Origin of the sequence: Pararhizobium sp., assembly GCF_965279435.1 — a bacterium.
Taxonomy (GTDB): Bacteria; Pseudomonadota; Alphaproteobacteria; order Rhizobiales; family Rhizobiaceae; genus Pararhizobium.
Genome location: NZ_CBDIHY010000002.1, coordinates 57,672 through 113,828, shown reverse-complemented (window position 1 = coordinate 113,828; position 56,157 = coordinate 57,672). Strand labels below are relative to the sequence as shown.

Annotated in this window: 53 protein-coding genes and 3 pseudogenes (1 of these 56 cut by a window edge); 31 read left to right on the top strand and 25 right to left on the bottom strand. The window is 57.5% G+C overall.

Annotation, left to right across the window (positions count from 1 at the left end; genetic code table 11):
- Nucleotides 1–120: the end of a CaiB/BaiF CoA transferase family protein gene (locus tag ACQY8Q_RS02095; RefSeq protein ID WP_428424184.1), read on the top strand. Its footprint begins 1,041 nt before the window's first position; the window shows 120 of its 1,161 coding nt (coding positions 1,042–1,161); its start codon lies off the left edge, out of view; its stop codon occupies nt 118–120.
- Nucleotides 117–1,250, top strand: a complete 1,134-nt coding sequence (locus tag ACQY8Q_RS02090; RefSeq protein ID WP_428424182.1) for an extracellular solute-binding protein — start codon at nt 117–119, stop codon at nt 1,248–1,250. Before ACQY8Q_RS02095 ends, ACQY8Q_RS02090 begins: the two co-directional genes overlap by 4 nt.
- A 34-nt stretch (nt 1,251–1,284) precedes the next feature.
- Here the strand turns inward: ACQY8Q_RS02090 and ACQY8Q_RS02085 are convergent, their stop codons facing one another.
- A complete protein-coding gene (locus ACQY8Q_RS02085) occupies nt 1,285–2,121 on the bottom strand; it encodes an amidohydrolase family protein (protein WP_428424180.1) in 837 nt (278 codons plus the stop codon).
- Nucleotides 2,122–2,217: 96 nt separating this feature from the next.
- On the bottom strand, nt 2,218–3,003 hold the full coding sequence (locus ACQY8Q_RS02080) for an IclR family transcriptional regulator (RefSeq protein WP_428424178.1): 786 nt from the start codon (nt 3,001–3,003) through the stop codon (nt 2,218–2,220).
- Between the two features lie 169 nt (nt 3,004–3,172).
- On the opposite strand from ACQY8Q_RS02080, the gene ACQY8Q_RS02075 reads away from it, so the two are divergent.
- From ACQY8Q_RS02075 to ACQY8Q_RS02025, 11 genes are all read left to right on the top strand, one after another.
- Nucleotides 3,173–4,489 (top strand): ABC transporter substrate-binding protein, encoded by a 1,317-nt coding sequence (locus ACQY8Q_RS02075; RefSeq protein WP_428424176.1) that lies wholly within the window; start codon nt 3,173–3,175, stop codon nt 4,487–4,489.
- A gap of 73 nt (nt 4,490–4,562) precedes the next feature.
- A complete protein-coding gene (locus ACQY8Q_RS02070; RefSeq protein ID WP_428424174.1) occupies nt 4,563–5,459 on the top strand; it encodes a carbohydrate ABC transporter permease in 897 nt (298 codons plus the stop codon).
- Nucleotides 5,459–6,325, top strand: coding sequence for a carbohydrate ABC transporter permease (locus ACQY8Q_RS02065; RefSeq protein ID WP_428424172.1), 867 nt, complete (start codon nt 5,459–5,461; stop codon nt 6,323–6,325). The genes ACQY8Q_RS02070 and ACQY8Q_RS02065 overlap by 1 nt, the downstream gene beginning before the upstream one ends.
- A 4-nt stretch (nt 6,326–6,329) precedes the next feature.
- Nucleotides 6,330–7,427: an ABC transporter ATP-binding protein gene (locus tag ACQY8Q_RS02060; protein WP_428424170.1), complete on the top strand. Its 1,098-nt coding sequence runs from the start codon at nt 6,330–6,332 to the stop codon at nt 7,425–7,427.
- Nucleotides 7,428–7,437: 10 nt separating this feature from the next.
- Nucleotides 7,438–8,550, top strand: a complete 1,113-nt coding sequence (locus ACQY8Q_RS02055) for a mandelate racemase/muconate lactonizing enzyme family protein (RefSeq protein WP_428424168.1) — start codon at nt 7,438–7,440, stop codon at nt 8,548–8,550.
- Between the two features lie 12 nt (nt 8,551–8,562).
- Complete coding sequence (locus ACQY8Q_RS02050; RefSeq protein WP_428424166.1) at nt 8,563–8,892, top strand: L-rhamnose mutarotase; 330 nt, start codon at nt 8,563–8,565, stop codon at nt 8,890–8,892.
- Nucleotides 8,885–9,970 carry a Gfo/Idh/MocA family protein gene (locus ACQY8Q_RS02045; protein WP_428424164.1) on the top strand — a complete coding sequence of 362 codons (1,086 nt, stop codon included), beginning with the start codon at nt 8,885–8,887 and terminating at the stop codon, nt 9,968–9,970. Before ACQY8Q_RS02050 ends, ACQY8Q_RS02045 begins: the two co-directional genes overlap by 8 nt.
- Entirely contained in the window at nt 9,967–10,416 is a 450-nt protein-coding gene (locus tag ACQY8Q_RS02040; protein ID WP_428424162.1) for a MaoC/PaaZ C-terminal domain-containing protein, read from the top strand. Before ACQY8Q_RS02045 ends, ACQY8Q_RS02040 begins: the two co-directional genes overlap by 4 nt.
- A 14-nt stretch (nt 10,417–10,430) precedes the next feature.
- Nucleotides 10,431–11,165, top strand: a complete 735-nt coding sequence (locus tag ACQY8Q_RS02035; RefSeq protein ID WP_428424160.1) for an SDR family oxidoreductase — start codon at nt 10,431–10,433, stop codon at nt 11,163–11,165.
- Between the two features lie 24 nt (nt 11,166–11,189).
- On the top strand, nt 11,190–12,035 hold the full coding sequence (locus ACQY8Q_RS02030) for a fumarylacetoacetate hydrolase family protein (protein ID WP_428424158.1): 846 nt from the start codon (nt 11,190–11,192) through the stop codon (nt 12,033–12,035).
- A gap of 84 nt (nt 12,036–12,119) precedes the next feature.
- The gene (locus ACQY8Q_RS02025) at nt 12,120–13,397 is read left to right on the top strand and encodes an L-fuconate dehydratase (protein WP_428424156.1); all 1,278 of its coding nucleotides are present in this window, start codon (nt 12,120–12,122) and stop codon (nt 13,395–13,397) included.
- Between the two features lie 34 nt (nt 13,398–13,431).
- Here ACQY8Q_RS02025 and ACQY8Q_RS02020 read toward each other — a convergent pair whose 3' ends face one another.
- Nucleotides 13,432–14,475 (bottom strand): class I SAM-dependent methyltransferase, encoded by a 1,044-nt coding sequence (locus ACQY8Q_RS02020; protein ID WP_428424154.1) that lies wholly within the window; start codon nt 14,473–14,475, stop codon nt 13,432–13,434.
- A gap of 306 nt (nt 14,476–14,781) precedes the next feature.
- On the opposite strand from ACQY8Q_RS02020, the gene ACQY8Q_RS02015 reads away from it, so the two are divergent.
- Complete coding sequence (locus ACQY8Q_RS02015) at nt 14,782–16,779, top strand: putative bifunctional diguanylate cyclase/phosphodiesterase (RefSeq protein WP_428425512.1); 1,998 nt, start codon at nt 14,782–14,784, stop codon at nt 16,777–16,779.
- A gap of 42 nt (nt 16,780–16,821) precedes the next feature.
- Here the strand turns inward: ACQY8Q_RS02015 and repC are convergent, their stop codons facing one another.
- The 8 genes and pseudogenes from repC to ACQY8Q_RS01975 all read right to left on the bottom strand — a co-directional run bounded on the left by repC (nt 16,822) and on the right by ACQY8Q_RS01975 (nt 24,719).
- Nucleotides 16,822–18,036: a plasmid replication protein RepC gene (repC, locus tag ACQY8Q_RS02010; protein WP_428424152.1), complete on the bottom strand. Its 1,215-nt coding sequence runs from the start codon at nt 18,034–18,036 to the stop codon at nt 16,822–16,824.
- Between the two features lie 154 nt (nt 18,037–18,190).
- Nucleotides 18,191–19,216 carry a plasmid partitioning protein RepB gene (repB, locus tag ACQY8Q_RS02005; RefSeq protein WP_428424150.1) on the bottom strand — a complete coding sequence of 342 codons (1,026 nt, stop codon included), beginning with the start codon at nt 19,214–19,216 and terminating at the stop codon, nt 18,191–18,193.
- A gap of 3 nt (nt 19,217–19,219) precedes the next feature.
- Nucleotides 19,220–20,419, bottom strand: coding sequence for a plasmid partitioning protein RepA (gene repA / locus ACQY8Q_RS02000; RefSeq protein WP_428424148.1), 1,200 nt, complete (start codon nt 20,417–20,419; stop codon nt 19,220–19,222).
- Nucleotides 20,420–20,690: 271 nt separating this feature from the next.
- Nucleotides 20,691–20,951, bottom strand: a complete 261-nt coding sequence (locus ACQY8Q_RS01995) for a hypothetical protein (protein WP_428424146.1) — start codon at nt 20,949–20,951, stop codon at nt 20,691–20,693.
- Between the two features lie 1,028 nt (nt 20,952–21,979).
- Nucleotides 21,980–23,068: a site-specific integrase gene (locus tag ACQY8Q_RS01990; RefSeq protein ID WP_428424144.1), complete on the bottom strand. Its 1,089-nt coding sequence runs from the start codon at nt 23,066–23,068 to the stop codon at nt 21,980–21,982.
- 10 nt (nt 23,069–23,078) lie between these two features.
- On the bottom strand, nt 23,079–23,483 hold the full coding sequence (locus tag ACQY8Q_RS01985; RefSeq protein ID WP_428424142.1) for a type II toxin-antitoxin system VapC family toxin: 405 nt from the start codon (nt 23,481–23,483) through the stop codon (nt 23,079–23,081).
- Nucleotides 23,483–23,737 (bottom strand): type II toxin-antitoxin system Phd/YefM family antitoxin, encoded by a 255-nt coding sequence (locus tag ACQY8Q_RS01980; RefSeq protein ID WP_428424140.1) that lies wholly within the window; start codon nt 23,735–23,737, stop codon nt 23,483–23,485. Before ACQY8Q_RS01980 ends, ACQY8Q_RS01985 begins: the two co-directional genes overlap by 1 nt.
- Nucleotides 23,738–23,961: 224 nt before the next feature.
- Nucleotides 23,962–24,719, bottom strand: a pseudogene (locus ACQY8Q_RS01975) (IS5 family transposase).
- 857 nt (nt 24,720–25,576) lie between these two features.
- Between ACQY8Q_RS01975 and ACQY8Q_RS01970 the strand changes: the two are divergent.
- Entirely contained in the window at nt 25,577–27,289 is a 1,713-nt protein-coding gene (locus ACQY8Q_RS01970) for a calcium-binding protein (protein ID WP_428424138.1), read from the top strand.
- Between the two features lie 171 nt (nt 27,290–27,460).
- Nucleotides 27,461–27,958, top strand: a pseudogene (locus ACQY8Q_RS01965) (RNA polymerase sigma factor); the annotation flags it as partial.
- Between the two features lie 149 nt (nt 27,959–28,107).
- On the opposite strand, the gene ACQY8Q_RS01960 reads toward ACQY8Q_RS01965, so the two are convergent.
- On the bottom strand, nt 28,108–29,166 hold the full coding sequence (locus ACQY8Q_RS01960; RefSeq protein WP_428424136.1) for a LuxR C-terminal-related transcriptional regulator: 1,059 nt from the start codon (nt 29,164–29,166) through the stop codon (nt 28,108–28,110).
- A gap of 49 nt (nt 29,167–29,215) precedes the next feature.
- Between ACQY8Q_RS01960 and ACQY8Q_RS01955 the strand changes: the two genes are divergently transcribed.
- From ACQY8Q_RS01955 to ACQY8Q_RS01930, 6 genes are all read left to right on the top strand, one after another.
- Complete coding sequence (locus tag ACQY8Q_RS01955) at nt 29,216–29,344, top strand: hypothetical protein (RefSeq protein WP_428424134.1); 129 nt, start codon at nt 29,216–29,218, stop codon at nt 29,342–29,344.
- Nucleotides 29,345–29,466: 122 nt separating this feature from the next.
- The gene (locus tag ACQY8Q_RS01950; RefSeq protein WP_428424132.1) at nt 29,467–30,261 is read left to right on the top strand and encodes a response regulator; all 795 of its coding nucleotides are present in this window, start codon (nt 29,467–29,469) and stop codon (nt 30,259–30,261) included.
- Nucleotides 30,261–32,279 carry a PAS domain S-box protein gene (locus ACQY8Q_RS01945; RefSeq protein ID WP_428424130.1) on the top strand — a complete coding sequence of 673 codons (2,019 nt, stop codon included), beginning with the start codon at nt 30,261–30,263 and terminating at the stop codon, nt 32,277–32,279. The genes ACQY8Q_RS01950 and ACQY8Q_RS01945 overlap by 1 nt, the downstream gene beginning before the upstream one ends.
- Before the next feature lie 128 nt (nt 32,280–32,407).
- Entirely contained in the window at nt 32,408–32,851 is a 444-nt protein-coding gene (locus tag ACQY8Q_RS01940) for a globin family protein (RefSeq protein ID WP_428424128.1), read from the top strand.
- A gap of 108 nt (nt 32,852–32,959) precedes the next feature.
- Nucleotides 32,960–34,117, top strand: a complete 1,158-nt coding sequence (locus ACQY8Q_RS01935) for a hypothetical protein (protein ID WP_428424126.1) — start codon at nt 32,960–32,962, stop codon at nt 34,115–34,117.
- Nucleotides 34,118–34,509: 392 nt separating this feature from the next.
- Nucleotides 34,510–35,292, top strand: a complete 783-nt coding sequence (locus ACQY8Q_RS01930; protein WP_428424124.1) for a hypothetical protein — start codon at nt 34,510–34,512, stop codon at nt 35,290–35,292.
- 203 nt (nt 35,293–35,495) lie between these two features.
- Here the strand turns inward: ACQY8Q_RS01930 and ACQY8Q_RS01925 are convergent, their stop codons facing one another.
- The 4 genes from ACQY8Q_RS01925 to ACQY8Q_RS01910 form a co-directional block, all read right to left on the bottom strand.
- On the bottom strand, nt 35,496–35,984 hold the full coding sequence (locus tag ACQY8Q_RS01925; protein WP_428424122.1) for a GNAT family N-acetyltransferase: 489 nt from the start codon (nt 35,982–35,984) through the stop codon (nt 35,496–35,498).
- A 194-nt stretch (nt 35,985–36,178) separates the two neighbouring features.
- Entirely contained in the window at nt 36,179–38,737 is a 2,559-nt protein-coding gene (locus ACQY8Q_RS01920) for a beta strand repeat-containing protein (RefSeq protein WP_428424120.1), read from the bottom strand.
- 339 nt (nt 38,738–39,076) lie between these two features.
- On the bottom strand, nt 39,077–39,967 hold the full coding sequence (locus ACQY8Q_RS01915) for a LysR substrate-binding domain-containing protein (RefSeq protein ID WP_428424118.1): 891 nt from the start codon (nt 39,965–39,967) through the stop codon (nt 39,077–39,079).
- 44 nt (nt 39,968–40,011) lie between these two features.
- Nucleotides 40,012–40,920 (bottom strand): LysR substrate-binding domain-containing protein, encoded by a 909-nt coding sequence (locus tag ACQY8Q_RS01910; RefSeq protein ID WP_428424116.1) that lies wholly within the window; start codon nt 40,918–40,920, stop codon nt 40,012–40,014.
- Between the two features lie 108 nt (nt 40,921–41,028).
- Here ACQY8Q_RS01910 and ACQY8Q_RS01905 point away from each other — a divergent pair, with 108 nt between their 5' ends.
- The 7 genes from ACQY8Q_RS01905 to ACQY8Q_RS01875 all read left to right on the top strand — a co-directional run bounded on the left by ACQY8Q_RS01905 (nt 41,029) and on the right by ACQY8Q_RS01875 (nt 46,651).
- Nucleotides 41,029–41,703, top strand: a complete 675-nt coding sequence (locus tag ACQY8Q_RS01905) for a cysteine hydrolase family protein (protein ID WP_428424114.1) — start codon at nt 41,029–41,031, stop codon at nt 41,701–41,703.
- Nucleotides 41,700–42,011, top strand: a complete 312-nt coding sequence (locus ACQY8Q_RS01900; RefSeq protein WP_428424112.1) for a GYD domain-containing protein — start codon at nt 41,700–41,702, stop codon at nt 42,009–42,011. Before ACQY8Q_RS01905 ends, ACQY8Q_RS01900 begins: the two co-directional genes overlap by 4 nt.
- A 120-nt stretch (nt 42,012–42,131) precedes the next feature.
- On the top strand, nt 42,132–42,971 hold the full coding sequence (locus tag ACQY8Q_RS01895) for a transporter substrate-binding domain-containing protein (RefSeq protein WP_428424110.1): 840 nt from the start codon (nt 42,132–42,134) through the stop codon (nt 42,969–42,971).
- 17 nt (nt 42,972–42,988) lie between these two features.
- Nucleotides 42,989–43,666 (top strand): amino acid ABC transporter permease, encoded by a 678-nt coding sequence (locus tag ACQY8Q_RS01890; protein WP_428424108.1) that lies wholly within the window; start codon nt 42,989–42,991, stop codon nt 43,664–43,666.
- Nucleotides 43,667–43,703: 37 nt separating this feature from the next.
- Complete coding sequence (locus tag ACQY8Q_RS01885; RefSeq protein ID WP_428424106.1) at nt 43,704–44,468, top strand: amino acid ABC transporter ATP-binding protein; 765 nt, start codon at nt 43,704–43,706, stop codon at nt 44,466–44,468.
- Nucleotides 44,465–45,202 (top strand): MBL fold metallo-hydrolase, encoded by a 738-nt coding sequence (locus tag ACQY8Q_RS01880; protein ID WP_428424104.1) that lies wholly within the window; start codon nt 44,465–44,467, stop codon nt 45,200–45,202. The genes ACQY8Q_RS01885 and ACQY8Q_RS01880 overlap by 4 nt, the downstream gene beginning before the upstream one ends.
- A gap of 388 nt (nt 45,203–45,590) precedes the next feature.
- A protein-coding gene (locus tag ACQY8Q_RS01875; protein WP_428424102.1) for an IS630 family transposase occupies nt 45,591–46,651 on the top strand; the annotation gives its coding sequence in 2 pieces (ribosomal slippage) (nt 45,591–46,106 and nt 46,109–46,651; 1,059 coding nt in all).
- A gap of 6 nt (nt 46,652–46,657) precedes the next feature.
- On the opposite strand, the pseudogene ACQY8Q_RS01870 reads toward ACQY8Q_RS01875, so the two are convergent.
- From ACQY8Q_RS01870 to ACQY8Q_RS01835, 8 genes and pseudogenes are all read right to left on the bottom strand, one after another.
- Nucleotides 46,658–47,165, bottom strand: a pseudogene (locus ACQY8Q_RS01870) (alcohol dehydrogenase catalytic domain-containing protein); the annotation flags it as partial.
- Between the two features lie 105 nt (nt 47,166–47,270).
- On the bottom strand, nt 47,271–48,107 hold the full coding sequence (locus tag ACQY8Q_RS01865; RefSeq protein ID WP_428424100.1) for a sugar phosphate isomerase/epimerase family protein: 837 nt from the start codon (nt 48,105–48,107) through the stop codon (nt 47,271–47,273).
- The gene (locus tag ACQY8Q_RS01860) at nt 48,107–49,312 is read right to left on the bottom strand and encodes an NAD(P)/FAD-dependent oxidoreductase (RefSeq protein WP_428424098.1); all 1,206 of its coding nucleotides are present in this window, start codon (nt 49,310–49,312) and stop codon (nt 48,107–48,109) included. The genes ACQY8Q_RS01865 and ACQY8Q_RS01860 overlap by 1 nt, the downstream gene beginning before the upstream one ends.
- A gap of 61 nt (nt 49,313–49,373) precedes the next feature.
- On the bottom strand, nt 49,374–50,318 hold the full coding sequence (locus ACQY8Q_RS01855; protein ID WP_428424096.1) for a substrate-binding domain-containing protein: 945 nt from the start codon (nt 50,316–50,318) through the stop codon (nt 49,374–49,376).
- Between the two features lie 72 nt (nt 50,319–50,390).
- Complete coding sequence (locus ACQY8Q_RS01850) at nt 50,391–50,702, bottom strand: MocE family 2Fe-2S type ferredoxin (protein ID WP_428424094.1); 312 nt, start codon at nt 50,700–50,702, stop codon at nt 50,391–50,393.
- The gene (locus tag ACQY8Q_RS01845; protein WP_428424092.1) at nt 50,699–51,733 is read right to left on the bottom strand and encodes a sterol desaturase family protein; all 1,035 of its coding nucleotides are present in this window, start codon (nt 51,731–51,733) and stop codon (nt 50,699–50,701) included. The genes ACQY8Q_RS01850 and ACQY8Q_RS01845 overlap by 4 nt, the downstream gene beginning before the upstream one ends.
- Nucleotides 51,734–51,902: 169 nt before the next feature.
- Complete coding sequence (locus ACQY8Q_RS01840) at nt 51,903–52,904, bottom strand: LacI family DNA-binding transcriptional regulator (protein WP_428424090.1); 1,002 nt, start codon at nt 52,902–52,904, stop codon at nt 51,903–51,905.
- A 202-nt stretch (nt 52,905–53,106) separates the two neighbouring features.
- Nucleotides 53,107–53,910, bottom strand: coding sequence for a helix-turn-helix domain-containing protein (locus tag ACQY8Q_RS01835; protein WP_428424088.1), 804 nt, complete (start codon nt 53,908–53,910; stop codon nt 53,107–53,109).
- Between the two features lie 204 nt (nt 53,911–54,114).
- Between ACQY8Q_RS01835 and ACQY8Q_RS01830 the strand changes: the two genes are divergently transcribed.
- Nucleotides 54,115–54,945 carry an N-acyl homoserine lactonase family protein gene (locus tag ACQY8Q_RS01830; RefSeq protein ID WP_428424086.1) on the top strand — a complete coding sequence of 277 codons (831 nt, stop codon included), beginning with the start codon at nt 54,115–54,117 and terminating at the stop codon, nt 54,943–54,945.
- A gap of 476 nt (nt 54,946–55,421) precedes the next feature.
- A complete protein-coding gene (locus tag ACQY8Q_RS01825; protein WP_428425510.1) occupies nt 55,422–55,637 on the top strand; it encodes a hypothetical protein in 216 nt (71 codons plus the stop codon).
- Nucleotides 55,638–55,789: 152 nt separating this feature from the next.
- Here the strand turns inward: ACQY8Q_RS01825 and ACQY8Q_RS01820 are convergent, their stop codons facing one another.
- Nucleotides 55,790–56,029 carry a hypothetical protein gene (locus ACQY8Q_RS01820; RefSeq protein WP_428424084.1) on the bottom strand — a complete coding sequence of 80 codons (240 nt, stop codon included), beginning with the start codon at nt 56,027–56,029 and terminating at the stop codon, nt 55,790–55,792.
- Nucleotides 56,030–56,157: the final 128 nt, after the last annotated feature.

The window sequence follows — 56,157 nt, the reverse complement described above, 5'->3', positions numbered from 1 at the left end:
ATTTCGATCACGACGACCCGCTCGCCGCTCCGCGTCAACGGTGTGCGGGCCAAAGTCGATCGCGCCGCACCACGCATCGGCGAACACAGCCAGGCTATTCGCGATGAGTTCGGCCTATGACTGTCACACTCAAGGGCATGACCTGGAACCATCCGCGCGGCTACGATCCGATGGTCGCCTGCTCGAGCCGCTGGTTCGGCGAAACCGGCGTCAGGGTCGAATGGGAAAAACGTTCTCTGCAGGATTTCGAAACATTTCCTGTCGAGGAACTGGCGCGGCAATTCGATCTCATCGTCATCGATCACCCGCATGTCGGGCAGATCACCGATGAGAAATGCCTGCTGCCGCTAGATATTACCGGACGCGAAAGCGAGCGAACCGCATTAGCGGCCGCCAGCGTCGGGCAATCCTATCCGAGCTATACCTGGCAGGGCCGCCAATGGGCGTTCCCGATCGATGCGGCAACACAGGTGCAGGCCTGGCGGCCGGATTTGCAGGCCGCACCGCCCGCCAATTGGACAGAAGTGCTGGAGCTGGCACGGGCTGGGAAGGTCCTCATTCCGCTGCGCCCGCCCCATTCGCTGATGAGTTTTTACACGCTCAGCGGCAATCTCGGGCGGCCCTGCGCGGTCGAGGGTCCGGGCGAACTGATTGACATCGAGACCGGCATCCAAGTTTTCGAGATGCTGCGCGAGATCGCCGGTCTGGTCGATCCGGCCTGCTTCGAAATGGACCCGATCGCGGTGCTCGAACGCATGGCAGAACCGCGCACAACGGCCGTGGTGGCGCCGCTGATCTATGGTTATGTCAGCTATTCGGTGAAGGACTTCCGGCCGGGCCTCATCCACTTCGGTGATATTCCGCCAGCGGGTAAAAGCGGGCCCGTCGGCTCAGCGCTGGGTGGAACCGGCATTGCGGTCTCGGCTTTCTCCAAGAACCCGGACGCCGCCGTCGACTTTGCCTACTGGATCGCCAGCGGCGATGTCCAGAAAGCCGATTACGCCGCAGCGGGGGGACAGCCCGGCCACGCGGACGCGTGGAAAGATGCTGGCGTCAACCTCGCCACCGCCGACTTCTATTGCGCCACCCGCGCGACGCTCGATGGGGCCTGGGTCCGCCCGCGTCACGATGGTTACATGGCGTTCCAGCAATCGGCATCCGACCGCTTGAACGAAGGCCTGTTGCAGCGCCAACCTGGCAGGACGGTCGTCGGTGACCTCAACCGATTGTTTGCAGAGAGCTTTCGATAGAGGGAAGGCCGGCGGATAACGCCGGCCGGCCGTTTTAAAGGCGCCAAAGCCTTTTGGCATTGCCCGAGAGGAGCTTGTCACGCTCGCCTTGTGAACAACCAGTCAGCAGCGCGTGGGTCGCGGCCATCCAGGTCGACAGGCCACCACCCAGCGTGCAAACCGGCCAGTCGCTGCCCCAAACGACACGATCCCAGCCGAATTGCGCGATGGTGTGCTCGACATAGGGGCGAAGCGTCTCGACCGACCAGCTTTCCGCTTCGGCATAGGCGACGACGCCGGAAATCTTGGCAGTGACATTCTGGCGTTTGGCGATCTCGATCATATTGTCACGCCACGGCTGCACCGCGCCGGACGCGATGGCCGGGACGCCACAATGGTCGAGGATGAACTGAACGTCCGGTGCCAGATCGGCCAGCGCAATGGCTTTTGGGATCTGATGCGGCAGAACGCAAAGGTCGAAGGACAGGCCGGTTCCGTCAAGCCGTTTGATATTCTCGCGAAACAACGTGCCTTCCGACACATCATCGGGAACGACATGCAGCACGCGGCGGAAACCCCTGACGAACGGGTTTGCCTGTTGCCGCTCAAGATAGGCGGCAAAACCCGCGTCTTCCGGACGGCAGGCAGCGATTGCGCCGGCAATCAGGTTTTCGAGGCGTTTGGACAAATCCTGCACATAGTCGATCTCAGCTTCGACCTGCGCAGTAGCAACATCGACCTCCATATGAAGAGCAGCCTTGATGCCGCAACGTTTTGCCTCGGTCGCATAGGTTTCATAGAGAAAATCGCGATCCAGCGCGGGTACACCCGACAGCCACGGATAGGCAAGTGCTGCCCTGTCGATCAGATGCAAATGGGTGTCGATGATCATGGCTTGTGTCCTCCCCGGCGTCACAAATCAACTATTTCACACAAGAAGATATCATTCAAATAAGAATTTCAGCCTCTACGCGTGCCAAATCGATGCTCATTCCGCGTGGTTCACGTCCGATCCGGCCAGCAGCGAAAGCTGGGCCGCGGTCTTTTGCAGCAGCGCAATGCTCTCGGTGATATCCGGCGCTGACGGGGCGTTGACGAGTGCGATATAGGGGCAGGTCAATGCAGCAATGCCGCGACCGTCCGGCCCTAGGATCGGTGCAGATAGATTGTAAACGCCGGCGGTCTGGGCACTGGCCATCATTTCATAGCCACGCTGGCGGATGCGGTCGAGCCGTTCAAGGAAGTCATCAGACAGCGGTGGCTCCGACTGGCTTTTGACATGTTCGGAAATCATCATTTGGCGCTCTTCTTCACTGCGGAAGGCGAGTAGGACATGGCCCGATCCGGTATCAAACAGGCTGATATGCGAGCCGACCCGGATCGAGATGCCCCAGTAATCCGGGGCTTCCTGCTGGGCAATCACCACGGCAAAGCCACGGTCGAACACCGCCAGATGATTGGCCTGGCGGCTGCGCTGGGCAAGATCGCGCATCAGCGGCGTCGCATAGGATGCCAGCCGCCGCACCGGCGCATGCAGTTGCGCCAGGCCAAACAGCTTGAGCGTCAACGAGTAGCGGTCGCCATCGATCCGCGTGACGTAACCACGCCGTACCAGCCGGTCAAGCATGCGGTAGAACTCGTTCGGACTGCGCTCCAGCTTCTTGGAAATCTCTGCCTGCGTCAGGCCGCCGTCGACACCGGCCAGAAGCTCGAGAATATCTAGCCCTTTGTCGAGCGCCGGTGCGCGGTAACGATCGGATTCATCAGCGTCCATCGACACATCCCCCTGTAAATGAATTACTTCATATACGCATACGAGGCGCGCGACAAAGCAAAGTTGCGGCTTGACGCAAGGGTGCATTTGCTGTTTGTATATAAATCAATTCCTCACAAATGAGGAATTCCCGCCATTGGGAATGGTGTGGACGTGAGGAGGAGAAATCATGAACAAGCTGCTTTCCGGCGTATCAGCCGGAGTAATGTTGTTTGCCTGCTCGGTCGCGGCACAAGCCGCAGACCTGCCCGGCAAATTCGACGGCGTGACCATCGATGCGAAGCTCATCGGCGGTCAGCAATACGAAAAGCTCTATGAGCGCATCGGCGAGTGGGAAAAGGCGACAGGCGCCAAGGTCAATATCCTCTCGAAGAAGAACCATTTCGAGCTCGACAAGGAAATCAAGTCGGATATCGCCACGGGTGGCCTCAGCTGGTGCGTCGGCTCGAACCATTCGTCATTCGCGCCGCAATATCCGGATATCTACACCGACCTGACGCCGCTGATCCCGGCCGAGGAAATTGCCAAGTTCGTGCCGGCGCTAATTGCCGCCTCGACGCTTAACGGCAAGCTGGTGATGCTGCCGCGCGCCCAGTTCGACGTTTCGGCGCTGTATTACCAGAAGAGCCTCTACCAGGACGAAGCCAAGAAGACGGCGTTCAAGGCCAAGTATGGCTACGACCTGACACCGCCCGATACCTGGGCACAGGTCACCGACCAAGCCGAATTCTTCTCGTCGCCGCCGACCTTCTACGGCACGCAGTTTGCCGGCAAGGAAGAGGCGATCAACGGCCGCTTCTACGAAATGCTGGTTGCCGAAGGCGGCGAATATCTCGACAAGGACGGCCGCCCGGCCTTCAATTCGGACGCCGGCGTGCGCGCACTCGACTGGTTCGTCAATCTCTACAAGAACAAGGCCGTACCGGCCGGCACCACCAACTATCTCTGGGACGATCTCGGCCAGGGCTTCGCGTCCGGCTCGATCGCGCTTAATCTCGACTGGCCTGGCTGGGCAAGCTTCTTCAACGATCCGAAATCCTCCAAGGTTGCCGGTAATGTCGGCGTGAAGGTTCAGCCGGCCGGTTCGTCCGGCAAGCGCACCGGCTGGTCCGGTCACCATGGCTTCTCGGTCACGGAATCCTGCGCCAACAAGGAAGCCGCCGCATCGCTGGTCTGGTGGCTGACCAACGAAGACAGCCAGAAGCTGGAATCGGCGACCGGTCCGCTGCCGACACGCAGCGCCGTCTGGGATTTCAACATCAAGGCCGCCGAGGGCGACGCCTACAAGACCGAAGTGCTGCAGGCCTTCCAGGAAGCGGCAAAGCACGCCTTCCCGGTTCCGCAGACCGCCGAATGGATCGAGATTTCCAACTCGGTCTATCCGGAACTGCAGGCTGCGATCCTTGGCGACAAGACCTCCAAGCAGGCGCTTGATAGCGCTGCCGAAAAGGCCACGACCATCCTGCAGGATGCCGGCAAGCTTTGATCGAACTGACGCGGCGCCACGGCTCCTACCGTGGCGCCGCTTTTAATTTCCGGCGCAAATCAAAGGGCGCGACATGAAACTATCCAGATTATCGGCACCGGTGCTGCTGCTGTTTCCCGCGTTCCTGGTTCTCGCGGCAGTCGTCGTCGTGCCGCTGGCGCTGTCTTTCTATTCGAGCTTCACGCCGTTCCGCCTCACCAAGCCGGAATCGCTCTACGTCTTCATCGGCCTGCGCAACTATATCACTGTCGTCTCGAGCTGGGATTTCTGGGTCGCGTTCGGCCGCACCGTGCTGTTCCTGACGATTGCGCTGAATGCTGAAATGCTGCTCGGCCTCGGTCTTGCGCTGCTGGTTTCCAAGGCCGTGCGCGGACAGCGGCTGCTGCGTACCATGATGATGTTTCCAATGATGTTTTCACCGGTGCTCGTCGGTTTCCAGTTCAAATTCCTGTTCAACGACAATATCGGCTTGATCAACAACGGCTTGCAGGCGCTAGGGCTGACAGACCAGGCAATTCCTTGGCTGATCAATGGCAATCTGGCGCTGTTTTCGATCACCGTTGCCGAAGTCTGGTCCTCGACCTCAGTCTTTGCCATCCTGATCCTAGCCGGACTTCTGGCCATGCCGCGTGATCCGATCGAGGCAGCCCATGTCGATGGCTGCACGCCGCTGCAGACCTTCCGCTACATTACCTGGCCGTATCTGATGCCGTTCGCCTTCATCGCCATGACCATCCGCTCGCTCGACGTTGCGAGAGCCTATGACATCGTCAAGATCATGACCGATGGCGGCCCGGCCAAGCGCACCGAACTTTTGTGGACACTGGTTGGACGTACCGCCTATGGCGACGCACGCATGGGCCTTGCCAATGCCATGGCCTATTTCGCCATCGTGCTGTCGATCCTCTTCACCGTCTATTTCTTCCGCAAGCTCGCAGCCGCGCGCCAGCAGATCGGAGCTGAGTGGTAATGGATATCAATTCGTCCCACCGCCTGCGCAAGCGCCTCTATTCGCTCGCCCATATCATCACCCTGTTCGTGGCGATGCTGCTCATCTGCCTGCCCGGCTTCTGGATCATTCTGTCGTCGCTGCGCCCGACCGTCGAGATCATGGCCAAACCTCCGGTCTGGATTCCGCAGGAACTGTCGCTCGACGCTTATCGATCGATGTTTTCAGGTGCCGGCCAGGGCGGTATTCCGGTCTGGTCCTATTTCCGCAATTCGCTGATCGTCTCGATCACTTCGACATTTATTGCGCTCGGAATCGGCATGGCCGGGGGCTACGCTTTTGCGCGCTACAAGTTCAAGGGCAAATCGGCGATCTTCTTAGGCTTCATGCTCACCCGCGCTGTCCCCGGGATCGCGCTGTCGCTGCCCTTGTTCATGATCTTTGCCCGCACTGGGATCATCGATACGCATTTCGCGCTGATCCTGACCTATGTCGCGCTCAACGTGCCCTTCACTATCTGGCTGATCGACGGCTTCTTCCGGCAGGTGCCGAAAGATCTCGCCGAAGCTGCCCAGATCGACGGCTGCACGCGCTGGCAGGCCTTCTGGCAGGTGGAGTTTCCGCTGGCCGGCCCCGGCATCGCATCGGCCGGCATCTTTGCCTTCCTGATTTCGTGGAACGAATATGCGCTGGCCTCGCAGATCACCCGCTCGGTGAATTCAAAGACACTGCCGGTCGGCCTGCTCGACTATACCGCCGAGTTCACTATCGATTGGCGCGGCATGTGTGCGCTCGCCGTCGTGATGATCATCCCGGCGCTGACCCTCACCTTCATCATACAAAAGCACCTCGTCTCCGGCCTCACCTTCGGCGCGGTCAAAGGATAAATTCATGGCTCCCGTCAGTCTCAAGAAACTGGTCAAGCGCTACGGCGCGCTGGAAGTGGTGCACGGCATCGACCTTGAAGTGAAGGACCGTGAGTTCATCGCCTTGGTCGGCCCATCCGGCTGCGGAAAATCGACGACGCTGCGGATGATCGCCGGCCTCGAAGATGTCAGTGGCGGCACGATCGAGATCGGTGACAATGTCGTCAACGACCTTCCGCCCCGCGCCCGCAACATTTCTATGGTGTTCCAGTCCTATGCGCTCTATCCGCATATGACTGTTGGCGAGAATATGGGCTTTTCGCTGAAGATCGCCGGGCGTCCGGTCGAGGAAATCAAGGAAAAGGTGGCGGATGCTGCCGCCATCCTCGATCTCTCGCATCTGCTCGAACGCCGCCCGTCGCAGCTTTCCGGTGGCCAGCGCCAGCGTGTGGCCATGGGCCGGGCAATCGTCCGGCGCCCGGATGTGTTCCTGTTCGACGAGCCGCTGTCCAATCTCGACGCCAAGCTGCGCACGCAGGTCCGCACCGAGATCAAGAAGCTGCATGCCCGTATGCAGGCAACGATGATCTATGTCACCCATGACCAGGTCGAGGCGATGACGCTGTCCGACCGTATCGTCATCATGCGCGACGGCCATATCGAGCAGATCGGCACGCCGGAAGAGGTGTTCAACCGTCCTCTGACCAAGTTCGTCGCAGGCTTCATCGGCTCACCGCCGATGAACATGGACGACGTGACGGTGGACGATGGCAAGCTGGTATTCGCCAGCGGCGCCACCCTGCCGATCCCTCCGAAATTCCGCCCGAGTCTGTCGGCCGGTCAAAAGCTGACATTTGGTCTTCGGCCCGACGATTTCTTTCCAACCGGTCATGGTCTGAATTCCGGCGATGCCGAGGCGGTCGCCGAACAGGAGCTCCCAGTCTCCATCACCGAACCGCTTGGGAACGAGACGCTGGTCTTTGTCGGCTTCAACGGCCGCGATTGGGTGTCGCGCATGCTCAATCCCCGCCCCCTGCCCTCCGGCCAGAATATCAAGATGAGCTTCGATCTCTCGCAAGCGCACCTGTTTGACCTGACCACCGGCAAGAGCCTGGTCGCCTGAGGAATTTTTGATGGCCCGTATTGAAAAAATTGAACTGCGCATGGTCGACCTTCAGCCGAAGGTGAAGCGGACCGACGCGATCCAGAGTTTTGTCAGCCAGGAAACCCCCTTCGTCACTATTACCGATTCCGATGGTGCGACCGGCACAGGTTACAGCTATACGATCGGCACGGGCGGCTCCTCCGTCATGCGGCTTTTGTCGGACCATCTCGTGCCGCTGCTGATCGGCGCCGATGCCGATTGCATCGAGGCCATCTGGCACAAGATGGAATTTGCCACACACGCAACGACCATCGGCCCGATCACGGCGCTGGCTATTGCAGCTGTCGATACAGCACTTTGGGATCTGCGGGCGAAGAAGCAGAACCTGCCGCTGTGGAAGCTCGCCGGTGGCGCCCGCGACCGTTGCGCACTCTACACGACCGAAGGCGGCTGGCTACATATCGACAAGCAGGCGCTGGTCGATGATGCGCTGCAGGCCAAGGCGAAAGGCTTTTCCGGCTCCAAGATCAAGATTGGCCGTCCGCACGGCTCGGAAGATTACGACCGGTTGTCCGCCGTGCGCGCGGCTGTTGGCCCGGCCTTCGAGATCATGACCGATTGCAACCAGGGCTTTGCCGTCGATGAAGCCATCCGGCGGGCCGGGCGCTTGCAGGAACTCGACCTCGCCTGGATCGAGGAGCCACTTCCTGCCGACGATCTCGATGGCCATATCCGCCTGTCGCGCTCCACCACGACGCCGATTGCTGTCGGTGAATCGATGTATTCGATCCGTCATTTCCGGGAGTATATGCAGAAGGGCGCCTGCTCGATCGTTCAGGTTGACGTCGCCCGCATCGGCGGCATCACGCCATGGCTGAAGGTTGCGCATGCGGCGGAAGCCTTCGACATTCCTGTCTGCCCGCATTTCCTGATGGAACTGCATGTCAGCCTGGTTTGCGCGGTACAGAACGGCAAATATGTCGAGTATATTCCCCAGCTTGACGATTTGACGGACAAGCGCATGGAGATTGTCGATGGCAAGGCGCTGGCGCCATCCGAGCCGGGCATCGGCATTTCCTGGGACTGGGATGCGGTCAAATCGCGCTCGGTTGAAGAATTTACCCGCGAATTCCGGGCCTGACGGGAGACGGTGATGCAGCGCATGAGCATGGTGATCGGGCTTGAGCCCACCAAGATCGCGGAATACCGGCGGCTGCACGCCGCCGTGTGGCCGGATATCCTTGCCCTGATCTCGGAATGCAACATCACCAACTATTCCATCTTCCTGAAGGAGCCAGAAAACCTGCTGTTCGGCTACTGGGAATATGTTGGAACCGATTTCGCCGCCGACATGGCGAAGATGGCAGCGCATCCGAAAAACAAGGAATGGTGGTCGGTCTGCATGCCCTGCCAGAAGCCGCTTTCTACGCGCAAAGACGGTGAGTGGTGGGCGATGATGGAGGAGGTTTTCCATCATGACTGAGCATTTCGATCCTACAACGCTGCGCCAATGGTGGCCAAAACCCGCAGCACCACAGCCGATCGTCATTTTCGGCGCCGGCAGCATTGTCGGCGATGCCCATTTGCCTGCCTACAGGAACGCCGGTTTTCCGGTCGCTGGTCTCTATGATCCGAATGCCGAAAAGGCGGGCGTATTGGCCGAAACCTGGGGCATCCGCGCCTTTGCCAGTGAAGGTGAAGCACTCATGGTCAAAGACGCTGTCTTTGATCTCGCGACGCCGCCTGCGACACAAGCCGCGATCCTGTCGAAACTGCCCTCTGGCGCTGCTGCACTCATTCAGAAGCCGATGGGCTCGGATCTCGCGGCAGCGGCGGAAATCCTCAATATCTGCCGCGCCGGGCAGTTGAAGGCTGCTGTCAATTTCCAGCTGCGCTTCGCACCGATGATGCTGGCCTTGAAGGACGCAGTCGAGCGCGGTTTCCTTGGCGAAATCGTCGATTTCGACGCCTGGCTGGCACTGGCGACGCCGTGGGGCCTGTGGCCCTTCCTCAAAGGTCTGCCGCGCATCGAGATTGCCATGCACTCGATCCATTATCTGGATTTTATCCGTGGCCTGATCGGCAATCCGCTCGGCATTCACGCCAAGACCATCGGCCATCCGAACCATGACGTCGCGCAGACCCGCACGGCGGCCATTCTCGATTATGGCGACAGGCTGCGCTGCGTTCTGTCGGTCAATCACGACCATGATTTCGGCCGCAAGTTCCAGGCCTGCGAGTTCCGCATTTCGGGGACCAAGGGTGCCGCCTATATCAAGCTCGGTGTCAATCTCGACTATCCGCGCGGCGAGCCGGACGAGCTCTGGATACGGCCGGCCGGCGGCGAGGAATGGATCTCCGTACCGCTGCAAGGCGCGTGGTTTCCCGATGCTTTTGCCAATCGCATGGCCAACCTGCAGCGCTTTGCCACCGGCGAAGACGAGGTGCTGATCGGCTCCGTCGAAGATGCGTGGCAGACCATGGCGCTGGTCGAAGCCGCCTATCAATCCAGCGCGCAGCCAGCAACCCCAATTGCGCCGCTACCGGGATTTCAACCATGAGCGAACAGATTATCCATTTCGAAGAGTACCAACTTGGCTCTGTCCGGTTGACCACAGGCCGCACGATCACCGAGACCGATTTCGTCGTTCATGCCGGTCATACCGGCGATTTCTTTCCGCATCACATGGATGCGGAATTCGCCAAAACCCTGCCCGGTGGCCAGCGCATCGCCCATGGCACGATGATCTTTTCCATCGGTGTCGGCCTCACCGCATCGCTGATCAATCCGGTCGCGTTTTCCTATGGCTATGACCGATTGCGGTTTGTCCGTCCGGTCCACATTGGTGATACGATCCGCACGCGCGTGACGATCGCGGCAAAGGACGACGACCCGAAACGGCCGGCATCCGGCCGCGTCACCGAACGCTGCGAAGTTATCAACCAACGCGACGAAGTCGTGCTCGCCGCCGATCACATTCTTATCGTCGAACGCAAGAAAACCTAAAAGAGGCCAATGACATGACCGCCAATCTGACCGGCAAGAAAGTCCTTATCACCGCTGCAGCGCAAGGCATAGGCCAGGCGTCCGCCCTCGCCTTTGCTCGGGCGGGTGCGATTGTCCATGCCACCGACATCAACGCCGATGCGCTTGCCAATCTGTCCAAAGAGACCGGCATCTCGACGCATATTCTCAATGTGCTGGAAGCTGATGCCGTTTCGACGCTGGTTGCCGAAATCGGCGACATCGATGTGCTGTTCAACTGCGCCGGCGTCGTTCATGGCGGTTCTGTTCTGGAGATGAAGGACAGCGATCTCGATTTCGCCTTCGACCTTAACGTCAAGGCGATGATCCGGACCATCCGCGCCGTTCTGCCCGGCATGCTGGCGCGCGGTGACGGTTCGATCGTCAATATGTCGTCTGTCGCCTCCAGCATCAAGGGCGTACCGAACCGCTTTGCCTATGGCGTCACCAAGGCCGCCGTAATTGGCCTGACCAAGGCCGTTGCCGCCGATTATGTTGCGCAGGGCATCCGCTGCAACGCCATTTGCCCCGGCACGGTTGAAAGCCCGTCGCTGCAGGAGCGCATGCGCTCGCAGGGCGACTATGATACCGCCCGCGCCGCCTTCATCGCCCGCCAACCGATGGGCCGGCTCGGCACGCCGGAAGAGATCGCCGATCTCGCCGTCTATCTCGCTGGCGCGACGTACACGACCGGCCAGGCCTATGCCATCGACGGCGGCTGGACGATCTGACGCCTTAAAACAGGAAACACACCCATGAAACTTCTTCGCTATGGCGCTCCCGGCGCTGAAAAGCCGGCCATCCTCGACGCTGACGGCGCAATCCGCGACCTTTCCGGCCATGTCTCCGATATCGGCGGCAAGGACATCGATCCTGCGGCACTTGCTGCGCTGGCTAAGCTCGATACGGCAAGCCTTCCGCTGGTCGCCGGCACGACGCGCATCGGTCCTTGCGTTGCCGGCACCGGAAAATTCATCTGCATCGGCCTCAACTATGCCGACCATGCCGCAGAATCCGGCATGGCAGTGCCCCCAGAACCCGTCGTCTTCATGAAGGCGACGTCGGCCATCGTCGGCCCCAATGACGATGTGTTGATCCCGCGCGGTTCGGAAAAGACCGACTGGGAAGTGGAGCTCGGTGTCGTCATCGGCAAGACTGCCAAATACGTCTCCGAAGCCGACGCTCTCGATTATGTCGCCGGCTATTGCACCGTTCACGACGTTTCCGAGCGCGCCTTCCAGATCGAGCGCTCCGGCCAGTGGACCAAAGGCAAGTCCTGCGACACGTTCGGGCCTATCGGCCCCTGGCTGGTGACGAAGGACGAGGTCGCCGATCCGCAGAACCTCGGGCTCTGGCTGAAGGTCAACGGCGAAACCGTGCAGAACGGCACGACGAAGACCATGGTTTACGGCGCAGCCTTCCTCGTTTCCTATCTCAGTCAGTTCATGTCGCTGCATCCCGGCGACATCATCTCCACCGGCACGCCGCCTGGCGTCGGCATGGGCATGAAGCCGCCGCGCTACCTGAAACCCGGCGATGTCGTCGAACTCGGCATCGAGGGTCTCGGAAGCCAAAAGCAAACAACACGGGCAGACATATGAGGTTTTTGGCCGGCGTAACGCCTTGATCGCGCCGGCCAATTCCCAAGACGACAGCCTGCCGCCCTACCTTTTCGGAGCAAACCCATGACCCGCATCACCGATCTCCGCGTGTTCGACCTGCGCTTTCCCACCTCGCAAAGCCTTGACGGTTCGGATGCGATGAACCCCGATCCGGATTATTCCGCCGCTTACGTCATTCTGGACACCGACACGGATGGGCTGTCGGGCCACGGCCTGACCTTCACCATCGGCCGCGGCAACGAGATCTGCTGTGCGGCAATCAATGTGATGAAGCATCTGGTTGTTGGGACCGAACTTGCTGACGTCCTCTCTCATCCCGGCAAATACTGGCGGCATCTGACCGGCGACAGCCAGTTGCGCTGGATCGGCCCCGACAAGGGCGCCATGCATCTTGCTACGGGCGCCGTCGTCAATGCGGTCTGGGACCTGCTCGCCAAGCAGGCGGGAAAGCCCGTCTGGCGTCTCATTGCCGACATGCCGGCCGAAGAAATCGCTGATATCGTCGATTACCGCTACCTCACGGACGTGTTGACCCGTGACGAGGCTGTCGCGATCCTCAAGCGCGCTGAAATCGGCAAGGCAGAGCGCATCGCGACGCTCGAGGCCGAGGGTTATGCCTGCTACACGACATCCGCAGGCTGGCTCGGTTACGACGACGAAAAATTGCGGCGCCTCTGCCAGGAAGCGATCGATGCCGGTTTCAACCACATCAAGATGAAGGTCGGTCGCGATCTCGAGGACGACATCCGCCGCCTGCGCATCGCTCGTGACGTCATCGGCCCGGATCGTTATCTGATGATCGATGCCAATCAGGTCTGGGAAGTCAACGAGGCCATCGACTGGGTCAACAAGCTGGCTTTCGCCAAGCCATTCTTCATCGAGGAGCCGACCAGCCCCGACGACGTAGCCGGACACCGCAAGATTCGCGCGGGCATTGGTGCCGTCAAGGTTGCGACCGGTGAGATGTGCCAGAACCGCATCATGTTCAAGCAGTTCATCGCCGAGGGCGCGATCGATATCGTCCAGATTGATTCATGTCGCATGGGCGGGTTGAACGAGGTTCTGGCGGTTCTTCTGATCGCCGCCAAATATGACCTGCCGGTCTGGCCGCATGCCGGCGGCGTCGGCCTTTGCGAATATGTCCAGCATCTGTCGATGATCGACTATGTCGCAGTGTCCGGCACCAAGGATGGCCGTGTGATCGAGTATGTCGACCACCTGCACGAACATTTCCTCGAGCCCTGCATCATCGAGAATGCCGCCTACATGCCACCGAAGGCTGCCGGATTCTCGATCGAAATGAAGACGGCCTCGATCGACCAATACCTGTTCAAGGGTTGATGGGATGGGGGCGGTTTTGCCGCCCCCATAAACCTTAGCTGCGTTTGCGGATAATGCCGTAAACGATATGCCGGTTTTCGCCGAATTCGACACGTGCTTCGACCGCATTGCGGTCGGCGCTGGCGTTGATGATGTTCCACATTTCCACATCCGAACGCAGCAACAGAGCCCAGTTCATGAAGGTTTCCATGTAGCCGTCGTCGTCGACATCGCGCGAGAAATTCGCGAAGAGAAAGACGCCGTTCGGCCTCAGCATGTCCAGGCAGGTCTGCGTCAGCTTGATCGCCACCTTGTCGGCCAGATAATCGTAGAGACCTGCCGCATAGATGAAGTCGAACTTGCCGAGCGTCTGCGATTTCGTCAGCAGGCCGCGAACGGAGCCGTCGATCGCCTCGACGCATGTGCCGTTGAAATCGCGGACCATCGAACCGACGCTCAGTGGGTCCTGATCAAGGGCCACCCAACGCTTGATCCGCTTTTCCCGCAGAGCGACCGAGTTGTCGGCTTCGCGCAGATGACCGGCCGCTACAGTCAGGATTTCGGTTCCTGGGCCTTTTTCAGTTGCAATTTCATCGACATAGCGCGTCAGAAGATCGCGTCGTTCGCGCACCGCCACCGGCGACGGCGACTGGCTGGTGTAGCCGTAAAGCTCCTTGCCAAGCGGCGAAGCCTTGGCGATTTCACCGTCAACGCTCGGATGACCATAGATGAAGTCGATCAGCTGCGCATCGCCGGAATAACCACGCGGTTTCATGAACGACCAGCGCGTGAAAGGATCCTCGTGGAAGAAATCAGCGACCGGGTGGTTCTGAACGATCGGGATCAGTTCCTGCCAGACATTGTGATGATATCTGCGGCGCGTCTCATGAAGTGTGGCAATCAGGCGATGGATGATCAGCGCCGGGTTCTGATCCTCCTGGATCTGCTGCTGAGCAATCTTCAACGCAAGCGCAACCTCTACGCGGCCAGTCGCCAGCTGCTCGTAATGGAGATCGGTTTGGGAGGAAGATAGTTCGTTTGTGATGGCCGCTGGGGTGATCAGGCTTTCGCCGTCAAAAGCAATCTTGATTTGGGTCACTCGAGCCTCATGCGTTAACAGATTATTAACATTATGGGGAAAAACGAGTGCAGTGCCAATCAAAATTGCACGTATCCGCATGGCATGGTTAACGCGCTCGCGTATCAGTTGGTTCTATCGAACGAACCCGCTAACCTTCCGCAAATTCAGGAAAACTTAATGTACGTCCAATATTGTGCCGAAAAGTGCTGCCTTTTATTGATAGGCTTCCTTTCTGCTTTGCACGTGCGAATGCTTCGGGCAATGGAAGTTGCCGGAAGGACAGTTCAAGGGCGGAAGGATGCGACGCAACCCCATGGAACGTGCATGAAGCACACGCTGGCCGACGTAGTAGAGATCGATCTCAATGCTGAGCCGCCGAGACCGGCATCGGCAGAGCTTCGCACACTCTACCGTGAAGAAGGCCAGGCGACCCGTCGCCAGGATACGCGACAGGGAATGTGGATCGCCATCGCCGTCTACCTGTTGTTCTCCATCACCGATATTCTGCTTGTGCCGGACGTTGCGCGATATGTGATCGCATCCCGCTTCGTTATCGGAACAATTGCCTTCTTCCTGCTGGAAGCCGAGGTCCGTTGGAATGCCAGTGCGGATGTCATTGATACCACGTGTGCAGCCGGTCTCGTCATAGCCTATGCCGGGTGGCTCTATCCGTCGCTGATGACGGCAGATACGATCAGCATCTCCTATTACATGGTGTTCGGCGCAATCTTCATGATGAGCGTCAATCTGTTCTTCAGCTTTCAGTTCCGCCTGTCTCTGGTAGCCTCGGCCATCATTCTGCTGATTTTCCTGGCCGCATTGCTGTCATTTCCGATTGTAGATCCATCCTACAAGCTTGCATTCGGTACTTTTTGCATCTCCTGCTTTGTCTTCACATCCTACGTCAACTGGAAGCTGAACAGAGAGCGCTACAAGGTTTTCCTGAACGCCCTTGAGGCAAAGGTTCAACAAAAAGAAGCGTCCGAGCGCGGCGATGCGCTGCTTAGACTGTCGAACACTGACCCGTTGACCGGATTGGAAAACCGCCGGGCCATCGACCAGAGATTAAGGGACTACTGGAACGGCTGGCAGAGATACGGCACCAGTTTTACTGCGATCCTTATCGATGTCGATTTCTTCAAGAAATACAACGATTGCTACGGCCACCAGGAAGGCGATCGCTGCCTCATATTGGTTGCCGATGCCCTCGCCGATTCCATAAAGCGCTACAATGGCTCGATCGGTCGCTATGGCGGTGAAGAATTTATTGTGCTTGCCCGCGTGGAAACACTCGAGCAAGTGGCGGAACTGGCAGAAAATATCTGCCGCACCGTGGAAAACCTGGGCCTGCTGCACCAGCAGCGCCGCGACGGCATGTCGATCGTCACGGTTAGCGTCGGTGCTGCGTTTACCCGCAGCCAGGCCGGCACGAAACTCGAAAAGATCATTCACGAGGCCGATCGCGCCCTGTATGGCGCCAAGGCAAGCGGACGCAACTGCGCGAAACTGTTTGATCCCAATGATCCACACAGCAGCGACGAAAGCGAAAACATTGCTGCTCTGCTGAAAATTGCCACCAACCAGAACCTCGTATCTCTGGTCTATCAACCGATCCGCAACGTCTCATCCGGCCGCGTCGAAGCCGTCGAGGCTCTCATGCGCCTGAAAATGCTCGACGGAACGGCGGTCTCTCCCAGTCTGTTCATCCCGATTGCGGAGCGGACGGGCGCCATTCTGAGCCTTGGATACTGGGCGATCCGTACAGTCTGTGCCGAACTGCTCATCGACAACCATGTTCGTGTCGTCAGCGTCAACGTATCGCCCATTCAGCTGAAGACGCCGGGTTTTGCCACATCCGTTGCCGCGATCCTTGGTGATACCGGGGTTGCCGGCGGCAGACTTGCCTTCGAGATCACCGAAGGCCTCGAAATGGAAATGAACTCGGACATCCTGCGCTGCATCAGCGATTTGAAGATGCTCGGTATCCGAATTTGGCTTGATGATTTCGGGACAGGCTTCGCCGGTCTTTCCTGGCTCCGCCTTATTGATTTCGACACAGTCAAGATCGACCGCTCCTTTCTGCACGACAGCAGCACCCCGAGGGGTAAAGCCATGCTCCAAGACATCATCGGACTGGTCCGCAATCGGGGCCATAAAATTCTGGTCGAGGGCGTTGAGACAGATGAGCAACTCGAGCTCATGCGTGAATTTCGCATCGATCAGGTCCAGGGGTTTCACGTCGGCCGGCCAGCCCCACCAGAGGATTTCCGCTCGCCCCCTCCTGTCGACGACCAAGCACCACGTCTGCGCCGGCCAGCCTAGACAGAGACGTTTCGCGCCATCAGTCCACGGCGAAACCCTGCCCTACCCGGCTTTCCGGTCTCCAGGCGCATTGGCGCGCATCAGCGCCATCAACATTGGCCCCAGCGAGAACTCGCCCTTTTCAGCTTTGCGTGTCAAATCCCGGAGGTAACCGCCGGCTGAATTGATCTGGCCACCGCGCTCCAGGATGCAAGCCATCACCGCTGCCGCATTTTCCGGGCCCAGAATTCCACAAGCCTGCTGATAGGCGCTGGGACTGACGTCGAGCATCGAACGCACCACCACAGCGGCGCTCATCAGATCCCGCCAGCTGGAAACACTGCCGCCTGGCCCGTACATGGCAATATCCGGGCATGCCGACAGCACCATGCTGAGCGGGAACGCCTTTATCGGTTCGCGTCGTCCTTGCCGTTCCACCACGAAACTTTCATTCTGCTGCTTTTCATTGCTTGGTTCAGATTCAAGAATGGAGTTAAGATCTGTATTCTGTATATGCCGCTCATTTTGTGAGGCATTGCCGCTTATTTTTTGCCTATTAATCTGCATTTTCAACTGTTTGGTGGCTTCTTCCCGCAATGTCTCGATTTCAGCGAGTGTTGCGGTCAGCACAGTTGCGGCTGGCTTGCGCGGAAGGTCTGCCAGCAGCGCGCTGTAACGCAGGCGAATGGTCGCCCAGTCGCCGGGAACCCCCTCCTCAAGGGCAATGTTTATCAGCTTTGATAAGTCTCGGCTGCAGATGGTCAATCGCTCACGGAGCCGGTGGATACGCAGTCGCTCGGCAACGACTTCATCTGCTAGCCGTTCAATGTCGTCCGCACAGGCCAAAAGGGGTGCCAGTGAAAAGCCGAAGGCCTCGTCGATCGTTCCTGTTCGATCACGGCGAGCATAACGCTTACCATTGGCGCTGTCCTTACGTGACAGGAGCCCCGCCTCGATAAGCGCAGCCAGGTGCCGGCGCAGCGTCTGCTCCGGCATTCCATGGGCGCGCAGAGAGAGTTGTGCATTGGACGGGAACACGACCAGGCCATTATCCGCCGATAGTTCATTCTTCGGGTAGAAGCTCAAAAGAGCATTCATAACGGCGAGAGCACGGTCTGTTACTCCCAGGCGCCGCCGTGCCTCGCACAAAGCACGATAGAGTTTCCATTTGTCGACCGATCGTTCCGGGCCAGTTTCTTGAGCCATAACCTGACTTGCCACCATGGCAAGCGTCATTGGCCGCCGCCCAAAGGGCGTCGTTACGCTTCCAACCTGCATTTTTTTCACCTTTTAACAGGCAAAAGAAATCCGCTCACCAAAACGATGCCAAAGACTCTTGACTATGATTCGTGAAAATGTGATTCTCTAGTTGCTAAACTTCAGAGAAGGGCTTCCACGACGGAAACGTTTGGGGGCCTTTTTCTTTTGCGGTTCAGTCTCCTGTTTCTATTGTCTCTTTAGACTGCACGAACTCGTCATAGAGAGCGGACAGCTTGCCTTCGACGTAAAGGCCAAAATCAGGTTCAATCGTCTTGTCGAAGACGAGTTTCAATGTCTCACCTGTCTCGGATATCCTCACGGCCTTTCGCCGAGTGCCGGCATTCCAAAAAGCGCTTCGTGCCTTGTCCCTGCTTTCCCGCAGCCGATCGTAGACTGCCTGGAAGCGTGCGTCTGATGTCAAACTGACAAAGCCGGACGATTGAATGGCTTCAAGGGCGGTTGATCTCCGGGCTTTTTCCTCTATCAGATCGGCAAGCTCGGCCCAGCGTGTTCGGCCAAAGCCGGGGGCAGCGCCGATTGCTTCGATCAGTTCAGCTGGAAGACGATTCACAAGGGCAATCATGCGCGAAAGAGCAGCCTTGTCGACGCCCAGCGCTGACATGATGACATCGCGGCCAAAATTCCGTTCTTCAAGCCGTGAAGCGAAGAAGGATCGCTCGATGAATGTCAGGTCGGTGCGAGCATTGTTTTCCTGCCCCTGGCTGACGACAAGTTGTTCGTCGGTCAGATCGCGGATCACGGCGCGAATGGGACCACCGATCTTCTTGATAGCGGCGAGCCGGCGGTGGCCGTAGGCAACCTGAAAGCGCCCTTCTCTCTCCGGATGCGGCCGGACAAGAATAGGGACTTGCTGGCCGTGTTCGCGTATCTGCGAGACCAATAGCTCCTGATCCTCGGAACTCACACCAAGCCGATCGACAACAAATGAACTGTCAACCATGGCGGTGTCGAGATCGACGATCGCCTGCCCCTCGGCAAGTTGTTTCTCCAGCGCATCGACGCGCTGTGCCTTCTCATGGACGCCGCCGAGCGACTGGGATATCGCCCCAACCGGGCTAGCGCGTTTCATCGGCTTCTCAAAACCTGCGAGTGGGCGCGAATTCACAAACGGCGGTTCATTTTCCGCAGCCGGGCCGACATCGGTTTCGATCATGCTGAAAACGTTCTTACGGGCCATGAATTACTTCCTCCCCCACGTCCGCTTGATGAGATCTTCTATTTCCGTATTCACGGCAGTGAGGGATTCGAGCGCACGGTCATATGTGCCTCTTGTGAACTGGCTCCTGTCGACTTCATAAAGTGTCTGCTTGGTCAGTCCGGCATCCGAAATGGCCGTCGATTTGACCATGGAGTTTTCCAGAACACGGTTTCCGAAAATGGAGCGCATGAAACCCGACATCTGAGACTGCGGCCCGTCGTTTGGCTCGTAACGCGTCACAAGATACCGCATCCAGTCATAGTCCATCGAACCACCGGCCTCTTCGACCACGGACAAGAGGTCGCCGGTCATATGCAGGAACTGGCTCATCGACATCACATCCAGCATCTGGGGATGCACGGTGATGAGAACAGCCGTCGCCGCGCAGAGCGCGGATAGCGTCAGAAAGCCCAATTGCGGTGGGCAGTCGATGACGACGATGTCATAGGCGCTTTCGATCTCGGCCAGGCACTCTCCAATGCGGGAAAAGAACATGGAATCCGTCTTGTGCCGACCAGAGAGCGCCTTGGGCGTTTCATGTTCGAACTCCATCAATTCAAGATTGCCCGGAATGATGTGCAAATTCGGCGTATAGGTCGCACGAACAATGTCGGTTACGTCCCGCTTTGCTCCATCGTACCGGATAGCACCGTAAAGCGTTTCGTTCTCCCCAACATCGAATTCCGGTTGATGGCCGAACAGCGCTGACAGCGATGCCTGCGGATCGAGATCAATTGCTAGAACCCGATAGCCGCGCAGAGCGAGGAATTGTGCAAGATGCGCAGAGGTTGTGGTTTTCCCTGAGCCGCCCTTGAAGTTCATCACGGAGATGACCTGGAGTTTTTCACCGTCGCGGCGATGGCGCACATATTTGCGAGGCCCCTTCCCTCCATCGTCAAGAAGATGGCGAAGGTTTTCGATGTCCTGTACCGAATATTGACGGCGGCCGTTAGCCAGTGGTTCGGGGCCATGCCCATCGGCAACGATTTGCCGAAGATAACCCTGATGGATGCCGATGAAATCAGCCGCTTCCGCAGGCGTGAACTGGCGGATGCTTTTTTGAGCTGTGGGGGGGAATATCCGCTGCTGATGCGCCTGCAACTGCCGCGACAATTCCTCGGCATCAGAGGCGATCATAGACCGCAGGCTCTCACCATTTTTATTGCCTGCGATGTTCAGCATATTGGCCCCGACTCAATCCGCGCTTATTTTTTGATTAGCGCAAAAAATGCGCTGATCTCATTAGGCCCGATTCTGTCCAATGTGGCAAAGTCTTTTTCGTTAACAAGAGATTAACCATCGGCATCGCGACTCGGAGCTTCTTCGTTGTACATGTACAACTCACCAGGGCGCGAGAGGTTGGTTGGTCGGGCCGAAGGTTTCTCCCTGAATATGAAATGGCCGCTTGATCTCTGCTGACGCCAATTGTCTAAAATTTTCAACTGTTCGTGGCCTACGCAAGGAGCGCTTGGTCGTCGTCGATTGCGGTGATGTTTGGTGTCTCGGATTGAACGCGCACCGCTCTGGCCTGAGCGTGACGCGAGGATACGAAATCGGCGGCGTTGTACATGTACAACTTTGGGCGAAACGCTAGATCATCTCGATCATCCGAGATGTTGTCGCGACAAATGAAAACTTCAACCGACAACAGCCAAAGGGCGGCGGAGATAGTTTCGCCGATCTCGAAAGCTCCAAATATTGCCAGCAAGGCCATCCACTATCGAAGGCCGGGTTTACGCCTCCTCTTTCTGTGGGGCTTGCCTACCGCGGCTGGACATGCGCAGCCCCTCCCCCCTCAGCGCGGAAGCTTGGGTTGGCAGTTCATCAAATTTAGTCCGTGGTTGACGCGCAACGCTCCAGTCGGTGATTGTGCGATGACGGCTCCTGTTAGGTGGTGAGTGTAGGTGGCGGCCATCGCCCCGGTGACTCAGAGATGTTGGCGATTTCCGACGGGATAATCCTCTGTGCGGTGTTCAGGTCAACTGCGCGGCGCCATGTCCTGGATCCAGCGGCTGTTCCAGGTTTGCTTTAGTCAGTCGGGTCGGAGCAAGGGTTGATCGGGTTGACTGACGAGGCAACGGTAGTGGCTCTAGAATTTCAGACGGTACGGCCACGAGTTATGGCATAAAACACTGCGGGCTGCTCACGGCCTTGGACTGCTCCGCCCCTTCCTCTCCCCGCGATCGTCATGTAAGGCGACAATGCGTACCATATCAGGCCAATCATCTCGATCACTTGGGGCGTCACGACACCCACTCGACACCTTGATCCGCATGCGGCTTGCCGCCGGTTCGATCATGGCGAAGCCAATAGGTGGCCAGAGCCCTGAGAGGGAGGCCGGAAAGAGCCCGCATCGCCTAGGCCAAGATTAGATAAAGCAGGTAGCGCTGGGTGATCAGGATATCTGCATTCACCGGAAGTGCCGGATACGCCGGCGCACCGCGAGGCTCGAAATGTAAGTGGCCGGCTTCTCACATTCGGGCGTGGTGAAGGGTAGCGCTGGCGCGCCAATCTCGTCGGGGCGTCCAGAACGGCGCTGGAGGGATGCCCCGGACGCGGCAGTAGGGTCACCGGCTTCGATCAACAGCCATTCAGCTCACGGCACCATGGAGCGACGATGAGAAAGCGGTGAGTGGTTACAATAGTATGCTTTCGGGTGAGGGGAGCTAACGCCGGGTTGGCAGACGGATTGGCGACCTTCAGGGGCGGAACCCGGATTTCTCGGGGCGGTAAAATAACGGTTCAAAGGCCAGCAGCTTTTGTCAGGTTGACCCTGAACCGGTCGCGGCGGCGTTGATATTTGCGGGTCATCTCAGCCGACGTGTGGCCAAGCTGCTTTTGTACATAGCGCTCGTCCACCTCGGCGGAAGAGGCAAGGCCAGCGCGCAACGAGTGACCGGAGAATTTGAGCGCCCGCTCGCCCTCGGTAAGGTCTCCTCGGACACCCGCAGCAAGTGCTGCGCGTTTGACCAAGCGGGCAATTTCCTGATCGTTCAACCGGTCCGCGCCCACGGCTTTGCCTTGGCCCGTCACACGGCGGAACAGAGGCCCATGCGCGATGCGGGCCAATGTCAGCCATGTATCAAGTGCTGCAACGGGGCAGGTGGCATCTGACGAGCCACGGCCGATCTCAACCTCGCGCCAACCGGTTTTCCCCCTTAACGTGACGATCAGCCCCTTATCCAGCACCTCGATCCAACCGCGACCGTCCTCCGTCTGATCCTTCTTGACATCCAGTCCGACAATTTCCGAGCGGCGAAGCCCGCCTGCAAAGCCGATCAGCAGCATCGCCCGGTCCCGCAATCCACGCAGCGTTCCCCGGTCGAGCGTCTCGAGCATGGCGATAATGTCTTCCGGCATTACCGCTTCTTTCTGCACTGGCGGCCGGGCATGGCTATTGCGGATACCGGCCATGACTGTCGCAATGTGCCGGTCCTTGCGGTCGAGCGGCTGGCCGCGCTGGGCGTAGTTCCAGGTCAGGGATGAAAGCCGGCGCTCGATCGTCGAAACGGAGTTCGGCTTTCTACCCGCGCCAACTGCACCGGACGCACAGGCGGTAATGTAGAGCCCGACGATCTGCGGCTCAGGGGGGAGGGGGGGTAGAGACTGGCGCCGGCACCAGGCGGCAAAATGCTTCCAGTCGCTCGCATAGGCACGCCGTGTATTGGCGGAGCTGGCTGCCTCGACATAACCGCGGGCACGATCGGCAAGACCGCCGAGATGGGCAGGAAGAGCGGTCGCCCGGCCGGCGGAGTCCGCGTCCGTCGCCGGCGGAAGAGGGGCAGGGGAACCAGCCTCGGCAGGGATAGTTTGGCTTTTATCATCTGTCATATCAACACCATCAAGCGAGATCCCACGGATTAACGACAGCGATGCCGGCGTCGGTAAAGCCAGCGCTGTTGCGCGTCACGACAATCAGATCATGAACAATCGCGGTGGCCGCGATCAACCCGTCAATATCTCCGCGTGGCCGAAGGGCAGCAAGCCGCCCCCATTCGACAGCCACCTGATCGGTGACCGGAAGTATCTGCCCGGCATGGTCATGCCGAAGTTTTCGCAACCATTCAGCAAGACTAGTAGCGGCTCTCCGGCTTGTCGTTTGCATGCCGGCAATACTGCGGGTGATTTCACCAAGGGTGACGACGCTGAGATAAATGGCAGCTGGATCCTGGGCGCGCAGCCAGGTGATCGCTTCCGGTGCGCCGCGCGTCGCTTCGAAGACAATACTGGTATCGACGAGATACATCAGAACACCAGATCACGGCTGGACGACCGTTCGCGAGCCGAAATACTATCAGCAAAAGAATCATCCCAAGGCGGCGCGGCAAGAAGATCGTCAACAAGCGTCGGTCGACCAGCTTTCAGGGCATCATAGTCCTTGGCTGACAGCACGATTGCAGCCCGCTCGCCGCGCAAAGTCACCACCTGCGGCCCCTCAAACTTGGCTTTCTGAATGACTTTAGAGAACTGGTTCTTCGCATCCTGTAACTGCCATTCCATATTCCGCTCCAATCTAGCCTGTCTAGCTAGTTATGTGATTTTTAGGCATTTGACCACCGCCCAGCACGCCCACCGACAAGATTATTATGGGACGAGAAGTACAAGCTTGACCGAATGACGTATCTTTACGACATGTGAACGCCGCTTTGGAACAATGCTGCGCTGTTGCCGGGATATGGTTTGACTGGGCAGCTGACAAAACCAGTAACTAGGCTCAGGACTCATTAATCGATCCAGTAGCAGCATGTTGCGGCGATGGGGATGGCTGAGAAGAATGTGTGGGCACATCGATCGTATCTTGTTGCGATGCGTCTCCAGTTCTTGATCCTGCCGAACATGTTCTCGATGCGGTGGCGTTGCTTCTAGAGCAACTCGTCATAGTGGGCCGGGTCTCGGCGCTTTTTCCCCGGTGGAATGCAGGGAGAAATCCCCTTTTCTTTCAATCCGTTGCGGAACCAGTCGGCATCGTATCCACGATCTGCCAGCAGTTCTTTTGCTTTCGGCAGGCGCTCAAGCAGATGCCGTGCACCTTTGTAATCACTCACCTGGCCCGCCGTCAGCAAGAACAGCAATGGCCTTCCCCTGCCATCGGTGACGGCATGCAGCTTGGAATTCAGGCCACCCTTCGTTCGTCCGATGCAGCGGGAAAGAGCCCCTTTTTTAGCAGGCTGGCTGCGGTGCGATGGGCCTTGAGATGGGTCGCATCGATCATCAATCGATCCGGTTGGCCCGCTTTGCCCGCGAGCGGCTCGAAAATCCGATTGAAGACGCCCAACTCGCTCCATCGGATAAAGCGATTATACAACGTCTTGTGAGGACCGTATTCCTTCGGTGCATCTTTCCACTGAAGTCCATGTTTAAGCACGTAAATAATGCCGCTGACCACACGCCGGTTATCGACACGGGGGATGCCGTGAGCAAGTGGAAAATACGGTCTGATCCGAGCAAGCTGCGAGGGCGTCAGCAAAAACAAATCACTCATGGCAAATCCTCCTGCCAACAGTGAATCAAAACCCGCCGAGTTTGAAAAGGAGTTTAATCAATAGGGCCTGAGCCTAGATATTCCGGCGAAATAACGACCGATAATGCAATTATCGGTCGTTATTAGGTCGCGATGAGCGGTGCGGATTTTGCCATGGATTCTCTAAAAACCGCCCGCTAGAAGGGATCGCCCCGCGTGATTCTCCGCTAATTTCTGGAAAGTCTTCATGGGCAGTATAGCCTCCTTGGTGAACCCGCTACTTGATTCATTTCAGATTTTCAAATTTACCAACGGTGCGGGAATGGCGGCCGGCCGTTTTCTTGCACGCTACAGACGACCATGGCCACGACGGGTTGCTGCGCGCAAATTCGGACGCCATCGTCAACACTCCTGACAAACGCGCAGAAAAATGCGCCGAAACAATTGAAACACATAAGCGTGCGGCAAGAACTCTGACTGAAACATTGGGCTGCGATTGTCTTGCACCAACAGGCCGAACGAAGGGGACCAACGATGCGGGGTAATGAAAGAACCATGGTGGATACGGTGTCAGCGCCGAGTATTACGCCGTCGACGGATTGCACTTCGGCGAAACCTGCTTCTGTTGTCGGCGCGCTTCATGCCCCAATCGTGGAAGGGTTGAACTGGTGCCGCAGTACGATCGATGCGCTCATCATAGAGACCACCTAACCGCAGATTGATCGTAGTCTTCTCCCGGCCGCATACTGAAGACATCCAGTCGGCCGTTCCATTGAAATCCAGAATTTCCAGCGGCCGATTGAAGGCGACCTTTGCCTTGCCCTCACAGAATAATCCGCGCACCGGGCATTCCCGAGCCGCCATAAAGGAACATAATCATGACCATCACCTATACCGGCACATCTGCAAACGACAAGCAATACGGCGTGCTAAATGACCGGAACATTATGTATGGCAAAGCCGGCAATGACTCTCTTATTGGAGGGGACTTGAATGATCAAATTTTGGGAGGAACCGGGAACGACACTCTGGACGGTGGCAGCGGCTACGATACTCTTTACGGCGACGATGGAAACGATACGCTATTCGGTGACGGTGGCGCCGACTATCTTTCCGGAGGTGCTGGTGACGATGTCCTTAATGGTGGCGATGGCGCTGATACGCTATTAAGTTCGTCCGGTAACGATATTCTTGTTGGTGGATCCGGGGATGACAGGTTCTACGTGGATTTCGGGTTTATCGGCGAGATCAAGACGATTGATGCCGGCTCGGGCGAAGACGAGATCTACGTGGGTTTGGGGGCCGACCTGATCGACGGTGGCAGTGGCCAGGACAGGGTCGATTATCACGGCTCCAATCTCGGGGTGTCGGTCAATCTGCAAAAGGGCGTGGGCTCCGAAGGGTACGCTGCAGGCGACACCTACCGCTCGGTCGAGGATGTTTCTGGCTCCTTCTACGACGACACCATAATCGGCAACGGCAATTACAACGAGTTGTTCGGATGGGTCGGCAACGATCTGATGCGCGGCGGTGCTGGCGGCGATTTTCTCGACGGCGGTATCGGCATCGACACGCTGGACTACAGCACATCGGACGCTGGCGTGAAGGTCGATCTCGCCACCGGAAGTACATATGGCGGTGACGCCCAGGGTGATCAGTTCTTCAATTTCGAGGATATCACCGGTAGCGATCATGCTGACCGACTGACTGGCGATAGCACTATTAACACGCTTTCCGGCGGTGCCGGTAACGACGTACTTCAAGGCGGCGCAGGGGCCGACAATATCGTTGGTGGTAAGGGTACAGATACGGCAGATTATAGTACGTCAGTGACTGCGGTACATGCCATCCTTGAAGGTTCGTCCACGGGTGGAGACGCTGAAGGTGACCATGTCTCGGAAGTCGAGAACCTGACTGGCTCCGGCTTCGCCGACATACTGACCGGTAGCGCCACCGCGAATACGCTGAACGGTGGTGCTGGAAACGACCTGCTGACCGGCGGCGCTGGTGCCGATGCGCTGAATGGCGGGGCGGGCACCGATACAGCCTCCTACGCCGGCGCGACCGCGGGTTTAACCATCAACCTCGCCAACATCTCCACAAATACTGGCGACGCCAAGGGTGACAGTTATCTCTCGATCGAGAACCTGACTGGCTCCAGCTTCGCCGACACATTAAACGGCAATACCGGCACCAACGTACTCTCGGGGGGAGGTGGCATCGATATGCTGTTTGGTGGTGCAGGCGCGGACAAACTGATCGGCGGCGCCGGCGCCGACAGCTTCATCTTCAAGACGCTTTCGGAATCCACCGTCCTGCCGACCGGACAGGATACGATCTTCGATTTCAGCCGTGTGCAGGGTGACAAGATCGATCTGTCCAGCATCGATGCCTTTAGCCATACGTCGGGCAATCAGGCCTTTCTCTTTAAGGGTACCGCCGCCTTCTCAGGGCACGATGGTGAACTCCGTTATGTCAAGGGAGCCAGCGACACATACGTCTACGGAGACGTCAACGGCGACAAGACTGCCGATTTCAGCATTCGTCTCGATGACTCGATGGCTTTGGTAGCAAGCGATTTCCTTTTGTAGCGCTGCAAGCGGCAGAATGGGGCTTTGCAGACGATGGCGGGCCCCATTCAAGGATTGAAGTAGGAACATGAGCTGGACGGCACAATCACCCGCGTCGTTTTCGCAAGCGCGATGATGCCGTTGCCGGGCGGAGGTTCAGACGACGGCGATATAAAACCGGATCGAAGAACAATGTATCCAGCGGCAGAATCGAACGAATTCCGGCGCAACTTGGTCAGCGTGCTGCCCAAGTTGCGCCGTTTCGCAATGACGCTGACGCGCAATGCGGCTGATGCCGATGATCTGGTTCAGGAGGTTTGCGAGCGCTCAATCACCCGTAACCACCTGTGGAACGGCGAAGGGCGGCTTGAGAGCTGGATATGCGCGATGACACGCAATTTGTGGATCGATGAGATCAGAAAGCGCCGGGTGCGCACCGGCAGTGGCACGGTCGATGCCTTCGAGCAGGATGAACTCCCGATCGACGCGTACGGCGAAATCGCTGTTTATGCCAATCAGCTGCAGAAAATGATCCTCTCCATGCCGGAAGGGTTGGCGAGTGTTTTCCTGTTGGTGAGCATCGAAGGACATAGTTACCGGGAAGCGGCCGACATCCTGAAGATACCGATCGGCACGGTGATGAGCAGGCTTTCAACCGCACGCATGCGCTTGGCCGCAGTGATTACAGACACCATGCCAAAGCTTGAATGTCGGGAGACACGCCGCGCCGATGCTGGAGATTCGTCTGCCTTTCAAAATCGATACGGAAGTGAACGAACACAGCAGCTCTCATCCAACCGAATTGGAGAGACCTAACCCCTGACGAAGGCCCCCTGAGATCAGGCCGAATTTGTGGCCATGATGGGTGATCCTACGTCGGCGACAAGCCTGACGAGATCAGCTTGTCGAGCGGTAGCGGTTTTGGCGAAGACCCGGCTCAGATGCGTCTTCAGTGTGTTCTCACTGATATCAAGTACTGCGGCACACTGCGGCGCGGTCAGTCCTTTGCCGATCTGCAACACGACGCGCGCTTCCGCCGGCGTCAGGTCGTAAAGCGTGATAAGAACGTCCTCCGGCGGCGGCGAGGCTGATGTCGTCGTCGATATGAAGACAGCTGCGCATGCCGGGCGAAAAGCCGCCCGCGCGGTTCCTTCGCTCAGTGGCAGGACGTACGCTACGGCCGGCGGCTGGCCCGCCACGGAGATGGGCAACCCGATGCCACGGGACCCTAGCGACGCATCCGCCCGCGCAGCAGCAGCGATAGCATCCAGCAGAGCTCGCGCCACCACCGGGGTCTGTGCCTGGAGAACCCCGTTTCGCGTTCGAAGCGGCACCTGTGCCGAAAGTATGCGCTCGGCGTTAGAATTGGCATGAAGCACGGTACCGTCCGCGCCGGTGAGGATAACGGGAACAGCCAGACTATCGAGCGCGCCGCGATAAAGCGTAGCTTCCACGCGTGCCTGATCGAGCAGGTCGCCGATCAGTGATGCGCGACGCAGGTGCGGCGAGAGCAATGCCAGGAACCGCTGCTCTTCGGCGCTGATCGGCGGCCGGTTCGCCCATGTGGTGGTACTGAACAGGCCGATGCGATCCGGCGTGTGCACGAATTTCGTCGTGCAGCCTTCACGCAGCCCTTGAGGCTTTGCCCATTCCTGAAAAAAGACCGACCGCTCCAACTCCGCCTCACTGACAACGGACAGCGTTGTCAGTGGCTGATCGATATCGCCGATCACTGCGGCCTTGAGGCCAGGAATCTGATCGAGCTCATAGTCCTGCAAGGCGCGCATCCGTGCATGATCCCAGGGGGACTGGGCTGCGAACCTGCCGCGGCTGTCGCTGAAGCTGGTCAAAGCGATCGTCGTGTAGGCTGCGTCGATCGTATAGGTGATGCGGGTCATGACATCACCCCAGCCCTCGGGGCTCAACGCACAATCGTAGATATCTCCGATGATCGAAGACAGTGTTTCAGCATCCAGCCTTTTCATCCCGTCCCATCTCCACATCCGCAGCGCCGGTCATGATGATGATATAGGCAAGAATCCTGCGGCAGATGCAAATGGAGGTTTCACCGAATGATCAGGATAGGTTGAAAGGGCGTGAACAAGCATCATACTTACGGGTGACGACAGAGACGTCGCCGGGCTCTAAAAGCACCGTCTCGCGAACTGGATGCTGCGCCGCCTCTGGTCCTGAATGCGATGACCAGGCGTCTCGATAGCATCCGCTTCGCCTCGAGTTCGGAGATACAGATGAGCAACCCCACAGTGCCTCAGCCGCGCCTGATTGTCGTGGACGACGAGGAACACCTGCGCGGCATGATTGCCGAATATATGGAAAAAGATAGCTGCTCTGTACGCACCGCATCCTGTGGCGCGTCACTTGACTGGCTTCTTGACCAGCAGGATGCCGATCTCATCGTTCTCGATGTCAATATGCCAGGCGAGAACGGGTTATCGATCCTGCAACGCATTCGCAGCAGGAGCAACATGCCGGTCATGATGTTGACCGCCGCGAGCAATATTGCGGATAAGATCGTGGGATTGGACATCGGTGCCGACGACTACATGACCAAGCCGTTTGACCTGCGTGAGCTGAGGGCCCGCATCCGGGCTGTTCTTCGCCGCTGCCAAGCAGACACCGGCATCATGCCCAACGGTAGATCTGGCGCGGCCCAGAAGAACACTCGGCCGTTCGGCAAGATGTTTGTCGATCTGGATGCCCACTGCCTCGTTCGTTCGGATGGGGGCCATGTGCCGATCACAGCCATGGAATTCGATCTGCTTCACGTGTTCCTGCAGAACCCGGATCGGGTTCTGACGCGAGAAAGGCTGCTCGATCTCGCACACAATCGTGACAACGATCCATTCGATCGCAGCATTGATGTCCGGATTACCCGAATCCGCAAGAAGATAGAACACGATCCGTCCAAACCGCAGACGCTGCGGACCGTTCGGGGTGCCGGCTATATCTATACGCCCGGAAAGCAGATCTGATGCTGGAGGGGCGGCGGCTTTCCGAAGTTGAGCACGCGAGCGGCGGCAGTACCCTCGACCTTGTTCCTATCGGTGCCCCGCAGTTTGTCGGCGCCCTTCTCAACGGTGTTCTCGGTTGCGCGGCCGTCATCGATCCGGCCGGCCGTTATTTTTATGCAAACCAGGACTATCTCGACTTCGTGGGCAGGCCTGCCCAAGAGGTGATCGGCAGCACGGTGTTGGAGGTGCTTGGAGAGAGTGTGCACCGCTCCTATCAGCTGGTCATGCGGGATCTGTTTGCCGGCAAGACCATTCGCCGTGAAGGCTGGAACGATTACGGGCCGCTCGGCAACCGCTATATCGAACAAACGATTACCGCTTATCAGCTCGGGGAAGGCCCCATATCCGGCTATATTGCCTTCTCGCGCGATCTGACAGACCTGAAAATGCATCAACGGGAGCTTATCGAGCGGATCGAAGCCCAGAATGCAGCCGACGCTTATCATGCAGTGATCGTCGATAATGCGCTCGATGCGATCGTGGTGATTGACGAAATGGGCGCCGTCGTCGATTTCAATCCGGCCGCCGTTTCTATCTTTGGCTACAGCCGCGACGAGGCGATGGGACAGCAGATTTCCGAGCTTATCATTCCAATATCCCTGCGTTCGGCCCATAACCGGGGCATAGCGTCGTACATCGACAGTGGCACCACCCGAATTCTCGGCCGGCGGCTGGAACTGGAAGCTGTCCGGTCGACGGGCGAACTCATTCCCGTGGAATTGACGATCACCGAGGTGAAGCTCGGTGCCAAGCGGCTATTTGCTGCGCATCTGCGCGACCTGAGCACTGCTCGCCAGGCGCAGGCGGAAATCGAACGTCAGCGCGACGCATTGCACCAGAATGATAAGCTTGCAGCGCTCGGTTCGCTTCTCGCGGGCGTCGCTCATGAGCTGAACAACCCGCTTTCAATTGTCATCGGGCAGGCGATGATGCTGCGCGAAAAGTCCCTTGATACACCGATGGCAGAAGAACTGGCCCAGCGTAGCGTCAAGATTGAGATCGCGGCCAATCGATGCGCCCGGATCGTACGCAGCTTCCTGGACATGGCGCGACAGCGAAAGCATCAGCGCGATATTGTCGTGATACCCGAACTCATCCACAATGGGCTTGAGCTTCTGAGCTATAACCTGAAAAGCTCCGGCGTCGTGGTTGAAACCGACTTTCCAGATGACCTGCCACCGCTATGGATCGACGGTGACCAGATTCACCAGGTCATCGTCAATCTCGTCGTGAACGCCTATCAGGCTCTCGAGGAGAAAACGGATGGTCAACGCCGTATTAGGATCGCTGCCGAACACGTGCCAGAAGCGCAGACGATTGTATTGCGCATATCCGATAACGGCACCGGCATTCCATCTAGTATCCGCTCGCGCATATTCGATCCCTATTTTACCACCAAACCCCAGGGGTCCGGCACCGGAATTGGCCTCGCCGTTTCAAGAGGTTTGATCGAATCCCACGGTGGCACGCTGGAACTTGACCCGGCGCAGGGCCCTGGTGGCGCCCACTTGATCGTTCGCCTACCGATTGTCGTTCCTGACGGAGACAGTCATCTCCGGACGCCGCTGAAAGCGGAGAACTCGCCGGGTGGCATCGAACAGAGCATACTCATCATCGACGACGAGGTTGAGATAGCGGATCTTTTGGCCGATATCGTCAGGAAGATCGGTTTCCGCGCCGTTGTCGCCTACAGCGGACAGGCGGCCAAAATCTGTCTGAAACAGGCAGGTCTTTCGATCGATGCGATCCTCTGCGACATCCGGATGCCAGACGGAGACGGGCCATCCTTCTTCGACTGGCTGGGCAAAACGCATCCGGCGCTTGCCGGGCGCATCGGGTTTATCACAGGCGACACTTTGGGACCGGCTGCGGGGCGTTTCCTGGCGCGCTCCGGCTGTCCCGTGATCGAAAAGCCTTTCACGCCGGGTGACATTAAACGCATTCTCGCCGCATTGACCAAGGCCGGTGCAGACGTGTGAGGCCGTTCAAGCGCTGACCGATTGGTGACGCGGAAACAATTGAAACACGGATCTGTTCCCCGTGAATTCCGGCAGAAACATTGGCTTGCTAGGTCTTCTGCTCAGAAACGGATGCTGGAGTTGAGGTCATGCAAGAAACCGAAATCGCCATACTGGAACAAAGCTTCGCTGAAGTCGCCGCACTCAGGGAAGAGGCAGCCGAACTGTTTTATGAGCGGCTCTTCGTTCACGATCCTTCGCTGCGAGCCCTGTTCGTCAGCAGTGACATGAAGGAACAGGGCCGCAAGCTGATAGCCGCGCTTTCCCTCGTGGTTGGATCGCTTCGAAAACTCGACACGGTGGTTCCGGCCCTGGAAGCGCTCGCGGTTAAGCATGTGGGCTACGGCGTGCGTGATGAACACTATGCAACGGTGGGCAAGGCACTGATCGAGACTTTGTCATTGTTCTTTGCCAACCGCTTCACGCTTGAGCACCGCGGGGTGTGGACACTGGCCTATGAAACGATCGCTACCGTGATGATCAGGGCGGGGAATACCAGCGGCGTGCGGGAACTGCTGCGGCGTTCGTCTTGAGCCGTCCGATGCAGCTCACTGACCTGGGCTCGAAGCAATCCGACCGGGCTTCGCAAAGAACGAGGATGCAACAATGAACGCCGACGCATTTCCCGGCTTGGTTTTCCATTGACGACGCAACCGACACAATGGTGGAAACACACCGCCTTTGGTTTTGGCCTGCCGGTGCTTTTATGGGCGACGGCCAGCCTCGCCCAGACGGTCAGTTCGCAGGACTGGCAGCTCCTAGAAGTCACGGCAAAGGTTCCAGGCCATCCGGGGACTTCCTATTCCGATCTGCTCAGGCAGGTCATTCCCGACCTCAAGATCAATGAAAACACCGCCACCGGCCATCTGGTGAAGCCGTTGCGCCACATCGCGGCAAAGTACGACGGCGAACTGCCAGCTTCCATTGCCATCGGCTCCCTGCACGTCTTGACCTTCATGGCGGATGGCCGGATGCGGATCGCCATTCTGATGGATCTGGGAACAGTAGAGGCGGCGGTCGAGCAGCCGACCCTGCTATCCGTCTTTGATGATGGCAGGCTCCCGAAACTCCTTGACGCCGTCGATGCCGGAATGGACCGCGACACCTCATATGGCGTGCCCGCACTGTTGAATATCGGCCAGGGCAACCAGGCGCTGGTGACGCGCAGCACTCATTTCAATTCCAACGAAACTTTCGAGATCACAGCGATGATGATCCTGCACGGAAGCCGGCTGAAACTGGTCGACACATTTTTCACCTACGGCGTGCGAACCTGTAATGAGGAGACAAGGCAAATGCTGACCTTGGAGGAGCGGCCGGTAGAAAATGCAAACACCTACTCCGATATCCTGGCAACCATCGAGGAAAATTCGACCCTGACGGGCGAGACTTGTGAGGGTGAAACTCCGCCGGAAGCGGTTTTCGGCAGCACATCTGCCATCTATGGTGGGATACAAAGGCGCGCAATTTCGTGGCCGTTTCGGATGCGCTTGAAAAGTTTCAGCACCGTGCAGCGGAGAAAATGCATAGTCCCTGAGCACGTCGGCGTGCCAGGGATGGGTAGCCTGTCTCCGGCAGCTTCCATCATCGACATTATTTTTTGCAATGCTCACTCAGCCGCTATCCGAGCGAAACAAAGCGGCGTTACAAACGCGGCCAAAGAAATTTCAAGCCACGAGGCATCCCATGTCTTCTTGCCGATTCAAGTCCAAAACTCCTCCTGTCTTTGCGGGCATCACATATCTGCTCATGTCGTTGACCAATGCCGCCTCCGCTCAGGAACCCGTTTCCCTTTTTAGAATTGTCACAGTCAAAGACGAGATTATCGTCGGCCTCAGCGCTTCGGAAATGAGGGAGCTTGGGGGCAGTGACGCCCGTGCAATCGGTAAGGCGTTGGTTGCCAACGGGGAGTTGGCGCTCTGGCAATTCGCAGTCCGCAAGGCTGCCGATGGCTCACTGGAGGAAGCACCGCTTCGTCGTGTCAGTATCCTGGGTCATGAATCGTTGCGTATAGAACCATATGCAACGCCGCTAAGGGTTCTGCCCGTGGAGTAATACCTGCAGCGCCGTCGGGGAGTGCTGCCCCTTTTCCGCTCGTCGGCACTAAGAGCCCTGGCAGATACCGGGCATCGATGTGTACTGTTCTCCGCGAAGTTGACTGCAAGTTGAAAAGTAGGATTGCTCTCGCGCAATGAAAAAATCACCCAAGTTTAGCCTGGAGTTTTCGTTACCACTTTGTTCCGTACTTGGCTTCCTGTTTCTACCTTGCAATTCGGCATCTGCGGGATGGTACCAGGTAAAAAACTACGAAGGCACGGTGGGCCGGGCTCCGGTTCATCTGTCACTTCAAACGTTCGACAAATTGAACGGCGAAACGGACACGCGCATCGTCGGCAGCTACTATTACGATTCCCGTCGTGTTCCCCTTAAACTGGCCGGAAACCGGATCTCCAACGGCGACATAACACTATGTGAAAGCGACCTCGGCCTGGAAAATCCGCAGCCCGCAGCAGAGCCACGGTGCACGTTCACCCTGGGTGTTTCATCGAAAGGCCTGACGGGGACTTGGAAATCGGGAACCACGTCTTTTGACGTTCAGTTGCATGAGGTCGGAGAGCTGGACAACAATGGGGAAGAACGCAATGAGGGCACGGTTGAAATACCAATGTGGTACGTTACCAGGAAGGTCATGTTCCTCGGCGTCTACAAGAAAGTCGACGCTTGTGAGAAGATCGTCATGTCGCACCTGAAGACCGTCAGCATTGTTGATGGCCAGATCCTGGACAACACTCTTCTGGATCAGGCCGAAAAAGACGCCGGCGATGATAGCCTGGCCTGCGAAGCCGGGCTTTTGATGACTGAAATCTATTCGAATCTGGAGCCTGGCGACGGCCTGAACAGCGTGACGATCCACTATGGCGGTGGAAAAATGGGTTATGACGCGATCGCAAGGCTTGAGAGGAATGCCTACTAACAAGGCGGGATCAAACTGAGGACCGAACAGGCGTGGTTGTGCCGCTAGCGGTGCAAAGCCTCGGGGAAGATCCGGCGCGTTGCGCCAGCGGCCCAAATGTTCTGCGAGAAGTCTCCAGCAAAGCTTGAAAGCCTTGCTCTCGGCGCTCTTGGTGCGCGGCGAGAAATAGAGAGGGCATCATTTCCGGCGCGTTGAAATAATGCTCATCTCTGTTCGCCGTTGTGGACAATCTGCTTGGTCTTATTAATTCCGGTGACCCGGAAACCACCGGTCTTGTAAACATGCTGTGCACGTGAATTGTCCGCCGCTACCCGCAGTTTGATCTCGGTATAGCCATGAGTATGAAGCATTGCCTCCAACGCGACTAAAGCACGCCGCCCCAGGCCATTTCCCCTCTGCTCGGGCAGTATGCAGAAATCGCAGATGAAGACCGAACGCTGTTTATCGTCGGGACAATACCAGACGTAGCCGATGACGGTACCGGGACTGTTATCTTTGATAAGGCAGAATAATACCTGGCCAGGCGTTTCCGGACCCAGAGGAAGGTCCCGAGCAATCTCCCGTTGCGCCATCAGCAGCCCATCTGCCGCAGATATTCCGTAGTTGGCTGAAATTTCTGCGGCATAGTCGGGAACAAAATACTCCAGATACTGGATGAACTCTCCACCGAGCATCGGTCTAAACGCGATCATTCTGTTCGTCCTGTTTGTCGGATTCACTTTAGGCTTTCAGCGGAAGTATACCGAGCGATAGGGGGCAGCAACGTTCAAGCAGTGCAATGGCTCAATATCGGAAGCAGCTGGGCTAAACTCCGGTGAGGGGCAGAACCTTTGCCCCCTTGGCGCGAATGGAGGGAGCCTGATATCTCCGGCTCCCTGCTACGATGTTAAAATACAAAGTCGCTGTTCTGGAAAGCGATGGCGTCATCGAAATGAATGATGAAATCGGCCACCTTGTCGCCGTTGGTGTCGCCGTAAACATAGGTGTCGGAGGCTTGTTTTTCAAAACGAAGCTCGCCGTTGGTCCCGCTGAACGCGGCCGTGCCCTTGAAGATGAAGGCCTGGTCGCCTGTAATCGCCGTATTGGCATCGATACCGGAAAGACCGATCTTGTCGCCTTGCGTGTGGCTAAAATCGAAGATCGTATCCCGGCCCGCCGTCGCAACAGTCGTATCGCTGAGCGCCTTGAACAGAAACGTGTCTGCACCTGCACCTCCGGTCAGCTTGTCGGCACCCGTTCCACCTGCAAGTACGTTGTTACCCGCATTTCCTGCCAAGGTATCGTTGTGACTGGAGCCTGTCAGGTTTTCGATCGAGACGTAGACATCGCCCTTGGCGTCGCCGGTATTGGCGGCGGCGGTGGTAAGATTGGCGACAACCCCCGCAGAAGCGCCGGCATAGGACGCCGTGTCGATGTTGGCGCCGCCATCCAGCTTGTCGGCTCCGACACCTCCGATCAGCACGTCATTGCCGGCGGCACCCGAAAGGCTGTTGACCCCGGAATTGCCGGTCAGCGTGTTTGCCAGCGCGTTGCCTGTGCCGCTAATATTGGATGCACCAAGGAGCTTCAGGTTCTCGATAGTCGCAAAGGTGCTGAGATTGCGGGTGATCAGCGAGGTGATCGTATCTATACCCGCACTGTCGACCACCTTGTCAGCGCCGGAGCCGAGAACGTAGGTGTCGTTGCCGGCACCACCGTTCAGCGTATTTGTCCCGGCATTTCCGGTCAGCACATTGGCCAGAGCATTGCCCGTGGCGTTGATATTGTCACTGCCGGAGAGGGTCAGGTTCTCGATAATGGCGTAGGATGCAAGGCTGCGGCTGATCGTTGAGGTGATGGTGTCGACGCCGCCGCCGTCGCTGACAATATCGGCACCAGAGCCGAGTACGTAGATATCATTTCCGAGGCCGCCTTTCAGCGTGTCAACCACGTTGTCCGTGCCCCCGTTGAGGATATTGTTGCCGCTATTGCCGGTAATGATATTCACCAGCATATTGCCGGTACCGGCAATATTGGCGTTGCCTACAAGTGTCAGATTTTCGATGGCCGGATAGCTGGCAAGGCTGCGGCTGATTTCAGACGTGATAGTGTCATTGCCGGCGCTATCAATCACCTTGTCGTAGCCCGTGCCCAGGATATACGTATCGTTGCCCGCACCGCCATTCAACGTGTCAATCTGCACCCCTTTGCTGTGATCCTCGACGCCGCCGGTCAGAATATTGTTTCCGGTCGTGCCGGTAATGATGTTGGCCAGATAGTTGCCGGCCCCGTTAATGTGACCGGTCCCGAGCAGCTGCAGGTTCTCAACGTTATCATAGTTTACAAGCGAGCGGCTGATCGTCGAGGTGATGGTATCCACACCATCATCTGAACCCAAAGTGATGGCTGGAATACCAGACCACTCAGACTCATAAACCAGATCGAACCCGGACCCGAGAGTATAGGTGTCGCTACCGTCGCCACCGCTTAATTTGTCAACAATATTGTCGTTGCCACCGTTCAGGATATTATCGCCGGAATTCCCATAAATTTTGTTCGCAAGTGTGTTGCCAGTTCCGTTGATGTTCAACCCGCCCTCCAAAGAGAGATTTTCGATATTCGAGTAGGCAGTCAGACTGCGCGTAACGTAGGTTCCGATCGTGTCAGAACCGCCACCGTCGATGATTGTAAAGGCCTTTGCACCAAAGCCATAATAATCGTCACCGAGGCCACCATCGACCGCATGGTCGATCGTCCCTTCAGAATTGTCGAAACTATCGTTGCCGTCACCGAGGAACACAGTTCCCTTGATGGTGCCATGGTTGGACACATAGTCCACTCCGGTACTGCCCAGGACCGCGATGTCTGCGGATTCTATGAGGCCGTAGTTGTTCACAATGTTTCTATCTGATGAATTCTCGCCTAATGTTACGGCGGCCATCTTCGCGTCGATAATGCCGTCGGCATCGTTCGTTATATTGACGCCGCCATTGACTGCAAGAATTCCATTGTTCGCGTGAATCGTCCCGGAGTTTCGGAGAAATGACATGCTCGCAGTTGCATTTTCGACCAAAATTCCGGTTTTTGCCTGGATCACCCCTTCGTTGAAAATTGCCATATCATGGGCATTTCCGTAGATACCTATGTTTTCAGCGGTGATATGTCCGACATTTTCCACGGATGTGCCTTCGCCATAGAAGGCAATGCCGTTGTAGGCGTGAATGCTGCCGCCAGTGTCAACCTTGAGAACGGCGTCCGCGCCCATCGAGGAGATTCCGGACTTGTACATTGCGTCGGCGACGATATCGCCCGCTATAGTAATGACGCTGTCGTGGTAAGCGTCGTTGTTGACGATACCGTGGCCGTTGGCGGCGGTAATCGAGCCATCGGCGGTGACGACCCAGCTCTGGCCCGCTTTATCGATGTAGAGTGTATCGGTTTTGGGCGTAGTGATGTAGACGGGCATTGTGCGCCTTCCTTGAAGTTAGAGTTGCCTCCAACTATGCGCGGCCCGTTTCACTCTGATTTCGGAAGCTCTTTGCCGATGTTTCAATTGTTTCAGGAGGCGCTGGGTTCCCAGCAAGCCCAGTGGCGTCATTGGATTGCCGACAATGAAAATTCAGTTTCGCGCAACAGACTGGCGATCTGTATCTCGGCGCTAGTGACTCCGGTATACCGCCATCTTATGGCAGGGTAATCGGTTCAAACCCATCCAAGCGGGCATCTGCACATCCAGTTTCGAAAAGTCACTGTGCGAAACATGGCTGTCACAGCCTCGGGTACCGGCACGGCCTGCTGTTCCCGCTCAACCTGCAGCAGCTTCGTCGATGAGCCACCGTATGAAGTCGTTGACATCGTCAGTTTCACGCTTGGCTTCAACACAAATGCAGTAATAGTTGTGCAACGCGGGAACGCTGAGCTGCAGCGGCTGCACAAGGCGCCCCTCGTCAAGATCGCGCGCTGAAACAACCTCATCGCTCAGTGCAACGCCAAAGCCATCCCGTGCTGCCTGCAGGACAATACCGAAGTCGTCGAAGTAGACATCCGCTTCGCCAGTGTAGGCGATACCAGCTTCCGCCTGCCATCGGCGCCATTGGGAACCATCGTCTTCATGGAGGAGCCGATGATGCGCGAGATCGGAAGCTTGCCGGATGGCATTTGGCCCGCGCAGGAGCTGAGGACTGCACACAGGCGTCATGCGGATACCATGAAGGAGCCGCCACCAGAACCCCGGCCATGGCGGGACGCCATAGACGATCGCGACGTCGACCTTCCGCCAATCCACCCCGTGAAAATGGCTCGAAGTCACAACATTCAGCTGGAAGTTCGGGCTTTCGGCCATGAAGGTGAACAGCCGTGTCGCAAGCCATGCAACGCCATGAACCTGAGGAATGGATATGGTCAGAACTCGCTTAGTTGCCTCGTTGTTTCTGTGGGTAGAGACTTGGCGCACACCGGTATGGATTGCCTCCATGGCGCTTGCCACCGAACGCTGGAGCTGGGTTCCGCTGGCGGTCAAAGCCAGTTGACGGCCGCGTTTTTGAAACAGATCCACACCGAGTGCCGTCTGGAGCGCACGGATCTGCTGGCTGACAGCACCCGGTGTCACATGCAGCTCCGCCGCCGCCGCGCCGACATTACCGAGCCGTGCGACGCTTTCGAAGACGCGAAATCCATGCAGGGGTGGCAGCGCCATTGGGCTTATCCTCAATTCGCCGGAAGCGCCGGCAGGTTTCATGATCAGGTATTCTGGTCGCGCCCGGGACGCATATGTTCGACCACGCGATCGGCCAATACGCGCAGGACTGGGTCGCTCGCCCGGTCGATTTGGCAGACAATGTAATATTCCCGCGCGGCGTTGATCGTAGTCGCGAACGGCTGAATGAGCCGGCCTTCGCTCAAATAATTTCGTGTCAGGACATCCGAGACCAGCGCGACGCCGCGACCCTGGACGGCGGACGCGACCGCTTGCGCCACCGAATTCACCCGGACGCGTGTGTTGCCATCCAGGCCAATGCGCGCGGCGATGGACCATTTTGCCCATTCCCCGCCGTCGTCTTCATGCAGCAAAGCGACCGAACTCAGTTTCCTGTCGCGGTTGCGCAGGTCTAGCCGGGGGAACAGCGTCGGCGAACACACGGCGCATAACCTCACTTCACTGAGCGACCGCCAATATTTACCGGGAAAAGGCGGGTTGTCGTAAACAACGGCGAGGTCGTTGTTCTCCCAGTCCACCTCTGCGGCGGTGATCGCCTCGTTGATCGTGAGATTGGCTATGCCGTGCGTTTCCGCAAAATCGACGATCACCGCAGTCAGCCAGGCAATGCCGAGCGCGGTTGGCACAGAGACCAACAGCGAGGCGGGTTGGCCGCCAGAGGTTATTTTCCGCGAGGCCCGTGTTGCCGTGTCGAGTTGCCCGAGTGATATGGCGACGGCCTGGGAAAAGTCCTTGCCCGCCTCTGTCAGCGCAACATTCCTGCCGGATTTCTGAAACAGGACGATCCCGGTCGCGTCGCTTAGTTTCTTCAGTTGAAGGGAAATCGCGCTGGGGCTGAGGTTCAGTTCCTCGGCGGCATGCCGGACGCCACCGAGACGCGCGGTCGCTTCGAAGGCCGGCAGATACTGCAAATACGGCGCAAGGCGGCTCATTGGATATATCCGATTGATCGTTTAGCTTTATAGAACAATATCCGTCATTTTAAATTGATTTTTTCAAACTGTTAAGAATGCTATTCCATCGACAAAGAGGAGCTGTTCATGATCTCGGCAAAACCATTCGACTACCCCTATGATGGCAATCTCGATGCGGGCAAAACCGCGCTTATTGTCATCGACCTACAAGAGGATTTCCTCTCTACCACGGGTTACTTCGCCCGCCAGGGCTACGATCCCGCGCCACTCCGCGCGATCCTTCCTGCGGTCAACCGGCTCATCGCGGCCTGCAGGCACGCGGGCATTCAGATCATTCATACACGGCAGGGCTATCGCGAGGACCTTGCAGACATGACGCCTTACGAGAAATGGCGCCGGCAGCGGTCCGGCCTCGAAGGCACTACTGCGCTGCTGCGGTCCAGCCCCGGTTTCCAGATCGTTCCCGAACTCGACGTGCGCCCGCAAGACATCATCGTCGACAAGACCTGCAATAGCGCGTTCACCTACACCGACTTCGAGCACGTCCTGCGCGCGCAGGGCATCACGCATCTCCTGTTTTCGGGCTGCACAACGGATGTCTGCGTACACACGACGCTGAGGGAAGCCTGCGACCGGAACTTTCAGTGCCTGACGATCTCCGATGCTTGCGCCAGCGGAGACCAATATGCCCATGAGGCCGCCCTTCACATGGTCACCGTCGAGAACGGCATTTTCGGAGCGCTCACCGATACAGCGGCAGTTCTTGAAGGACTGAACAAGCTCGGAAAATCCACGAAATGAGCGAGAAAATTGCAAACCAGAAATATGTGTCCCTGATGCGCCTGACGCAAAAAGGGCTCACTGAACTGACTGATAGCGCCAAGCGCCGGAAGGTCAGCGAAGATCGCGTGGCAGCGCTCGGTGGGCGATCGATCGCCTTCTACGCCTTACTCGGCGCCTATGATTTTGTGCAGGTTTTCGAGATGCCGAGCAATGAAGCGATGATGCAATATGTCCTCACGGCACGACGGGACGGCCATGTGGAACCGCTCATCCTTCCCGCTTTCGATACCGATATATACGGCCAGATTCTCGACGCGGTCGGCTAGTCCAATTGTTTAGTTTTTCTGCGTTTTCTTAGCGAAAACATTTAGCTTGTCTGCGAAAGGCGTTCGTATACGACTTCAAAAAACTTCGATTCAAGAAGCAAAAAACAAGGGAACATAACAATGACGACTGCAATACTGGGAACGAAATCGTCTTTACTGGCAGGCACTATGCTTGCCTTCCTCCTTGGTACAGGCACTGTTCTTGCCGCCGGCCAGAAGCCCGATTTTGTATCGGGCGGCGTTTTGAAGGTCTGCACCAGTGGCGAATTCCCGCCAATGGAATATTATCAAAATCCGGGCGACAAGGATCTTGTCGGCTTCGAGGTCGATGTCATCGACGCGATCGCCAAACGCTGGGGCGCGAAAGCCGAATATGTCGTTGGTGACTTCAAGGGATTGCTGCCGTCGCTCGATTCAAAGCGTTGCGACCTTGTCGCGAGCGGCATCCTGATCACGCCAGCCCGTCTCGAAAAATACGATGGAATTCCGTATTTCGGCTCTCACGTCGTGATGGTCACTGCGGCAAGCGACACGGAGACGAAAGTCCCCGCCGATGTCAGCGGCAAGGTGATGGCAATAGAGGCCGGTACATCTTACGAAAAGATGGTTGCCGATCTCAATGCTGAACTCGAAGCTGCCGGCAAGGCGCCAATTCAGGCGCAGACTTATCCCTCCGCATCCGGCGTCATTGAGCAGATCCTGGTTGGTAGGGCGACGGCGACGATCACGCAGGATACGACTGCTGCCTATCGAATGCTTCAGGTTTCCGGTCGGCTCAGCATCCCGTACACCTACGAAGAAAGTGAAAACTACGGCATCTACCTGAGGAAGAGCGATGGCGACCGGCAAGTACTGAAGGAGGCGATCGAAGCCCTGCAGGAGAGTGGCGAGATGAAGACACTTCTTCAGAAATGGAAGCTACCGGAAACGGCAACTGCTGTTTCCCACGACGTCAACTGACGATAGGGCGTTCCACAGTGTTCCAGTTTGACCTCTTCCTGCAGGCGATCCTCAGTGCCCCCCTCTTCAAGGGGGCACTGCTGACGATCGGCCTTTCGCTGTGTGTTATGGCCGTGTCCCTTGTGCTCGGCATGGGGCTTGGCTCCCTGGCGGGCTCGCCGCGACCGGCGGTCCGTTGGCTGGTGACGTTCTACGTCTGGCTTTTCCGCGGCGCACCCGCACTGCTCGTACTGCTGTTCGTTTGGAATGGTTTGCCACAAATCTCGGAAATCTTCCGCGCCGGCTGGTTTACACCGTTTGTTGCGGCATTCCTGGCGTTGTCGCTCATCCAGATCGCTTACCTGGCGGAAATCCTGCGCAGCGCCTTTGCCGCCGTTGGCCGTGGCCAGCAGGAGGGCGCTGCGGCGCTGGGTATGCATCGCTGGCAGATCTTCGTGGTCATCACGATGCCACAGGCGCTGCGGATAGCGGTTCCTGCACTGATGAACGAGTTCATCTCGCTTTTGAAAACCACGTCGCTTGCGACCGTGATCTCTCTCAAGGAACTGATGACAGTTTCCCAGTTTGCCATCGCCACGAGCTTCCGGTTCCTAGAATGGTATGGCGCAGCGCTCGTCTACTATCTGGCCATCGTCTCGGTGCTGACGCTCGTCCAGAACCGCATCGAACATTATCTCGCGCGCGGCTATCGTTGATCCCCGCGTCACCCACGAGTTGGATATGAACCCGCACATGACCAAAATCGATTTCCCGAAGCCGGATCCGCAGGCAGCAATTCAGGTGGCCGGTGTCAGCAAATGGTACGGCGCTTTCAAGGTCCTGGAAAGCATTGATCTCACCGTGGACAAGGGGGAGCGCATCGTAGTCTGCGGCCCGTCCGGGTCCGGGAAATCGACACTCATCCGCTGCATGAACCGTCTGGAAGTCCACCAGGAAGGCTCGATTACCGTCAACGGTATTGAGCTTACCAACCAGTTGAAGCGCATCGACCGCGTTCGCAGCGACGTCGGCATGGTGTTCCAGCACTTCAATCTGTTTCCACACCTGACAGTTCTCGAAAACTGCACGGTCGCCCAACGCTGGGTGCGTAAACTGTCGAAGAAGCATGCGACCGAGATTGCGATGACCTATCTGGAACGCGTCCACATTCCAGAAAAGGCCGACAAATATCCGGGCCAGTTGTCCGGTGGCCAGCAGCAACGTGTCGCCATCGCGCGCGCACTGTGCATGAACCCGAGCATCATGTTGTTTGACGAACCTACCTCAGCGCTCGATCCCGAGATGGTCAAGGAAGTACTGGACACAATGATTTCACTTGCCGGCGATGGCATGACGATGGTGTGCGTCACTCACGAGATGAATTTCGCGCGTGAAGTGGCGAGCGAAGTGGTTTTCATGGACGGCGGCCAGATCATCGAGCGCAACAAACCCGACATTCTGTTTTCCGCACCGGCGCATGAGCGCACGAAGCGCTTCCTCGGCAAGCTTCTGCATTGAGCGCGGCGATCATGAGCAATAGGGACTGGTTCTCGACGGAAGCGCTTTCCGACCGGCTGGCCCGGATATGCGAACCGTATGTTCACAAATTCTTCCGCGCCAACATGTTTCATGTCGTTGGCCGGGACGCCGACCTTGTCATCGATTTCGGAATGGGGCTCAGTAGCTTGCGAAGCGAGCTGAGCATTCCAGCAACCAAACCCATCCTAGCGGTGGCGACGCATGTTCATGTCGATCATGTGGGCTCGTTCCACGAATTTGAGAACCGCTTGGGTCATGGGGTCGAAGCCGACGCCTTCGCGCGCATGCTCGATACTGATACGCTGGCGAATTATTTTCGCACACAGCCGAACGCCTTGGCGCAGGTTCCGCCGGTGGGCACAAAGCCGGAAGCCTACACAGTGTCACCGGCGCCGCTGACGACGATCCTTGCGGAAAATGACGTTATCGACATCGGCGATGCGTGTTACACGGTGCTGCATTTGCCTGGTCATTCCCCAGGTTCCATTGGACTTCTCAACCAGAAGACGGGGGTATTCTTTAGCGGAGACGCTATATACGAGGGTGGCCTCGTGGACGATCTACCGGGGTGCAACGTCGACGCCTACATGACTACGATGCAACGCTTGCTGCGACTTGATGTGAATGTGATCTATGGTGGCCATGGATTGGAGTTCAAAAGGGTTCGGATGCAGGAGATCGCGAAAACCTATTTGGTTTCTAAGGGCTGTTAAAAGGGGTGCGCCGAGCGAACAGCCTCTGGGGCAACTCAGAGCGCTGAAGCATTCCGATATCTAGATAACAATCCGCTTGTAGCTGGGCACGGGTTCGATGAAACTCCGGCGAGTGAGCTTGATATGCTTGCGCCAAGAGATTTCACACCCACGAAAAGCTTAGTTTAGGCAGATCAGGATATCAACGGTTCTAGGCTCAACCCCTCTTAATTAAAGTGCTTCCCAATTCGACGTTGTTTTGATTCACTCATGGCAGGAGTATTTTCCAGGAGTGAACTGTTTTTGCTGACGCCATCTCAGCTTATACCAACCGTCACTGAGTGTGACTCTCTCGAGGATTCCATCAAGCCGACGAATCTGAATCTCTGGCGCAAACAGGAGGTTTGCGATGGGTTCAGCGATTTCTTTGCGACCGGATTTCAATGGGTTCATTTTGCGGCGTCTGGCTCGGCAGGCGCGCGATGCCGATCAGGCGCGGCGTCTTCTGGCGCTCGCATCGATCTATGATGGCGGCTCGCGCGCCGATGCAGCTCGGGTCGGCAGTGTGACAGTTCAGATCGTGCGTGACTGGGTGGTGCGCTTCAATGATCGTGGTCCCGGCGGCCTGATCAACGGCAAGGCTCCGGGCAAACCTTCTCTGCTGAACGACGATCAGCGGGCGGCCTTGGCGCAAGCCATAGAACGTGGGCCGACCCCGTATCTGGATGGCATCGTTCGGTGGCGTCTATGTGATCTGGCGCAATGGATTTGGGAAGAATTCCGCATCTCGGTGAGTGAGGAGACCCTGGGCCGCGAAGTGCGTGCCATGGGGTATCGCAAGCTCTCGGCTCGCCCAAGACATCATGCGCAGGATGCCGAGGCGGCTGAGACATTTAAAAAAACTTCCCCATCGCTGTGGCAGAAATCGCTGCCGGTCCCGCCAGTGGCAAAGTGATCGAAATCTGGTTCCAGGACGAGGCTCGTATCGGGCAGAAGAACAAGATCACCCGCCGCTGGGCCAAGCGTGGATCAAGGCCATCCGCACCCCATGACCAGCGCACACGCTCAGCCTATATCTTCGGCGCGATCTGCCCCAAGCAGGGCAAGGCGGCCGCTCTCGTCATGCCCTGGTGTGACACCCATGCCATGAACCAGCACCTGACCGAGATATCCCGCAACGTCGCAGACAACGCACACGCCGTCCTCATCATGGACCAGGCCGGATGGCACATGTCCAAAAATCTGATCGTTCCCGAAAACATCACCATCCTGCCACTGCCGCCCAAATCGCCGGAGTTGAACCCCGTCGAAAACATCTGGCAGTTCATGAGGGACAACTGGCTCTCAAACCGCGTCTTCAAGTCCTACGAGGATATCGTTGACCACTGCTGCTACGCCTGGAGAGCGATGCAGGAGCGCCCATCGAAAATCATGTCCATCGGCCGACGCCTATGGGCGCAAGGGTTCTGATCAATGACGTTTGGTATTATGGACGGCGCCAATCCCGGTGGTGACTCCACATCCGAGCAGGCAAACATGTTTGGGATTGGCCTGCGGATTGATTTTTGCCAGAGAAACCTCGGCGACCACCGTGAATTCGCTGAAAGTCGAGCAGCCCATGTAATGATAGATCGGCTGACCGTCGTGGGAAAAGCGCGACGTTCCGTCCGGCATCAGCCCCTTGCCTTGGGTTAGCGCGCACCGCCACGCAAAGATTGGTTTTCCCGGATGAGCAAAACAGGCATTCCCGGCATTCTGCCGTGTAAAGCGGGATAACATGGTCGCCCGGCTGAACGCTTGTCACCCCCTCCCCAATCTCGACGACGACACCGGCGCCCTCATGACCGAGCACGACCGGAAAGAGGCCTTCCGGATCCGCACCGGAGAGTGTGAATGCGTCCGTGTGGTATACCCCGGTATGGGTAATCCGGATCAGGACCTCGCCTTTTTGCGGCGGCGCAACGTCCAATTCCACAATTTGCAGAGGTTAGCCGGGAGCGAAGGCGACTGCGGCGCGTGATTTCATAGTATTTCTCTTTTGTCGATTTGGGCTGCGAGACTGTCGGCCTGGGCTATTCTAAGTGGGTTGTTAATTGGGAGCAGTGGTGACCCACAGCGCTCGGATCATATCCATCAGCTGGAGCGCTTCAGACCACCTGTCACTGGTGTCGTTGCCGTCCCTACCGGTGATCGCATAGGGTTTGGGACCTAGCTCACAGGTAAAAACCAGCTCCGCATCGTCCCCTGCGCGGGAACGCCAGCTCTGGAACCCCTCTTCCCACCACGTGAGAAACAGATCGAGCCATGGACGATGATGCGGAAATGACAGTTCGATCTGGACCTGTTCACGTGACGCGACGCGCCCGTGAAAAGCGTGGGCGTTGCGCAGGATTCGGTGAATGAGCGCGTGGTTTTCGTCATCGACAGGAAACGCAAATTCCCGGCCGACCAGAAAATGCGACAGGTCAGCCAGCAACGGCAGCTCCGGACGCTGGTCCAGAAGGTCGAGGGTGAAGAAAAGATCGGCGGTCATGCGATCCCGGTGGGTTTCGACAAAAACCGGGATCCCGGCATCCTTGGCAAGCCGCATCCAGCCATCGAGCAGGGGTAGGCAGTCCTCAACCCTGCGCAGCCGGACATCCGGCTGGAGATTGATGTGGCTGACCGGAAATTCTGTGGCGAGTTCCAGCGGCAGGATTAGGTCTTCCACCGTGCGAGGGAAACATACACCCTCGATTTTAAGAGCAGTATCCCGGATGGCTGCATCAATGGCGGCAACATCATTGCGATTGGTATAATGCGTGCTGATCCCGTCAAAACCCGCCTTGGCAATCATCCCAATATTTGCGGCAAGGCTTGGCTCGAAACCATCCGTATGACGCCGTTCCATAGCCCACAGAGACTGGAAAACGGAAAAGGTCTGCATCAGGCGGCCTTGGCGCTTTTAAGCAGCGTCTTGAGGTTTACCGTGGGATCCGCCAGAACCGCCGGATCTGGACTTAACCCAGCAGCAATCAACATCTCAGCAAGCTTGATGTCCTTGGCTAGGCTGTTACCGGTACCGAGACCGGCGGCAGCCACCAAGCGTCCGTCATCAAGATAAAATTCAAGTTCTCCGGTGGATGAAGGCCGCATCACGCATTGATGATCAGGCTGTGGGAGGCCTGCGACCTGCAGACCGAGATCATATTGATCGGACCAGAACCAGGGTGGGGCTGTAAACGGCTCATTCGCGCCGGCCATGTTGCGGGCAGCAATTTCGGCCTGGGTGCGGGCATTGCGCCAGCTTTCGAAGCGAACATGGCTGCCACCAGGCTGTTGCACGGCGGCGCAATCGCCGGCCGCAAATATATCGGGATCGCTCGTGCGAAGAAAAGCGTCCGTCAAAATCCCGTTTCCGGTCGCAAGCCCCGCCGTCTCAGCCAAATGAATTTCCGGCTGAACACCAATGGCAGCAACGACAACATCTGCAGGAACTCTAGTGCCGTCCGCCAGCAAAACCGTATCGGCGAGGATTTCCGATACGCCTTGGCCAAGGTGGAAATAGACGCCTTCCTCAACGTGTCTGGCATGCATCTTTCCAGCGAAACGCAACGGAACGGCTCTGGCAAGCGGTTGGGGAGCGGCTTCAATGATGCTGACTGTAAGCCCTTTGCCACGCAGCAGAGCCGCCAGCTCCATGCCGATCAAGCCGCCGCCGATAATCGCGACACTCCGACTGCCCCAAACGCTTTCGAATATGATCTTCGCATCGCCAAAGGTGCGGAAATCAAGTGCGCGCTCGGACCCCGGGCAGACCAATTTGCGGGGACGCGCTCCTGTCGCCAACAGGAGCTTATAATATTTCAGGTCCCGGCCATCGCTCAAAGCAACGGATTTTAGAGCGACATCCAGCCTTGAGACTTCGACGCCGCGAAGATAGGTGACGCCGGCATTGCGTAACGCTTCGTCAGAGCAAATTGGTTTCATCGTCACCGCCCCGCTTTCAGGCTTTGACAAAGGTGGCCGCTCATAGGGCAAATGCGGTTCCGCACCGATCAGCATGATGGCACCGGTATGACCGGTGTCGTGCAGAGCAAAAGCCGCTCTCGTCCCCGCTTCCCCTGCCCCGACAATAACAATACCGGCCATGCTTAGCTCCTTGCGAGTTGAGACTGGCGCATGCCGCCGTCCATGCGCCAGCCGGAAAGGATCAGTTGCGGTGAGCGTAGTCTTTCATGTTCTCAGGCGTGACGAGTTCAAAGGGCACCATGACCTGCTTCTCGACAGCCTTTCCGCGGATCAGGGCTACCGCCGCATCAATCGCGGTTGCCGATTGCGCCTTGGCGTTCTGAAACACAGTTACATCCAGGTCGCCGGCCGCCATGGCAGCGAGAGCGTCCTGCGTTGCATCGATGCCGATGACGATGACATCGTCCATCGACACCCCGGAAGACTTCAGCGCCTGGATCGCGCCAAGGGCCATTTCATCATTGTTCGCGTAAACGACATCGATCGATTGGCCGGCTGTGATCCAGTTGGTTGTCATGTCCATTGCGTTGGTGCGCGTCCAGGCAGCCGACTGTTCATCGGCGATGATGGCACCTTTACAGTCGCCCGCCGCCAGCGTGCCCTTGAAGGAGGATGTCCGGTCGCGGGAAGCCTGATGCGCCAGATCGCCCATCAGAATATAGACCCGGGCTGTGCTTTCCTTGCTTTTCTTTTTAAGGAGGTCGCACGCAGCCTGTGCAGCCTGTTTCCCTGCATCCGTCTCCTTGGAGCCAACGTAAGCCTGCTTTTCCGGCAACTGGCCGACATTGCCGGGCTCAAGATTGAGATAGACCAACGGAATGTTGGCCTTCTCAGCCGCTTCGCTGATCCCGGGCGCGGCAGAAGCGTCCGCTAGTGTTAGGATGATCCCATCCACGCCGGCGGCGATGAAGTTGTTGATCTGGTTGAGTTGCTTGGAAATGTCGGTTTGGGCATCCTCGAACTGGACGTTCGTTCCCGCAACGTCCGATGCTCGTGCCTGGAGACCTTCGCGAAGCAGCGTCTGGAAATTGTTGTCGAAGCTCTGCATCGAAATTCCCAGCATTTCGGCCGAGGCAGTACTCGTCATCAGGCTGGCCGCAACGGCAGCCGCAAAAGCTAATCTCATGTTTTCCTCCCAACAGGCGCCGGATCGCCCAGGTACATCCGGAGGCCCAACGGGCCAGTGTCCCGGCAGCCTTTAGGTCAAGGCCACGCGAACCTCTCCATCGACAATTTCCGTCGGATAGGTTTTAAGGTTTTCGCAGGCAGGCAGCCGGATGGCGTCGCCCGTGCGATAATCGAAGGCACCGGAATGCTTGGGACATTCCACCTCGAAATCCATCACCAGACCATCGGCAAGGTGGATGGCCTCGTGCGTGCAGAGCCCCGCCGTGCAATAGACGCTGTCATCCGGGCCACGGTAAATCGCGTAGGTGCGTCCTGCATGGTCGAAGCGAATAGCACCTTCTTGCTCGATATCATCGATTTGGCAGGCGGAAACCCAGCTCATTCTGCGGCCTCCCCGGCCGCACCCTGAGCCTTGCTGGCTGCCAGCTTTTCCTTCCGCTTGCGATATCGCTCTTGCATCTGCGCTTCGCCTTCCGGCGAGCCGTCATGCCAGGTGCCGAACCACTTATCGAGCGGGATCAGCGCATCGCCGTAGTTCACTTCAAAATATTTGTGATGCAGGTAATGCGCATATGCGTGGCTATCGACCAGCTTTTCCTGGCCGATCTCGACCTTGTCGAAGCCGACATGGCCGGGAATTGCCCCAAAGCCCGCATAGTGCAGCTGATAGAGCATGATGACCGGGTTGGACGGGAGGATGAGGTGATAGAATGCAGTACCGAAATAGAGCAAATGCTCAACCGGATGCATCGACAGCGATGACCACGGTGACGGATTGACCGAATTGTGGTGAACCGAGTGCACCCACTTGTAGAGCATCGGCGTGTGGATCAACCGGTGAACGCAGAAGAAGTGAAATTCGTGAATGATCGGGACGACAAGTGCCACGAAAGCCAGCGTCCAGGGATTTTCGGCAAGGGTGAGCCACGGCGCATATCCATTGGCATAGGCCCAGAGCATGCCTGCCTCGATGGCGGTCCAGATAGTCACCCCCGACAGGAACGTGCGCAGGATATTGTCTTTGTTCTGGTTTTCAAACCAGAACGCCTGGCTCTTTTGCTCGGACGGGAATTTGCCGTTGTATTTGAACCGGTATTCCTGCCGCTTCAGCACGTAGAGATGTAGCTCGAATGCACCGTAGAACAGGAGGACACAAACGGCATTGACGGCGTAAAGCCAGGTAATCCAGCCGAGGCCGAGCGTCTTCATGGTCTCGATCGGCGGGACGACCCAGGCCCAGTAGGCCACTGCTGAGGCAGCAAAGACCATGTTCCAGGGAAAGAAATAATGCGGCAGCCATTTGAGGATTGCCATGATCCGCGTTGGGAACTGAAACAGTGGCGCATATTGCGCCGGCTCATTCGGCGCCCAATCCCCGCGTTTGTTGCGCTTCCCGTATTTCAGGTCGTCCATCAGCGTTCTCCCTACAGCGAACCGCAGATTGCGTGTTCACACGAAGCTTCAATTAAAGGAGAGTGGCTGGCGCTTTGCCGGATGTTCACAGTGAACGTCCGAACCTCTTCCTACGCCTTAATTAGCAGGAGGAGTGGCAAACACCGAAGACTTCATTGATGAGATTAGATCAAAGACCTTCCGCGGTAATCGTGATGAAACGGATGGGGGTGGGATCAGGCTCGATCTTCGTCAGACCGATGCGATAGCATATCCAATCAAGTGCGCGCTGTGCCTGGGCTTCCGGCGCTTGATCAAGAACGACATCAACAATTCCGTCCCGCAAGGCGGCACGAGTGTAATCGGTCAACTCGTGCGCGATGAACAGGATGTCACGGCCGCGCTTTTCGCGCCGTAGGGCGTCGATCAGTGCAGAATTCGCACCCCCGGCATTGTACAGACCGACGAGGTTTGGATATTTTTCAAGCCCATAGGACAGGGACGCCTTGCTATATTGCTCCTCGTCGCGACTGAAGCCGATCCAGTCGAAACTGACATCGCCGGGATGGTCGCGAAAATAATCGGAAAATCCCCGCATGCGCTCGCGGTGAACCTGATAGATTGGGTGGCAAAGCCCGATCACGGGGCCGGACTTTCTCGCCATTCGCGTTATGAAATGGGCAGCAGTGCGTCCCGCTGCATAATTGTTGATTCCGACGAACTCGCCGTTTGTTTCCGACGCCCGTGTCACCACATGGACGATCGGAACACCCCGGCTAGCGACAGCTTCCACAGCCGCACTGATCTTGGGGCTATTGGGAACGGCGAGGATCAGACCGGCACGCGTGCTATCCATAGACAGGATGCGTTTTGCTATCTCATCCGGATTCATCTCGTCTGTGAAGCTGCGTTGAACCATCACAAACGGATCTATGGTCCCTGCAATGCTCTCAAATGCCTGCGAAAGCCGCCGGTAAAAGGTCGTTTCCGGGCGGACCATCAGAACTTCGATCCGCATCAATTTATGATAGGCATCCGGAATGATCCGTGGGTAGTTCAATGTCCGGACCGCCAATGTTACCTTTTCAATGAGCTCAGAACGCACGCCCCCGCGCCCGTTCAGCACCCGTTCCACAGTTGCCGTCCCCACACCGGCAACACGCGCAATATCCTGATAGTTTGGCCTACCCATCACCTCACCTTTGAACTTAGTACAAAGCCGTTTAACTGCCCGATGTCCAGATTCCCATTTCGGCTGCAGCGGAGAAGGAGCCCGTATATTTTGCCGGCGGTGCTTCCGCTATCGCCCTTATGCGAGTGCGTCCGAAGTCCATCAAACCGTTGGTCTTGACTGGGATCGAACCGGAGAGTCTCTAAACAAGCGGAACGTTTCATCAGGAGCGGCGACCGCTCGGCGACTGGCCGAAGCTTTCCCTGTAGCGCCGGGCGAAATGGGAGCGTGACGCATAGCCGGCGGCCTCGGCAGCGGCAAAACTTGAAGCACCGGCGGCAAGCGCGGTTTGGCCAGCCCGCAGGCGTTCGGTTCGAAGGACGCTGCGGAAGGACGTGCCCTTAGCCGCAAGCCGACGGCGCAGCGTCGAAGCCCCGAGGCCGAGACGGTCTGCGACCCGCTCGACGGTCCACTCCTCCGACGGCGCGCTTCCGATGAGCCAGGCCACCTCTTCGGGCAGGCTGGCTTCGAACAATGGACGGGCGGCGGCGATCGGCCGCAGAAGCGTCAGCACTTCCATCAGCCGCACCGCCTTGACCGCTTCGCCCAGCGCTTCGCTGGCGATCGCCGTCGCCGCATGAACAAGCGTATGCACGAGATCCGCATCGAGCGGCACGCGGAACTGCCGATCGCCAATGCGAATGCTCGTCTTCTCGCTTCCCGTCAGCGGCGCCATGCCGGACGGTAATGTCGGCACCTCCAGCAATAGCGATTCATAGGAAGAAGTTGGCCCGGCAGGAATATTGACGACATCCATCGACACGCGCGCGGGAAGGACGAAGACGGTGCCCGGCTCAAAGAAATGCGTCGTATCGCCAAGCCATACTTCCTTGCGCCCCCTCAAGATGATGCCAATGAGGGGACACGGAAGCTCGATCGCCCTCAAACGCTCTCTGTCTAGGGAACAGTAGGAAAAGAGCTGGTGGCCGTGGGCATATCGCCCGGCAGTGCCGTCTGGCGCCATCATCGGCCGCAAGCGCTCCACGAGCATGGATCGAAGATGTGCGTCGTCGCTATCTTTGTAATGAATGTTCATGGCCGAAACGATAACGCAGGACGTGCCAATAAAAAACGGCACACGTGAGCGTTTCGGGCTCGAAATCGATCGATCCGGACCCTCCACGGCGAACAGGACGCGTCAAAAGCGGTCTCCACATCCAAGGAGAGCGACATGAACCCGATTGCAACATTCCTCTTTTCCACCGCTGCCCTGATGGCATCCGCAGCCCATTCCGCCGACGTCGAACTCTGGCGGCTCGACTGCGGCGAAATCGAGGTCCGCGACCTCTCGCTGTTTTCCGACACCTACAATCACGTCAGCGAGAAGCGGACGCTGACCGACAGCTGCTACGTGATCCGCCACGACCAGGGCTACATGCTCTGGGATGCCGGATTGCCGGCCGGTCTTCTCGGGGCAAAGCTCGATCCGAGCGCGGCCCTTGCGCCAACGCTCGCGAAGGACATTCCGGCCCAGCTCGCAGAAATCGGCGTTAGGCCCGAGCAGATCAACCTCCTTGGCATCAGCCACAATCATTTCGACCATGTCGGACAGGCCGCGACATTTCCGCAGGCAACGTTGATGATCGGCGCGGCCGATCTTGCCCAGTTCAAGGCCGATCCCCTGCCCTTCGCCGTCGATCCGGCCTTCATCAAGCCGTGGCTCGATGGCGGCTCGAAGATTGACGCCATCTCGGGTGACCGTGACGTCTTCGGCGATGGAACGGTGACCATTCTCTCGACCCCCGGCCACACGCCGGGCGAAACGAGCCTGCTGATCCGACTTGCAGAAACCGGACCGGTCCTGCTTTCTGGCGACGTCGCGCATTTCGAGGAGCAGTTCGAGAACCGTGGCGTGCCGGGGTTTAACTTCAACCGCGCTGAGACGCTGGCATCGATGGAGCGGCTAATGGGAATCGCCAAGGCGCTTCACGCCACCCTTATAGTACAGCATGACGCCAAGGATATCACCAAGCTGCCGACGTTTCCGAAAAGTGCTAGGTAGAGACGTTCTACAACCCGGCCGGCCGATATTTCGACCGGACTTTGCGCACCACGCTACGCAGCGGTCTCGATCGTGTTCGCGCAAACGTCAATAAGGCACTGATGGTAAGCCGGTTACGTTTGAAAGGCCTGGCGGCGGAAGAGCGGCGGTAAGGCGCTTTTACTTCAGGCATTTATGCCTCACAGCGGCGAGGCTCGGCATATGCCGCTCTGAAAGTTGAAGATCAAAACCCTTCAGGAGCGGAACAGCTATATCGGCGAATGGGAATGACGCCGGTGCCTTAATTTCCGGCTGTCCGGCGGGGGCCAGTCTTGCACGCGTTGATCAAAGGCAGACTTAATTTCGACCGACGATCCAGCGTCACAGCTTCCGCTCAAAAATGCGAGACGTTTGAAATACGGAAATATTGCTTTCAATTGGCACCTACCGCAACCAGCCAATCTGCTTGTCCAGAAATAGGAGCCTGAGTGGAAATCATGGTCAGCTTCACAGTTACAGCTACGCAGAAAATTAAGGCGGACTCCACCGAAGAGGCTGCCTTGCTTACTTACCAGGCGCTCACGAAGAGCCCGGCTCCCCTCATCTATTCGGTAATCGACGAAAACAATGTAATTGCCAATATCGAATTGGATAGAGACAAGACAGTGGAGTTTGCGGGACTGGATCACACCACAGATCCAGGCAACTGGTGAGACAGGAAGACCTGGGCGCGCTTCGTTCAACTGCGGGCGGGTTAACCAACGATGCAATGCGGCAACAGACCTGACCCACATCCTTGCGGTGCAGCTATGGACGGTGTTGATTCAATGAACCAGGTTTTTGTCTGAAGAGCCTAACTCGTGCGCTACATGAACTGGATCCCATGTTCCAACAACAACGCTGCAGCCGGGACATAATCCTCCGAACGATCCGCCGCGCAGCCGACAATCGAATACGCGATAGACACAGCATTCGCCGCCAGTCTGGCATTGCCCTGTTCCAAGGCTCCTTCGGCCATCGCGCGCAGAGCTTCGACCACAACGGTCAACATGCCGGATCGCTCGTTCCAGTTCATTTCAATCAACGTCTTTGGCATCGTCTGCATGACTTCTCCTTCGCGCGCATGGACCCGCACAGTTTAAGCTGTCGAGGTGCGGCAAAACTGGACGCTAGGTGAGTGTGCTTGATACTTCATACGGTAAGGGACCCTTCCATTCGCAATTGACGACGCGT

What these genes read in the sequence shown, in the direction of transcription:
- ACQY8Q_RS02090 (WP_428424182.1), top strand. Translation starts at nt 117, where the DNA reads ATGACTGTCACACTCAAGGGCATGACCTGGAACCATCCGCGCGGCTAC.
- ACQY8Q_RS02085 (WP_428424180.1), bottom strand. Translation starts at nt 2,121, where the DNA reads ATGATCATCGACACCCATTTGCATCTGATCGACAGGGCAGCACTTGCC.
- ACQY8Q_RS02080 (WP_428424178.1), bottom strand. Translation starts at nt 3,003, where the DNA reads ATGGACGCTGATGAATCCGATCGTTACCGCGCACCGGCGCTCGACAAA.
- ACQY8Q_RS02075 (WP_428424176.1), top strand. Translation starts at nt 3,173, where the DNA reads ATGAACAAGCTGCTTTCCGGCGTATCAGCCGGAGTAATGTTGTTTGCC.
- ACQY8Q_RS02070 (WP_428424174.1), top strand. Translation starts at nt 4,563, where the DNA reads ATGAAACTATCCAGATTATCGGCACCGGTGCTGCTGCTGTTTCCCGCG.
- ACQY8Q_RS02065 (WP_428424172.1), top strand. Translation starts at nt 5,459, where the DNA reads ATGGATATCAATTCGTCCCACCGCCTGCGCAAGCGCCTCTATTCGCTC.
- ACQY8Q_RS02060 (WP_428424170.1), top strand. Translation starts at nt 6,330, where the DNA reads ATGGCTCCCGTCAGTCTCAAGAAACTGGTCAAGCGCTACGGCGCGCTG.
- ACQY8Q_RS02055 (WP_428424168.1), top strand. Translation starts at nt 7,438, where the DNA reads ATGGCCCGTATTGAAAAAATTGAACTGCGCATGGTCGACCTTCAGCCG.
- ACQY8Q_RS02050 (WP_428424166.1), top strand. Translation starts at nt 8,563, where the DNA reads ATGCAGCGCATGAGCATGGTGATCGGGCTTGAGCCCACCAAGATCGCG.
- ACQY8Q_RS02045 (WP_428424164.1), top strand. Translation starts at nt 8,885, where the DNA reads ATGACTGAGCATTTCGATCCTACAACGCTGCGCCAATGGTGGCCAAAA.
- ACQY8Q_RS02040 (WP_428424162.1), top strand. Translation starts at nt 9,967, where the DNA reads ATGAGCGAACAGATTATCCATTTCGAAGAGTACCAACTTGGCTCTGTC.
- ACQY8Q_RS02035 (WP_428424160.1), top strand. Translation starts at nt 10,431, where the DNA reads ATGACCGCCAATCTGACCGGCAAGAAAGTCCTTATCACCGCTGCAGCG.
- ACQY8Q_RS02030 (WP_428424158.1), top strand. Translation starts at nt 11,190, where the DNA reads ATGAAACTTCTTCGCTATGGCGCTCCCGGCGCTGAAAAGCCGGCCATC.
- ACQY8Q_RS02025 (WP_428424156.1), top strand. Translation starts at nt 12,120, where the DNA reads ATGACCCGCATCACCGATCTCCGCGTGTTCGACCTGCGCTTTCCCACC.
- ACQY8Q_RS02015 (WP_428425512.1), top strand. Translation starts at nt 14,782, where the DNA reads ATGAAGCACACGCTGGCCGACGTAGTAGAGATCGATCTCAATGCTGAG.
- repC (WP_428424152.1), bottom strand. Translation starts at nt 18,036, where the DNA reads ATGCAGGTTGGAAGCGTAACGACGCCCTTTGGGCGGCGGCCAATGACG.
- repB (WP_428424150.1), bottom strand. Translation starts at nt 19,216, where the DNA reads ATGGCCCGTAAGAACGTTTTCAGCATGATCGAAACCGATGTCGGCCCG.
- repA (WP_428424148.1), bottom strand. Translation starts at nt 20,419, where the DNA reads ATGCTGAACATCGCAGGCAATAAAAATGGTGAGAGCCTGCGGTCTATG.
- ACQY8Q_RS01995 (WP_428424146.1), bottom strand. Translation starts at nt 20,951, where the DNA reads ATGGCCTTGCTGGCAATATTTGGAGCTTTCGAGATCGGCGAAACTATC.
- ACQY8Q_RS01990 (WP_428424144.1), bottom strand. Translation starts at nt 23,068, where the DNA reads ATGACAGATGATAAAAGCCAAACTATCCCTGCCGAGGCTGGTTCCCCT.
- ACQY8Q_RS01985 (WP_428424142.1), bottom strand. Translation starts at nt 23,483, where the DNA reads ATGTATCTCGTCGATACCAGTATTGTCTTCGAAGCGACGCGCGGCGCA.
- ACQY8Q_RS01980 (WP_428424140.1), bottom strand. Translation starts at nt 23,737, where the DNA reads ATGGAATGGCAGTTACAGGATGCGAAGAACCAGTTCTCTAAAGTCATT.
- ACQY8Q_RS01970 (WP_428424138.1), top strand. Translation starts at nt 25,577, where the DNA reads ATGACCATCACCTATACCGGCACATCTGCAAACGACAAGCAATACGGC.
- ACQY8Q_RS01960 (WP_428424136.1), bottom strand. Translation starts at nt 29,166, where the DNA reads ATGACCCGCATCACCTATACGATCGACGCAGCCTACACGACGATCGCT.
- ACQY8Q_RS01955 (WP_428424134.1), top strand. Translation starts at nt 29,216, where the DNA reads ATGATCGAAGACAGTGTTTCAGCATCCAGCCTTTTCATCCCGTCCCAT.
- ACQY8Q_RS01950 (WP_428424132.1), top strand. Translation starts at nt 29,467, where the DNA reads ATGACCAGGCGTCTCGATAGCATCCGCTTCGCCTCGAGTTCGGAGATA.
- ACQY8Q_RS01945 (WP_428424130.1), top strand. Translation starts at nt 30,261, where the DNA reads ATGCTGGAGGGGCGGCGGCTTTCCGAAGTTGAGCACGCGAGCGGCGGC.
- ACQY8Q_RS01940 (WP_428424128.1), top strand. Translation starts at nt 32,408, where the DNA reads ATGCAAGAAACCGAAATCGCCATACTGGAACAAAGCTTCGCTGAAGTC.
- ACQY8Q_RS01930 (WP_428424124.1), top strand. Translation starts at nt 34,510, where the DNA reads ATGAAAAAATCACCCAAGTTTAGCCTGGAGTTTTCGTTACCACTTTGT.
- ACQY8Q_RS01925 (WP_428424122.1), bottom strand. Translation starts at nt 35,984, where the DNA reads ATGATCGCGTTTAGACCGATGCTCGGTGGAGAGTTCATCCAGTATCTG.
- ACQY8Q_RS01920 (WP_428424120.1), bottom strand. Translation starts at nt 38,737, where the DNA reads ATGCCCGTCTACATCACTACGCCCAAAACCGATACACTCTACATCGAT.
- ACQY8Q_RS01915 (WP_428424118.1), bottom strand. Translation starts at nt 39,967, where the DNA reads ATGGCGCTGCCACCCCTGCATGGATTTCGCGTCTTCGAAAGCGTCGCA.
- ACQY8Q_RS01910 (WP_428424116.1), bottom strand. Translation starts at nt 40,920, where the DNA reads ATGAGCCGCCTTGCGCCGTATTTGCAGTATCTGCCGGCCTTCGAAGCG.
- ACQY8Q_RS01905 (WP_428424114.1), top strand. Translation starts at nt 41,029, where the DNA reads ATGATCTCGGCAAAACCATTCGACTACCCCTATGATGGCAATCTCGAT.
- ACQY8Q_RS01900 (WP_428424112.1), top strand. Translation starts at nt 41,700, where the DNA reads ATGAGCGAGAAAATTGCAAACCAGAAATATGTGTCCCTGATGCGCCTG.
- ACQY8Q_RS01895 (WP_428424110.1), top strand. Translation starts at nt 42,132, where the DNA reads ATGACGACTGCAATACTGGGAACGAAATCGTCTTTACTGGCAGGCACT.
- ACQY8Q_RS01885 (WP_428424106.1), top strand. Translation starts at nt 43,704, where the DNA reads ATGACCAAAATCGATTTCCCGAAGCCGGATCCGCAGGCAGCAATTCAG.
- ACQY8Q_RS01865 (WP_428424100.1), bottom strand. Translation starts at nt 48,107, where the DNA reads ATGCAGACCTTTTCCGTTTTCCAGTCTCTGTGGGCTATGGAACGGCGT.
- ACQY8Q_RS01860 (WP_428424098.1), bottom strand. Translation starts at nt 49,312, where the DNA reads ATGGCCGGTATTGTTATTGTCGGGGCAGGGGAAGCGGGGACGAGAGCG.
- ACQY8Q_RS01855 (WP_428424096.1), bottom strand. Translation starts at nt 50,318, where the DNA reads ATGAGATTAGCTTTTGCGGCTGCCGTTGCGGCCAGCCTGATGACGAGT.
- ACQY8Q_RS01850 (WP_428424094.1), bottom strand. Translation starts at nt 50,702, where the DNA reads ATGAGCTGGGTTTCCGCCTGCCAAATCGATGATATCGAGCAAGAAGGT.
- ACQY8Q_RS01845 (WP_428424092.1), bottom strand. Translation starts at nt 51,733, where the DNA reads ATGGACGACCTGAAATACGGGAAGCGCAACAAACGCGGGGATTGGGCG.
- ACQY8Q_RS01840 (WP_428424090.1), bottom strand. Translation starts at nt 52,904, where the DNA reads ATGGGTAGGCCAAACTATCAGGATATTGCGCGTGTTGCCGGTGTGGGG.
- ACQY8Q_RS01835 (WP_428424088.1), bottom strand. Translation starts at nt 53,910, where the DNA reads ATGATGGCGCCAGACGGCACTGCCGGGCGATATGCCCACGGCCACCAG.
- ACQY8Q_RS01830 (WP_428424086.1), top strand. Translation starts at nt 54,115, where the DNA reads ATGAACCCGATTGCAACATTCCTCTTTTCCACCGCTGCCCTGATGGCA.
- ACQY8Q_RS01825 (WP_428425510.1), top strand. Translation starts at nt 55,422, where the DNA reads ATGGTCAGCTTCACAGTTACAGCTACGCAGAAAATTAAGGCGGACTCC.
- ACQY8Q_RS01820 (WP_428424084.1), bottom strand. Translation starts at nt 56,029, where the DNA reads ATGCAGACGATGCCAAAGACGTTGATTGAAATGAACTGGAACGAGCGA.